Here is a 56,514-nt window from a genome sequence, read left to right on the forward strand (position 1 = left end):
AAGATCAACCCCCTGCAGTTTATGAAAGTGCCTGGTTCATGAGGCACGCTACCGTCTAGGAAACTGGGGTCTATTCACACAGCCGTTCCCTTACCGTCTGGTACCTTGAACGAATTGGAAAAACTCAATACGCAAACGTTATTGACCGAAGCACAAGCCCAATTGGCCAATGCACGGGCCTCACTTCAAAAAGCCAAGAGCCAGTACAGCGACACATCATCAGGGCAGATGGTTTTGTCGGGTACAAATTTGCCTCCCGGATTGCCTAATCCCTCAATCAGTATGCCCCAGCAAGCAAAGTCTGGCCCTCCCCGTATCCTTGAAATCAGTGGACAAGGACGGTCGTTATCGGCTCGCCTGATGCTTGATACGGGTTTATCTATCATTGTCCGCACGGGCAGTAAGATCCCCGGCCGCGATTTACTCGTGACGGATATTTCTGCCAGTACCGTCGAAGTAAAAGATACGCAGGGCCAGCGTCATACCCTGACTTTTGGTGAATAACATGACACTTACTAATTCCCCTCCAGTTTTTGAATTCAATGCACTGGCTAACGAATATATGTTCTGGGAAATGGGTTCCCCCCCAGTTTGCTATGTATCTGCCGACCATTGCAAAATGCCTGCGGTTCAAAGTGAACTGCAACGAGCGCTGGCCAAGATCCCCGGTCTGAACACTGAGATAGTTCGCTTTGATGAAATAGCCCAGCACCGCCAAAAAAACCGAGTCCATGTAGAAACTGCAGAAAACCTACAACCGGAAGTCATTGACCTATTTGCCCAAGCAGCAGCCGCGGGAGCGTCTGATATGCATTTTTTGGTCAATACAGACGGTACCACCATCTATCAGCGTATCTATGGCGATTTGTCAGTTGTGGCCAATAAAAAGACTGATGAGGGGATGACTCTGCTACGTTGCATGGTTAACTCCATGACGGATACAGGCGCCAGGGAGTTCATGGAGAACGAGATCCAGGATGCCCGCATTGAAAACAAGTATTTGCACAAAGCTAATTTATATGCGGCTCGCTATGCGCATATTCCTACTGAGAATGGTGTTTATGCTGTTGTCCGACTGATCAAAGATGAAAGAAACGATATTCCCTCGCTGGAAATTCTCGGCTTCAATCCCGAACAGATCACACTGATACGGCGTATGCTCCGCAGTCCATATGGCTTTATCATCCTTTCGGGCCCGACGGGTTCAGGGAAAAGTACCACACTGCGTACTCTTGCTGAGATGTATACCGTGTTTACTTATGGCCTTAAACGCTTACTGGCAATCGAAGACCCCCCGGAGGGCAAACTACCTGGCATCCAGATCCCTATTTTCGCCGACAAAAGTGATCCTATAGCAGTCAAACAAGCCTGGACCCGAACTATTGCGGCCAGCTTACGTCTTGACCCTGATGCATTGATAGTAGGGGAAATGCGTGACAAAGACTCTGTTAAAACTGCGATTTCTGGAGCCGAAACTGGGCACCTTCTGATGGCAACACTGCATGCCAATGACGCGCCGAGCATTATCAGCCGTATGGTTGATACATTGGACGTGCCGCTTGCGCTTATCACTGATCCCCAACTGATTGTCGGCCTGATTGCACAACGCCTGGTGCCTTTACTGTGCCCTAAATGCAAACAGACTTATGAACAAGTGAAAGATAGCCTTGATGCTGATGAATTACAGTTGATTGCGACCTATTGCGACAAAGAAAAAATCCGCTTTCGTAATCACAATGGTTGCAATAACTGTCACTTCGGTACGGTAGGACGCCGAGTTATTGTTGAGGTTATTCGGCCTGATGCTCAGTTCATGCACCACTATCGACATGAAGGCAAGCTTGTAGCTCGAAACTACTGGGTTAACAAGATGGGAGGCACCACGCGCGGCATGCATCTTCAACAATATCTTAATCGTGGAGAAGTTGACCCCCTCGAGGGAGACCGTATCAATCCGCTGGATGAGGACACCTTGTTAGCCCTGGACACCGCTCCCCTTTCTGCCTGACCAATTAGTTTCCTCATATTCCACAACGTAATACCTTTCTGAACTGTTAGGAGCCCACACATGATTTCATGGATAAAAGCTCGCCTAAAAAGCCTGCCGAGTACTAAAATTCGTCCTCCAGCTTGGTTTTCTCGGCTCGATACTTGGGTCGCTCGAAAAACTTTCTTTATGAGTGAACGGCGACATCTTTACGAACAACTGGCCTTCTTGCTCGACAACAAATCTTCACTTAAAGAAGCCATTACCAAACTTCAATACGCCGCCAGGCAAAAAGGAAAAGAGCGGAGTTCTCTGATGTACTGCCTCAGTGATATACATTCCGCATTGACCACAGGGCAAACACTGGACAAAGGCCTGTCAACTTGGGTTCCACATAATGAAAGCACCATCATTATGTCAGCCAGGTTAACAGGTGATTTGAGTAATGCGCTGAAACGTACTATTCAAAATATCGATACGATCGGAAAGCTAAAAAGTAAGGTCATCAGTAGCCAGATTTATCCGGTGTTTTTATGTATGGGTACTCTGGTTGCGATGCACTTTCTTAACGATAAATATATACCCACTGTTCTGGCAATCATCCCACGTGAGGCATTAACCGGGAAACTCGCACTATTCGTCGGTATTACCGAGTTCTTTGTCTCCAACATGTTCCTACTACTGTCTGCAATTGCACTAACAATCATATCCATTCTATGGACCATGCCGAATTTGACCGGAAAGGTTCGTAATCGTGTTCTTGACCGGCTATTTCCATGGAGTGTGTATAAAGAGACTGAGGGTGCGACATTCCTGCTTAATTACGCAGCCCTAATACATCCATCTATTCGTATGGAACAGGCACTTCATCTTCTGTGTGTGTACGCCTCGCCCTGGTTATTTGAGCGCCTTGATGCTACGCGGCGCAAACTCAGTAAAGGGGTGAATTTTGGTCAAGCCCTGCTGTTAACCGGTTTTAACTTCCCCTCACGTGATGCCGCAGTACATCTTTCGATTCTAAGCGGGGGGAATGATGCCCAGGACCTTATTAAGTCATTTGCCTCCTTCTGGCAGAAAGAAAGTCTCAGCAAAATCACCAAAACCTGCGCTGTAGTTAACTTCGTAATTCTGTTGTTCAACGCCAGTTATATCGTTCTGCAAATATTCGCGAGCGTAGAAATCAACGCGCTCGTCAAAACTCTCCACTAACCCTATAGAAAGGAAACTGTTATGAAAATTTTACGTCCATTTAGCACAATGAAAAAACCGCACAACACTATTAATAAAGGGACAACCCTGACAGAAATAATCATGTGGATGGTTATCGCGGGTGTCGTCATGTCTGCAGTTTATGCCGTATCTAAAGGTGCATTCTCAACCAGTGACACATCCAAAGAGCTTAACGCTTATAACGAAATGATGGCTAAAACACCTCGATTGTTAAAAAACGCGGGGCAGTATCCCTATAACGGCTCAGCCGATATGACCGGCACGTATATCGTCATGGCTAGCGGGGCCCCTACTGGTCTAACCCTCGTTGGCACCGCATCTTCTGGCTCAGCCGGTTTGACCAATACCTTTGGTGGTGATGTATCTCTTGCGCCAGTAGCCTCTTCTGGTGGCCAGAAATCTGGATTCTCGCTAACAACGGCCGCTATTCCACAAGATGCGTGTACCGTTATCGCCACCACGTTGAGTTCTGGATCAAACGTGGTGACAACAAAAGTAAACGGAACATCAACATCGGGTCCATTAACGTCTGCAAAAGCTGTGCAGCAATGTACGGCTGACTCGGGATCAACCGGTAACAATACCCTGATCTTCATCAGCCAAAGCTAAGGAGGTTTTATGCGACTTTTCCTTATCGCATTATTTGGCAGTGTGATGCTATGCCTTACCACACCGGTGCATGCCTGGTGTTTTGATGAAGCTGGCGCTCGATATCACATTAACGCACAACTCCTGCGGGCTATTGCGGTTAGGGAGAGCTCGCTGAATCCCAATGCTATCGGCATCAACCGCACTGCGGGCAAAATATCCAGCCGTGATTATGGCTTGATGCAGATTAACACCCAACAATTACCCAGACTTAAACGTCTGGGTATTATCAAAAGCGAACAAGATTTACTGACCAATCCCTGTCTCAACGTTCAAATTGGAGCCTGGATATTAGCCCAGCATCTGCAAATCTGTGGTAGCAACTGGTCATGCTTAGGTTCATACAATGCCGGTTTTTCTCCCGACAGAGAGCCGCGCAGAATGTGGTATTCGAAGAATATTTATAAGGAATACATGCGTCTTGGTGGGGGGGTTTCATGATCTCGACTCTTTTGGTATTGCTGTTATTTGCTGGCCTAGCACTAGCATTTACATTTCGTAACCATGGTCCAGTTTTACGACAGGGTAATCTGTTTCTCCTCGACTACGACCGACCTACTTATTCGCGTCAAATTATTCACCTTCTCCAATGGATTACCTGGAGTTGTACGCTATTGGTTCTGCTACTCAATAGCGTATTTACGCTTTCACCGGCACACTTGCTACAGTCATTTGCCCTGCTGATATTTAGCCTGAACCTTATTGGGCTAGACGCGCAAGAACGCTGGCTACCACTGTGTTTCACTAACAGTTTCTGGTTTGTTGGGCTTTTGCTCACCTTACTTCCTGGCGCCGCGTTATCGCCTTACACCGCTGCCTTCACCAGTCTGGCTGCATTTCTGCTTCTGAACCTGGTATACCGAATTTTGGCCCACAAACAACCTGGAGCTTTGGGATTGGGGGATGTTCATCTACTTGCCGGTCTATGTGCCTGGCTCCCCCTCCCTTGGTTGTCTGGAGCATTGGTACTCTACTTGTTAATAACCGTCAGCTTGTTTGGACGAAAATCTCCGCACCCACTGGCACCCTGGCTGCTCCCAGCCGTCATAGTGACTCATCTTATTCACCCCATTCTGGCAACAGAGGGAAATATCTATGTTGAGTAAAAAGAAATCTTTCTCACATCCCCCCGTTAACCGTGGATTAACCATTGCCGAAACAATCATGGTTATAACTCTGCTATCGGTGATAATGGCCTACAGTATCCCCCGGGTTATAGAGTACAACCAGGAGCGGGCATGGGACATCAGTGCCACCATGCTGTCTGCCGTCAGTGCGTCAGCTAATCGCTATATCAAGGACAATAAAGACACTCTGACGACACAGCTCAAAACCGCAAAAAATGTTGTTATCACAGGTAAACAGTTACAAGACGCAAAATACCTTCCGCCTGGATTCAGTCTAACTACCGATGATGGCCAGTCATATCTAGTAGCAATAACCCAAGACGGCAAAAGCAACTTGATGGCGTTCGTCCTAACCTCGGCGGGCAAGGAAATTCAACCTAATGGACTTAGGTATATTGCTCAAAACATCAGTGGCCTAGGTGGTTATATTTGGCCAGCTAATCAGGCGATCGGTGCAAATGGTAGTTGGACTGTTAATCTCTCCGACTATGGTCTCTCGGGTCAAATGGGTCGCCTTGCTGTCATGTTATCTTCCGACTCACTCGGCAGTGACAGTGAAGCCGGTGATCGTCTGTATCGCTTTAAAGTCAATGGTCGCCCGGATCTAAACAAAATGCATACCGACATAGATATGGGCAATAACTCATTAAACAACACGAGTGCTGTCAATGCCCAAACGGTAACAGTAGAAAATGATATCAAGAGCAACAGCGGCTGGATCATTACGCAAAACGACAAGGGATGGCTGAACGCCACACATGGCGGAGGCCTAACCATGACTGACGACGATTGGGTGCGCAGCGTCAATAACAAAGGGATTTACACCGGAGGACAACTGCGAGGCGGAACAATACACGCCGAAGGCCGTCTGGCCACAGATGAGTTTCTGCAACTCAATAAGATTATGGTGCCTGGTCAATCTTGTGAGGCCGGTATATTAACTCGGGATGCCGAAGGTGCGCCTCTTTACTGCCAAGCCGGTATTTTGACGGGGATAGGGGGTGGTGGTATGTCGCGTGTAGCCGTCAATAATCTTGATATTGTGTCAAATGGGTCATACAAAGTCTTGTTGGTGACTGTATCCAGTTTATTCAACGCCGGTGATGGTTCTCACACCGGTTCCGCATCCTTTAACGTGTATGTCGATGGCGGGTTGGTTGGTGTTGTTAAAACCAGCGTCCGGGTTGATAAAGGTGGTAGTAGCGGACATTACTGGGGGTACCAAAACTATGGTGTTACTCAAAAACAAATCGCAGTCAATGTAAAATCAAACAGTCGCGTCACGGTTATGCTGGCAGGCAGTTCATATCACAATACCAGTGATGTCCGCATCGACCTGACCTCTTAATTTATCCGCACCGCAACTATCTCCGATATACAGGAACTATTTATATGAAATTATCGTATCTGGCCACGCTTGGCCTTTTCCTGCTATCCGGTTGTCAGGCACCTCAAGCGAAACATCCGATATCTACTCCACAGCCTATAACTATTAATACAGGGCAAATCACTCCCTCGTTACAAGATCTCGCCTTAAACGGAGTACTAAATCAGAAAGTACATTTCGTACCCGGCAGTATTCGAGCAAACAGCCAACGACTTTCAGTGACATGGGATGGCGATGCTATTGAGCTCCTGGCCGAATTAGCACGACAACGCGGCTTATCATTCGCTTATACCGGTGTCAGATTACCACTTCCTGTCACTATTCATGTTCAAGACGTTACCTTTGAAACCCTGCTTCGAATTATCCGTACTCAAACCGACTGGCGAGCTCAGCTAGATCAGCAGTCCAGAGAGCTTCGCGTCTACTTTATGCTGCCCCTAAAACAAGGAGCTTTAGCATGATACGAAAAGCCTTGGCCCTCTGTCTGGCACTGGTCACCGTGCCAGTTATCGGGGCAACCATCGATACACCTCCACCACCGGATATCAATGCCTACCTATCGCCAAAGGCCACTGATAAACACGGTCTGAACGACACATTATGGCAACTTCTTAATGATGCGGGGCAAACCGTTGGTTTTCGGGGAGGAAAAGCACAGCGAGCCTGGGAACTGCAACAAGCGCTGAGTATTCAGAATGATGACTTAAATAGACTCTATACCTTTGCTCCGCTGATCAGTCGCCAGGGGTGGTTACCTCCCGTTATTGTCGCGGCTGAATCTCTCGCAAACATTACAGATAACCAGATACGAACCGCTAACAAAACCTACACCATTCTGGTGAAAGAGCGATTTGTCAGTAATCCGCCCTCTTGGCGGCAGTACTTATTGGCCGGACTGGCAGTGAATACCGATATCCCTACAGAAATTGCTCCGAAGAATGGCGCCGAAGAAAAAGTCTGGCGTGCCGCGATAGAAAAGGGTTGGCAAGAAGGACGTGAAAGTGCCGACCGAACGTTAGAAAGTAACTTCAATCGATTAACTCGGGATTATGCCGGCATGGTGCGTTATTCCACTCTGGTGCAGCAAGGCATGATCACCTTACCTGTGGTCAGTGAACAGCTGCAGTCCGTTACTGGCTCCCAAGACAAACTGATGTTGGGTGATAAAGTACGCGACCTGAAACAACGCGCCGGCTTTGAGTTGGATAAGAAACGTTGGAAACCCACTATCACGACACAACAGTAACCTCCTCCTATTTCATATGCTCGGAGTGAACCCATGAATAATAACCCTGGTCAAGTACAGTTACTTTCCTCATTAGGAAACAACTACATAAAAAGTGAGCCTAGTGACTTTTTGGCTCATGAAACGCTACTGGCTGCTGCTCGTGAATATTTAATGATGCGTTCAGTTAGTTCATCAAATACGGTGATATTTATGAGAAATATCCCACGAAAATATACGGACCTCTTCCAAGCGTTAAGCTTTGGCCATCTGGGGTTTCATTCCACTTACATCAATTATCCCTATTATTTAAGTTCTGTGCGTGGAGCCCTATATGACAAATCTTGATGAATTTGATTTTTCAGGCGGACTCGACGCAAACAAACTCCGAAGTTTTTTTGTTCACTGTTATCGCCATAAAGTCTCTGATATCCATCTGCAGAGTGGAAGCCCAATCATTGTTGATCACTACGGCCGCAAGGTTGTAACCAACAAGTTCAATATTGATAGTTCCCAATTGGTGCGCCTCGTCGATGAGATATACACCCCTGATATTAAATCACTGGTCCAAGGGGGCTGTGGTGCTGACCGGGCTTTACAGCTGGAAGGTGATAATACTGGCCGTTTCGGACTCGAACGTGGTGAACGGGTGCGTTATCGCACTAACTTCATTCAGGCCACTATTGGTTCGCTTAATACAGCAATGGCCATCACGTTACGTATTATTCCATCAGCTATCCCGCCCTTAGAGACAATGGGCCTGGAAGATGATCTCCGTCGCAGTTTATTACCTATGGATGGTCTGGGTTTAACGTGTGGTCCAACCGGCTCAGGGAAATCCACATTATTAGCCTCAACTTACCAGCATTACGGAGAAACACATCCCGACGGAAAGGTCACCACCTATGAAGATCCGGTCGAATATCTGCTAGGGGGTCCTCAATGGGTGCTCAAGCCTCAACAATCCGAAATTGGGAGAGATGTTCCGAGTTTTGCTGATGGCCTTCGTCTCTCGTTACGTCAGGCACCGACTTTAATTGGTGTTGGTGAGATACGTGATCTTGATACGTTAGAAGCCGCCATCGCCTGTGCTCACTCTGGCCATCTGGCCCTCAGTACATTGCATGCTTTCTCTCCGGGCCATGCTTTTTCTCGTTGTATCCGAATGGCGTCCAGTGACACCCGTGAACAAGTTGCCTTTGATCTACTTGATGCTTTGCGGTTTGTCATCGTGCAACGCCTCCTGCCAACGACTGATGGTAAACGTATCGCTGTTAGAGAATACGTCCTATTTGACGATGATTGGCGCAGCAAATTATCTCAACAACATTATTCTCGCTGGCCTGATCTGATTAACGCGTCACTTCGTGAGAGTTCGACGCGCATTGCAGATCAAACCTGGGAACTTTTTGTGAACGGGCGAGTTGCTGAACATGTAGCGGAACAAGTGATGGGATGGCGAGAATTTAACGAAAAACGGAAAACAACATAATGAACAACGATTATTGCAACTGGTTAGATGCGGGTCGCGCCGTCACGATCTTTGGCATTCCAGTGCTGGTTTATCTGGTGTTTATCGTGTGGGTATTTTGGCCAAGTATGCTGATGTTCCTCTTCTGTGTCGGATTGTTGGTGTTTTACAAACTACTGGCTTTCTTTGATTACACCCTCACGGTGGTATTCCAGCGTTTATTGCACCGGTTGCGCGGCAACATCATTACCGGTCGTCCCTGGTGGTATCGAAAATTCTTTGAATAGGAGTCCTATATGATAATCCTCAGCTCTGGCCATCCTTACCAACCTGTTGGGAGGCACAATGAAAGCAACTGAATCTACCTACCTCGTTATTCCATTCGAACAGTTGAAAGAAGCCAAACGGCAGGCAGGTAAGCTGGACAATGGTGAGAATGCGCTGGAGTTCGACCCTGATCGCAAAATGTGGTTTGCCAAAGAGGGCTCTGAACTCGACAAACTCACTCGCTGGCGCATCGATAATACGCTGGCCACCGAAACCAATAACGATTCCGCCCAAGAGTTTGGCGACTTTATCCGTTCACTCGGCGGAAATCTTCAAGGCGACCCAGAGATGGATGGTCTAACTCATCGGATATCGATGAATGATGACAAGCAAGGTAAAAAATCTGGCGTTTATGTTGGTCATTTGGATGGCTTTGCCAATGGTTGGTTTGCTGATCATCGTGATGGCCATAGAAATACCTGGTCATCGAACTCAGACAGGCCTGACCCCATAGTGTTAGCACACCGCAAGGCAATGGCTGCACAAGAGCAACTACGGCGCGATGCCAGAATACGCCAAGAGCAAGATAAGAAATCAGTCGAAGTCACCAAGTTATACGAGCGGTTGAGCCAAGCCAGCCAAGACCACCCCTACTTAAAGAAAAAGGGCGTGAAGGTAGCCAAAGGAATGCTCATTGATGATCGTAATCAATTGGTCATTCCATTATTGAATGTCGCCGGTGATATACGAACACTACAAACCATTGCACCCGACGGCAGTAAGCGTTTAAGCAAGGGGGGGCAAAAAGAAGGTAATTTCTTCATTGTTGGTGGCACCCTTAAGAATGGTCAGCCCATTGTCTTTGCCGAGGGTTATGCCACCGCCGCCAGTGGGGCTATGGCTCTAAAATACCCGGTGGTGATGACCGTTGATTCTGGCAACTTGGTCAAGGTGGCCAAAGCACTGCACGAGCGTTACCCCGACAGTCCAACCTTGTTCTTGGCTGATGATGATCTTCCTAAGCCAAAACGCCCTGGCAATCCGGGGAAAGAAAAAGCCACAGAAGCCGCTGAGCTTACTGGCGGCATTGTTATATTACCGGCATTTACTGCAGCTGAGCGCGAGAAGGGATTGACGGACTTCAATGACTTTCACCAGTCACGCGGTTTGTCGGCACTCGCAGAACAATTGGCCCCTGTTTTTGCTCCGTTACATCGTCCCTCACCTCTGGAACCCACAACAATGGAAAATACACAGACTGAGCCCACACCTGAAATTGATATACCCTCCGTACAAGACCTACCCGTTAATGAATATTCTGACTATGGTCATATTGCTGATAGCGTCTTCGACCAAGAGGTCCAAGATTTCACGCCATATGCTATCAATGACCCCATACCCCCTGTCACTGCAGAGCAGACCGTTATTCAGGAAGCACCTTTAGCTACGGAGCAAATCGTTATTCCAGAAACACCTGCGGCAGTTAAAAATGAGACTGAAGAAGCAAAACAGGAAAATATTGCACCAATTGCTAACCCAACGATACCCACCGTTACGGCGCCCAAAGAAAAACCCATTGAGTTAGTTTCTTTCGCTGGCCGGCTGGCACCTCAACCTGCAACATCGACCCCTAATGAGCAACAAGCCCAGTCAGAGACTAACCTTGCAGCACAAACGGAAGACGCTATCTGTATCGAGATGCCTGCGGGCCAAACTCGCCAAGTGGCTCCACTCGATCTAGATGCATTGATGCAACAAATTACCCATGAAATGGCCCTCGATGGACGGTCAGTAAAATATCTCTTTTCTGGTGAACCCGCCTTTGTCGACCACGGCGACCGCATCACAATGGCGAACGCGGCAGCAAGCCAAAGTGATGCCATGATATTGACGGCCTTACTTGTTTCACGCGAACAATATCGGGGGCGCATTGAGCTTACGGGGAGCGATCAGTTCAAGCATCGCGCCATTATGCTAATTGCTGAATACAACCTCGATGTCAAAATGAAAAACCCGCAGCAGCAACTGATGTTAGATGAGGCCCGTAAGCAGTTGGCAGACGAACCAACCCCAGGAGCGGAGGCAACACCCGTTGGCCCACAGACAGCATCTATTATGACTGAGGGTCAAACAACAGAACCTGCCACAGCAACAGCAACACCATTGGCGAACGAATTACCTCCAGAATTACGGCCTACAGTGCTTCCCCCAGAAATACCGCGAAATGCCAGTCGTAAGGAAAGTGAAGCAGGTCTGACAGGCGCTTTATTGGGGCATGGTCCCGCACCGTACAATTTTGATTCGTCTGAGAATCTTAGCTATTACGTACATTTACGTACCGCGCATGGAGAACGTTACGTTTGGGGGAAAGAGTTGGCACAGGTCATGCCAGACAGTGGCCTCAGTAAAAACGATGTGGTGACGCTGACCTGGCTCGGCAGTAAAGAGGTCACGGTCCAGGCTAAAGTACGTGACGCGAACAATAAGATCGTGGTCGATAAAAACGGAGTTGAACAGACGGAGGAAATCATTTCCCACCGTAATCAATGGGCAATAAAGCCGGCAGTCGACCCTCAATTGCTTGTCAGCCATGAACAGCAGACTACACCGCCAGCGTCACTGACAGCTTATGACATGACCCATTTTTTTGCGTTACAACAGCAGGTTGTTGAATTGGCGGCAAAAGCAGGGGTATCACTGCCTCCATTGCCTGCACAGGCCAATGATCTTGTGTGGTTTAAGCCTAACGGCCAAGGTACAGCAGCCCCTGCCACTCGACCGGCGACCACCCCACTGCCTGCACAGACCCAAGATGCAGGTACTGTACTCATGAAAACGATGACAGCCGAAAACCAACTTAAGTTATTACTGGTAAAAGGCTTAGGCGATTATGTGCAAGGCGTCGTGCAATACGAAGGTGAGTACCATCCGGTGCTCGGTAAACTTTGTATCAATGACAAAGGGACACGTTATGTAGCCTTAAATGCGGTTACGGCTGACGGCATCAAATCCATAGGCCACGGTAATGCCATCAATCACGCCGAAGGAGCCAATAACGCTTTCGTGTTCCGTCTCCAGGGGGAAAAAGACAAACTTTATGCGACGCTGGTTGAACCCGCAAAGTGCCCCCCGGTACTGCATAAGCAACTTGGGTTTACGCACGACTATATTCCACCGTCGCAAGCCCCGCAGAGCCGGGACAATCACACCGTGGAAAACCGGATCAATCCGGCACCTCAGGCACCGCGTCCAGGCTTATAAGGAAAGGCAATGCAACGAAGATACTATTTTATACTTGCCGCCCTGGTGGCCAGCACCTTATCTTTGCAGGTTCAAGCAGCGGATTGCCGTGCGGCTACTGCGGCACAAGCTGGGGCGCAGGCTGGCTACGAACGTGCTCGCAAAGCTGCAGAAGCATGGTCACAACGTGAAAATCAGGTATCAAGCGGATTGCAGCAATGCTTGGGAGATATCAGCACAGCCATTACGGTACCGACTTTCCCTGACCTCAGCGGCATCTTGAACGGGATAAAGGACAAAATCTGTCGCGCTGCAAGAGACAAGATCCAAGAATATGTACCGAGTAACATTGACCCATGGGGAGATTTGTCGTCTCGCACCAGCGGTGTAATTGGCACCTCATCGAATTCAGTCAGTGTACCTCAGTCCTATGCACCTACCACTTATAGTCAGATACCTGCAGCTACGTCCCCAGTGAGCTCCGCCTCCGGGGACGGTTACATCTTCACTCGCTAACCGACCGTACCTTTAGCGGTTTCCCCTGTTCTTCTTTGCAACCCCGTTCGGTCTCCCCTACGGGGCTTGCCAGTGGATATCACCATGAAAAAAAATCTACCCGCTCCCTCTGATGGGGGGAGTGCTGACCCGTATGCGTCTGCAAGAGCACAGCACATTGAAAGCCAGCTCAATGTCAGTTTCACCCGAAAATCTCTCATGGTGAACATATGGCAAAGTGCTTCTCTTTTTCTTTGTCTGTTGATTATCGCTGTTCTGGGATATACCGTTTTAAACCCGCCAGTAAAATATTTTGCAACACAAGATGGTCGTGTTATCCCGCTGACCCCAACAGATCAGCCAGCTTACAGTGATGCGGATGTTACCGATTTTGGCAACCTTGTTATTCGTGAGGCGTTCACTCTCGACTTCGTGAATTACCGCTCACAAATGAATAACTTACTTCCCCGATTCTCAGATGAAGGCTTTCGCAGCTATTACGCTGCGCTGACCACATCCAACGTACTTGCCTCCATTAAAGACAAAAAAATGAACATGTCGGTGATGACGTCTCCAGGCGTAGTCGTTAGCAAGGGAACGTTAGAAAACGGGGTTTATGCCTGGAAAATTCAATATCCCGTCAAATTCAAATTGACCGGTCAGACAACGTCACTGCCTGAACAAAGTTTTGTGTTGTCACTGCTTATTCAGCGTACCGATCCACGATTGAAGAATACCGGTCTGGAAGTATCTCAGCTCATTACCTATGAGGCTCAATAACCATGAAAATCCAGTATGCCAGTCTGCTCCTGTTAACGTTGGTTAACAGTGTTAGCGCTGCAATCACCACTGACGTCGCTGCGGCCCCCAATGCCTGGCAACCAGCACAAACGCTAAGTGCAGTACCGACAACCAGTACACCACAAAATGTTGCCGCTCAGGTGGCACCAACAGCAGGGCCTGCGCCTACAGCCCCACTTCCTCAAGGCGGAGCAACCCCTCTGCCCTCACCCGCGCTAACTTATGCTCAAGGTCAGATGGCTCCATTATCGCCTGATGATGTGACTGGCTTACGGGGGACATTTGACCAACTGCAACGTAGTGAGGGGCGAGCGCCCGTCACTGCGGTTCCCCGGATTAGTTCTCTGACGGTCAACCTGTCACCTGGTGCCTCACTACCCATGCTGCGGGCACTTCCAAACTTTCCTGCGACCGTATCTTTTACTGATGAAACAGGCGCACCCTGGAATATTGACGCGCCACCAATCAACGGTAACGAAGCCGGGTTTTCCATCAATTACATTCCAAACAGTCCGGTAATGTCAGTTCAGGCCAGACGGGCCTATGACTCTGGGAGCGTGACGGTATATCTGAAAGGTTTACCGGTGCCTGTAGTGATCGCCTTATCCAGTGGCGAACCAGATAACCCCGGACAAGCACAAATTACAGATAGCAGTCTGAACCTTCGTATTCCTATGCGGGGCCCAGCCGCTAAAGCCCAACCTATTGCGCGAGAGAAAATCAGTTTGGACAATCCAACATTGCAATCCTTTTTGGATGGTGTCCCTCCCAAAGAAGCTAAGCATCTCAAAACCAGTGGTAACGTCCCGATGACATCTGTTTGGCAATTAGGCGATGACTTATATATCCGCTCACGCAGCGATATACGGGATGCGTTTGTAGAAACCTCGGCAGCAGCAGATGGAACTCGAGTTTGGAAATTGCCCGTCACCCCCGAAGTGGTTTTTTCCGTTCAGAGCCGAAATACCACACTGAACATCAACCTGGAGTAAACCGATGGCTATTGAACAAGATGCTGCAAATGACGGGAAAAAATCACTGATACTGGGCATTGCTGTTGTCACTATTGTTGGCGCAGGAGCTTACCTCGGGTGGGGATGGTTACACAGAGCAGAGCCAACACCGTCAAATTATAAATTGAACAGCGTGGCCAACAATGCCGCGCATAACAGTATTGAAACAGCGCAGTACCGGAAGTTACAAAGTGAAGCTAATAACATCGGTGGAAAAACGGCAGACAGCGGGGGAAACAGCTTTGTGGCGTCCTTACGCATGAGTGATGTCAAACCTGTCGCCCCAACACCGGCTCTACAACCTGTAAGCCTAAATACTACAACCGTAACCTCCTCTCAAGGGGACACAACCAACTCAGGTATAGCTGAGAACGAAAAAGCCGCTCTCAATAGTTACATGAAACTACTCAACGAGCGCTGGAAGCCTGGTGGCATGCAATTGGCTAGTTCTTTTGGTCAGAGCCAACAAGGCAATGGGCAATCAGGCAGTACATCAGAGAATGCTTTTAGCACATGGAGTAATGGACTTCCAGGCAATGCGCCGGTGACTGTATCGAGTAACCAAACAGCAACCAACAATGCGGTTCAAGACCTCATGGTTGTGCCGCCGAATACACTCAGGCCGGGTGTAATTGACACTGCAATCGACTCTGACAACCTCAATTCAATCGTTAAGGCTCATATTCCTGCAGGCTTTTTAGCGGGAGCCAGCTTCACCGCTCGGGGTATACAACTGGCGGGTAACGGAGTGGTCATCCATCTCACTAGCATGACACTCAACGGTATTGAATATCAGGTCGATGCCTATGCGTTACAAGACGATACGTTGCAATCCTCCGTCGCCAGTGACGTCAACAATCGTTATATCTCCCGAATTATATTGCCCGCCGTTGCCACTGGTATTGGTGGATTGGGTGAATTGTATAAACAACAAAACACGCAAATCCTATCGACCAACGCTGGCACGATCAGCGGCGGGACCGGCTCGGTTAAAGGCTCAGCTGTAGCAGGTACCATCGTCGGTGGCATTGGCTCTCAAGCTGGCCAAGTGATGGCGAGTGATGCTGCCAAACTTCCCGTCCAACAGGTTCGTGTTTTCAAAAACCAAGTTGTGGCCATCCAATTTATGAAAGGTGTGTATGAGAGCGACCGTCTCAACAAAAACGCGGCCGCCATACCCCAAGCAGGAGCACGCTAATGACAACATCTCATTTTGACCTAGAGACGCCCCCAGTTGATTTGCCCGAAAATGAACCAGAGGTAACCCAAACACCTATCGCCAGTAAGCCAACCCATTCCAAACTTATCACTTTGCCTTTCGGCTTAAAGGTTGCCCCGTTACAAGCCGGGATGATGGGACTCGTCATCGTCGGAATTGTCGCTTTCGGTGTATTGCGTAATGCCCCCTCGAGTACCGGTGCGTCGCCACAGTTTGCGGCTCAAGAGCCCATAACCACACCGCCTATTGTGCCCGTTCCTTACTCACCACCGTCAACATCAGTGCAGAACACAACCATCGACGCACCGCCAACGAGGGAGCCTGTGGCCAGTACCCTGACAGAGCCTAGCCCGCAAATAGTTGAAGAGTTGCGGGTATACGGGGAAAACAACCGTGAAGGAATAAAAGCATTGGATCAACGTTTGCGCCTCCTGGAGCAGCAGGTTGCCTATTTGGCACAACGCCCAAGTCCTGCATCTGTATCCACCATGACCACAGCCTCTGCTGTTGCACCGAAAGCCTCCCACCGCACCGCGTCAAAAAACAGCGGATTACGGGGGGCCAGTATCAACAGTTTATATCCGGGATTAGCTTGGGTGACTTATCAGGGAAGTACCTGGGCACTGCAACCGGGTGACCGCATTGGTCATGCCACCGTGCAACGCATTGACACTCAAAATCGTGAGGTCATCACCACTGCCGGTGTTATCCGGTAAGGATACCTATGGACTTGGTCCAAATGCTGGCCAACGCCGTCAACAACGTTACGGCGGTTGGAATTCAGCTGATCATCGCGATGGGGGCAGTAGGTGGCTTAATCATGCTGGTCTTGCACTTTGGCAATATCGCCAGTCGTGCACGCAGAGGACAGGTACAAGACGGCCCTGGAAAAATCATGCTGATCATTCTGATATGCGGCTGCGTTATTGCACTGCATCAGGTGATGAATGCAACCTCACGACAAATGGCTTTGGGTGACGTCACTTTTGGTGCAATAGCCTATGTTTCCGAAGGCAAATACGGCCCTGCTGCGGTCGCCATTAATGCCGGTCTTACGCTTCTGCAGTGGATCGGTGTCATTTATGCGTATCAGGGTTTATTGCGCCTGAGACGCTCTACAAAAGACGGTCATACCGGTCTTAGCGCCGGTGATGACGTCGCTAGCGGCGCTAAACGAATAATTATTGGCACCCTGCTCGCAGTCAATCCACGGGTACTCGATGCCCTACAAAACACAATCAATTTTCATTGGTAAATACAGAGGTCATAATGAACGCTCGTCAAATCTTGAAAGACTTTCCACTTTTCATCTCAGTTAAAGCAGCCTTACTGGCAGAAACACTCCGCCGGCAATATGTTCGCATCGTTGCAGGTTTACTGGCAGGGTTCCTGACCCCTCTCGCCCATGCCGATGGAGATCTTGTCGATATGATTAAAGCCCCTTTGGACGGCATTTATTCCTTAAAAGAGCCTATCGTGAAAGCGTCAATGACCCTCGGCCTCATTTTAATAGCTGTTGCCATCGGCATGATGGCTTCCAAGAAAAATAACCCACAAATCAAGGGTTGGCACATCTTGATATTATTTGCAGCGGGAGGCTGTTTTATTGCGCTTGATCAGATTGCTAATCGTAGCCAGAAGCAGATGGGGCTGAACCCAGTATCTGTCGGTTAACGTAGATAGCCGGCCCTTGTGGCCGGCCTTACTTAACTCGAACGTCTCAATGAGGCTTCTTTCCGAAAGCCCCCATTCTTTGGAGTTCTAATGCTGGTCTTTTCCGTTTCCCGTCGTGTGACGGGCCTTTCCCGCACGCCTCAACAACAGAATACATTAGATGAAACAGCCCGTATGGCGGGACATAACTGTGAATTCTGTGGCTACGAGTCACCTAAAAATACCGTGATATTTCGTGACCAAAACCAACTAAATACACTCCGAGATAACCTTTGTGTCGCTGACCCACTGTGTCTAGCCTGGCAACAATTGGATACCGTGACGGCGGAAGCCGGGGTAATTGTCTATCTGCCAATTTTGCGACCGGAGGATATCAATCATCTACAACGGGCCATCGCTCAGGCACTTGAATCTGACAGTGAAGAATATCAGCAAGATGCCAAAGCTCTACTCAATTGGCTCACCTCTCACGACAAGCCAGTACGCAAATCATGGGGAACAACGCATCCTCAAGCATTCGGTGAAGCCTTGAAACGTCTCCCGGATGAAAAACGTGAATCCTTACTGTCCCGCTGCCGCCATCTGGCACTGGCGCTACATCCTGGTCGCCTCAAAGGACGACTGGCAACCACAGGGCTAGATGCCAATACAACCTGGTGGTCACTCCTATACCGTGATTATTGCTCCCGGAGCTGAACATGATTGTCGATAAAATCGAAGATGCTTTTGCTTATTTTTCTCGCTACACATTAGGGCGGGATTTTTCCCAGTATTGTGACCTACGCACAGTCATTGGGCTGACTCCCGACGACAAAATACGACACCCCTCATTGGCCGCGCCGTACATTCATGTGACACACAACAATGATTACGCCAGCTGCTTTGAGGTTTTGGGCGCTTTCAGAGAATTCAGTGAAGCCGAGCCTCGTACTGTGGGCGACATCCCCGATACTGATAGCTTTCTCAGGTTTGTTCTGAAACTCAGAGACTCCTTAACAGGCGATTTTAAAGCCTTGGGGCAAAAGTTATGTATTGTCTTTGAGCGCGATCCTACACGGGGAAAAGAAGAAATAACGCGGCTGGTTGAGCCTCAAAGACTGGCATACCGTAAGCTGGGGCTTGAACTGGACGATTTAGTGGATGAACAAATTGTCAAAATGTCGCCTTATGTTGCCCGAGAACGTGTTTGGTTGACAGTTTATACCGCAATCTCATCACTGCCTCTGGCTGAACGTAAGGAAGAAGTTCAACGACAAGACAAACAGTTTAAAAATATGCCAGAGGCACGTTTCGGCCAGAATCCAGTATTTACCGAGTTTGAAGGCTTGAAAATGCGACATGATGCGTTTATCGACAAACTGGCAACTGATCTTAAAGATGGCAATGAAGGTGTAATGGTGCGCTTGCTCGACGCCCATGAAGCAGGTCACGTTCTCAGGGATGAAATCGAACGACTCAGCACAGATGAAAGCTGGCAGCCACTGTTACCAGGTGATCGTGTTATCCCTCATGGCAAGCTACGCGGTGACGATATTAGTGCTGCATTGGCACCTCATCTCAACTTTCAATATTGTGACACCGAAGTGAAAGCACACGGCAGCATGATCGAAGTGGACGGTTTGTACCATGGTCAATTAGCCATGACGCTTGCCCCGCAACGCCCTGAACCCTTTAGCCAGTTGTTTAAGAAGGTTCCGAGGCAAATACCTTGGCGGTTAAGACTCGATCTGATGCCTGGTGGGGGGGATTTGCTCAATAGCAAACATAACCTGTTGTCCTTTGTCGCTTTTGTCCCTGGATTACGCGATATTTACCAGTCTGTCTCTTGGCTGCTGGAACAAAATAAGAAAGAGCCTGTGTGCATGATGAGCATTACAGCCAGTACTTGGGATGCGGATAAAAGCCGACTTAAACGCAACTTAACACTGCTGCAAAAGTCACTTCAATCGTGGGGCGTATCCAGTGTGACCAAAACCTTTGGTGACCCAATCCGTGCCTGGATCAACACACTACCGCTGGCATCAAGTTTTAGTGCTTCTACATTGATGTTCCCGCCGCTTTCGGAAGGTATCAAGTTAATGCCCCTGCAGCGTCCGGCCAGCCCATGGGGAAACGAAGGGAACTCTATTCATCAAACTGTGGACGGTAAACCGTATCCTATCCAGTTAGCCAGCTCGTTACAGGAAAAGCATACAGAGTTACTTGCGGGTTCTCCTGGCTCAGGAAAGTCGCTGTTAGCTAACAGCTTACATCTTGATGCCATTGCTAATGGAAACAGTGACCTTCCCTTTATGGCCTTTACCGATAAGGGGTTTACCGCACAAGGTTTCTATGACCTAATTTCCGACAGTCTTTCTCCTGATCAGAAAGACAAAATCATCAGTATTATCCTGCGTAACGATGCAGATCACTGCCGTAACCCGTTTGATATTCTTCTTGGCTTGAAATACCCCATCAGTACCGAGCGTGAATATATATTGGGAATGCTACTCAGTTTATGTATCGACCCAGAGAAAGGCATCGCCCCAGACTCTGCATCCTGTAGACAAATTCTGTCTCGCGCCGTGGACATGGTATATCGCAAAAATAGTGATGATGAACCAATTCGGTATGGTGCGACCCTTGTACCTGCTGTTGATACTGCATTGAAAAACAGTGGTTGCATTGCTGAACATGACGCTCAGTGGTGGGAAATGGCTACCTGGTATGAAGTGAGAGATTTACTCTTTGATCACGGGCATGTGTATGAGGCCTCGCTCGCTCAGGCACAGGCGGTACCCGAGTTAAATGACTTACAAGGGGCACTCAATAGCAAAGAATTATTAGTTGCTTTTGGCAAAGTCAATCGGCCTGGCTCTGATGAACTACTGCTCAGTTATGTTTCTCGTTGCCTGACACAAGCCCTCTTCGATTATCCACTGATTGCGGGGCGTACTCGTTTTACCGTCAGCCCCAATACACGAATTCGCATTGTCGATGTCAATAATGTGGCGGGCAAAAACACCCCGGAAGGGAAGATTCGTACCGGTATTATGTACCAGTTCGCTCGCCACCTTGCTGGCGCCAATGATTTCTACCTGCCGCAGTATCAGGATGAGTTGTACAGCAAATTGAATGAGCGTTACATTCCACTACATCGCAAGCGTATCGAGCAATTAGATCAAGAAGTAAAACTCATATTTATTGACGAGTTACACAACATTAAAGGCATCGATACACTGTGGGAGGCACTGCAAACAGAGGACCGCGAGCAACGTAAATTCGGTATTCGTACCGTGTTCGCCTCTCAGTATCTCGATGATTATCCAAAATCTATTCTGGAGTCAGCCAACTCACTCTATTTAATGCGCGTGAGAACCAAAGACTTCCCTGTTCTGCAGGAAACATTCAATGTGCCGCGCACAACACTCCTTAAACTTTTGAACACCACGCGGGGACCGGCGGCAGATGGCAGCGGTGTCACTTTCCTTGCCGTATTCCAAACGACCAACGGTAACGTCGCTCAGTTACTGAAAAACACGGCGGGTCCACTGCGATTATGGGCCTTGAACTCAACGCCGGCTAATCGAGCTTTGCGCAACTTTTTATATGACGCATTGGACGGCAAAACCGCACGTAGGCTGTTGGCGGATACGTTCCCCGGTGGATCTGCAGAGAAACATATTCAGATGATGAAAAAACGTGCCGGTAATGACGATGAAGACAGTGTCATTCGACAACTGGCCGACGAGTTAATTGCCAAGGCTGGCTATATTCAAGGCAACGCCGCATAGCACCAACACATTGCAACCAAGGATTCAAAACCATCGACATCGAGATGTGAACGGTGAAACGTATTATTAACGCTATCTTAAACTCGCAGTTTAGACACTTATTCCACCCCACAGATTTACTTCTCTTATTTCTATTCGTTTGCATCTTGTTTCTATCTGTCTTCATGACCCTTATGGTAAGGCGCTAATCATGCACACCCATCGTTATTTCTCTGGCCAATTCAGTCTATTGACCAGCTTGGTTCTATCCGCTTGCCTACCTGGATACGCCTTAGCCTATCCGGTAGAGGTTATGACGAGCATCCCGATACAAACACAAGTGGCTCCTGCCCTTGGGATCATCAACGGGACGTTGACTGAGATTGCCACTACTCAACATCAAGTTGGCGCGGCCATTAATCAAAATGGAGGAAAGGTGGCCACACAAATTGAACAAGCGGCACAGGCTCAACGTGATCAGGATATTTTCGCGAGACAGGCTGAAAAACTTGAGCAGGCGCGTAGAACCTATACCATTCCCGATAGCATCTGTTCTGAATCCGGTTCTGGTGTAGCGGCTCAAGTACAAAGTGGCGCACGGGCCCATCAAGGAGCATTGGCCAGTGGTGCCGGAATTAGTAATAACACCATTAGACAAGGTATAACCGCGCCAACACCACCACAAGAGCAAGCACAATTTCGCACTGCAGCTATACATGCTGATTACTGTGATGCTACGGATGTAGCGGCTTACGGTGGGACAGCGTTATGCAAAGCTATTTCAGAACGTCCGGGGGGTGATAAGCGATTAACCTCTTTATTGGATGGCGCGGGTAAAGATGGAAAAACCCCGGACCTCACTTTCAACCAGCAACAAACCGATGCTGCTATGGCATACGCTATTAATAGTGCGCCAGCTGCCGCAGGTAAGCAGTTAGGGAAAGGTGAAGTCAAAACAACTTCTGGTCAGCAATATATTGGGATTATGACCCAATACGAAGCGATTAACTCAGCTGCCCGTGAACCCATGCTGGCGATGATCGCCGCAAGTCAGCCTAACGAGGCTACAAAAGACGTGATTACAAAGGAAACATTACGTTCCCCGTCAGCTGCAGCCTATTTCAACCGTACTGCCTCAGAAGAAGCTAAAAGCACCGGCATTATGTCCGAACGAGAGTTTGAACAATTCGAAGCCGGTCGCCGCTATGCCAATACCGAATACCTAAATGACATTTCAAATATGGAAGGGGATCTCCTGTTGCGTGAAGCTATTCTTATTCAGTCCCAACAAAATTGGCTGTTATTAGGCATCAAGCGTGAAATGCAGAAAAATAACATCCTACAAGGTCAACAGCTGTCTCTCGCCGCCACGGAGAATTACCGTCCGCAATTGCAAGCCAAAATGCGTGAAGTTAACGCGGGAGTATCCAGAAATGACTAATAAAGCAGAAAAATCGCCTCAGTGGGGAAAACGTTTAAGCAAAGGTTTGTATTACTCGACTAACATAATTTTACCACTTTCAGAAGCACGCTACGCGGCGTCCAAAATAGGACCATCGCTGTTCAATAATTTCAAACGGCTAAAACATCTCTCGCCCTCTAACCAATTGGAATTAAGGCTAAAAGAACCCATCCTGAGCTTTGAGCAAGCAGTAGCCGCCAGTGGTCTGTCAGTCAATGGCTTACTACGCCGATTTAAGCGCCGAAAAATGGTATGCCTCATCCTAGCAGCAGTTCCGTCATTACTGGCTATAGGACTTCTTTTGGCAATTGCGGTTAGTAGCATCTACACACCTCTGGTACTGGTAAAAGGATTTGTACTAATACTGGTGTTGCTGTCACTGGCTGCAGTGCCATTTGTCCAGGCACTTATTTGTACCTGGCGATTATGGCAACTGAACCAGCAACGAACTTCGCCAGAAGAACGTGGTGGGTTTAACGACTTTTTGGTCGAGGTGTGCTGGTTCAAATCAACAATTTCATCATCACTGCAAGTAAAGAGTAAAAAACGATTGCTTGATATACGTAAATGCCCCTAAAACACCGATGATCGACCTTCAGCTTTAGCCCTCTACCATCCCATGAGATTTTCCATCCTCACCTGTTAACCCAGGCGGGCACCTCTTTATATCTGCGAGTCAATACTATGAATGCCATACGAAAAATAATGGCTGGCGCATTGTTATATCTATTTACCGCCAGTGCCTGGGCCGATACAACGGTAAGTTTTAGCTCCATTGAACAGGCAGCTAAACGCAGTTCCGACTTATCACGTCAAATCCTGGTTATGATTTTCGGTGACGTTGTCACTAATCCACTATCGACCGATTCCAGTATGATCGGTCAGATGTTCTTCGTTTTTAACGGTATTGTCATGGCCATCGCCGTTGTCTGGTTTTTGTTTGTTACGCTTAAGCATATGGTCAAAGCTGGCCAGAATGGACAGATATTTAACCAAGGCAGTTCAATGGTTGGGCCAGTAAGTACCGCTGCGGGTTTTCTGACTCTAGTCCCTACCGTTTCCGGTTGGTCAATTGCCCAGCTCACCTTCTTGTGGGCTGCTTCTATCATGGGGGTTGGTAGCGCAAACTTGGTAACAGACCGTATCGTTGACTTATTAGAGGATGGCTATTCTCTAGTGGTACAACCTGTGGCCCCCCAAACTGTTGGCGCAGCACGGGCTATCTATGAAATGAATCTCTGTCTGTATGGCATCAACAATGAACTCAGCACCATGTACCAACAATATGGTCAAGGTGGTACCCCATTAATGCGTATTAACTCTCTGCCCGATGGCTTTGAAGTCAGTAATGGGAACGCCTTATGCGGATCTGCCAGATTACCCGAAAGCCTCATTGATCAAACAACAAGTTGGTTATTTCCTGTACCAGTCGACACTAACAGCATAATTAATGCGCAACGTAGTGCAATGAATGAAATGCAGAATAATTTATCCCAATCGGCATCACTATTTGTTACCTCATTGGTCAACAAGCAAGTTAATGGTAGTGGTTCTTTACCCGATGCAGAAACGGATATACAGAAGGCTGCCCGTGCCTATGAAGATAGGATTAATCAGGCTTTAAAAGCCCAAGGGAACACTGATGAGTTAGCTTCTGTACTTAATGCACAATTGAAGAAAAATGGCTGGTTAGCACTGGGTTCATGGTATCAGACGTTTGCCACTGCCAATAATAAAGTCAATGAGGCTGTACAGTTAAAACCAGTTATTGCAGGTATGTCTGGATTAGGTGATCTGGGGGCGGGTGAAGTATATGCCAGTATCAAAACGGCGTATCAAGCTCAACTGCAGAACTCTAGCTACACCCCACCTCTTGGGACACAGGGTACTAAAGATACTCAACAAGCGACCGATGCTTCGGCACCTGATGCAGTATTTGTTGGCATTTTCAATTCCCCCATGCAACGTCTAACAAATTTTATTGCAACTGCCCAAATAGGGAATCCATCGGTTGGTAGTAATCAGATGAATCCGTTGCTCAAAATGAAAGCAGTGGGTGATTACACTCTTGATGCGACTGAAATATCATTAATGACATTTACAGCCGTTAAGGTTGCAGTCGATACTTATACGGAGGGTGTATCTGGAAAAGTCCTTTCCATATTATCTTTCAAAGGAAGTGATGCTCTCAAAAACTTAGTTTCTACTCTCTCACCATTTATATATTTTGTCCTGTTCGCTTTATTTAGCATAGGATTTAGCCTTTCTATATACTTACCTCTAATACCATTAATCTATTGGATAGCAGCGGCAGCTAACTGGTTAGTAAGCGTCCTTGTCGGTCCAACCGGAGCTACTCTTTGGGCAGCAACTCATATCGGAACCGAAGCTGAAAAAGGTCATCGCTCCGCTTATGGATATATATTCCTAATAGATGTAATGATTAGGCCTCTATTGATGGTGTTTGGTTTCGTCTTTGCTAGCATAGTCATAGTAGCCCTTGGCACATTATTGAATTTATTGTTTGGTTCCGCTATTGCTAACGTGCAAGCGAAATCTATAACAGGGCTGGTCTCTTTGATGGGCTTTTTAATGATTTATGCAAGGTTATGCACGACTACTGTTACGAGAGTTTTTTCGCTACAAGTTACTATGCCTGACTATATAATCTCATGGATTGGTGGGCGTGAAGCATCAAGTATTCTCGGTGGCGTGGTTGAGTCAGCAAAAAGTATATTTGCTGGATTTTCTCATGGAGTTCAGAGATCGCCTGGTGTAAAATTAAACAAAGCCAATTCGTCTAGCAACAGCGATGGTATTAAATAAAAGGAGTTTGCATGAAAAAGCTTATTAAGCTAACTAAAGGAGCCTACGTAGTAGGTGCATTCTTCCTTTCCTTAGTACTTTTAGCCATCACCTTACCTGTGGCTGGCACATACTTTTTTATTGATGGTAACTTTACCGCCATAGTACCTTGGGCTTTGATAATCATCACAGCAACAGTGGCATATTCTGCTTATTTCATCTACAAAGCTACAGAAGCTAAGATTAGAAGAGCAGTAGAAAGCTACACATGTGCAAACTTCCAACCAAATACTAATATTCAAGTTATTCAAGCATTGGAAGGTAAGTTCATCGGGATTGATGACAAGAATGGTACTGTTTTGATGGTTTCTATTTATGATAAGAATGAAGCTATCGGAATAGATTTTAGCGATATCATTGGCTACGAGTGTGTTGGTAATAAGCTGACACTTAGTATAAAAGACCTCTCTGATAGCACTTTTACTATCAGTGGAGCAAAAAGTTTCAGCTATAAGTTAGACATACTGTTTACTCCTTCATACCAGCCTAAAGTAAAAACAAAAAATATTTTTAGTGAGTTTGTTCAAAAAAAAGCACTCGCCTGATTATTGCTACCCTCTAATACCAACATTTTGAATTGAGCGCCTATCGGCGCTCTTTCTTTGCCCCCAATAAAACTCTCTCTGGTGTGAACCCACCTTGTTATCGCCCGTCGATGTGATCGTCTGGCTTTTCCCATGCCCGGAGCAACCATGTCCACAAGAGCTGTACACCCACAACAGGGCCAAGAATATGGCCTGATGTTTATCGCTATCGCATTGATGTTCATTTTCCTTATCTGGATATACCAACCCCCTATCATGTATGGATGCATCTGGCTTATTTACCAGCTTTGGTCTCTCTGCGATTTTCCACGCATACATATTTACGTAGCAGAACGCATCAATCTGTTGGCCTTGGCTGGCAACCAAGTAAACAATATGACCTGGGGGGAATTTATTGCTGTCATGAATCGCACTGCCGGTATCTTAATGGTGCCACTGTCTATCATTGTGGTTGGAAGTATGTTGGCAATTCGTAATCATCCTCGGAACCTAACCCGCAGGCATATTGATGTGTATACACTTCCCCACATCATGGCACAGTTCTCACCCAGTATTATTCCAGCACTCTGCTATGGCGATAAGAAGACGCAATTATTAAATTGCGATCCACCGGAACATCGTAGCGCCCAGTCTCCAGATGAATTTGCCATACAACATCAGTTAGTTATTGGTGAACGCCTTGACCGTACTCGAGCCCAAACAGTATTTGAGCAACAATTAGGCACACCACTTAAAGACTTCTCCAGCTTTAATGCTCACGAACGCGCACTAGTGGCAGTCTTTGGATTACAAGTATTTTTCAACGACCGCAAAGGTGCCCAAAAACTTTTGGATGGTCTGAATCGCTCTTGCCTCATCAAAAGCCGTCGTGATAAAGGCCAAAAAGGTTATCCCGTTCTACGCCTGGCAAATGATGCTTTCTACAAAGTGGCAAATTCCCCCGTTGCTGTACGCTGGCTGCGTCATTACAGCTCAACACGAACAGCACTCTCCGCACTCCATGACCGCGATTTACGTTTACCTGGTGCTAATTTTCGATGGCTAAAAGGCCTGGATAGAACACTCTGGTACGCATTGACGTCCTCCGGGCGCCCCAAGGTATTTATTGAAGGGGCAGGGGTTATTGCAGCAGCAAAATGGGAAACATTGATCGCTGAAATATCTGAAAAGTTCCGGGTAACCATTCAAGTACCTGCAACAAGAATGGATATAGCTATCGAGGGTTTACTTGCCGACTCACGCCGCATTGGCCTGGTATTGGAAGAACGAGAAGCACAATCAGAATCCCGCGCCAAAGAACATGACAGTGAGGATGAGGATGACAGCGATATAGTCATATTGCGGGCCTCACCAATTAAATCAGAAAGCCCAAATTCAACAACTTCTATACCTAAAGATGACGAGCCAGCAGTTCAACCGCCAAAATCCGCTCCTCGCGCACCGTTCCGACCTAAAAAACGCTAAATCCAAACACTAAGGCTACCTCATGACTCAGATCTATACTGCCACTTTGCAGGGTTCCACTCTGTCCGTTTATACCCATCAATCTGGTGCAAGTTGCCTTATAACACTGCTTCAACCTGGCTCGCGCTCCCGTTTTTACATAAAAGACAACGGGATATATCACGACAGCTTTGGTGTGAATTCCGCAATGATATATCAGGCGCCATCCACCAAAGAAGCTGAGCTATTTTTGCAAGCTATCAACAATGCTATCTACCATCGTTGTAAGGTCAGAAATATAGCGTGCTTAACGCTATTAGTTACGGCTATCGTCTTGTGCATCACATATGGCTGGTATGTGTTTACAACGCTCGGCGAACATATGGCCCGAAATAATCCGACACCAGTGACACAACTTAGCACAAGTAACCCAACAGCGATTCAGCCAGCTCCCGTTGTCGCCCCACAACCCATTTCACCAATACAAGTCCCGGTAATACCTAAAACCATGCCAGCGCAGACAAACACCTCTACGACTGCAGCAATAGGCTACCAAAAAACGGCGCAGGTATTACGTAATGCGGCTGAAAGTGGCTTTTACACCATCGCCTTGTCATCTGGCCATCAGCGTACACTCTATGCATTTTCAGACCCGCTGTGCCATAACTGCCAAATCATTGAGCCAGCACTGGAGGCATTAGCCCAAAAATATAATGTCGAGGTTTTCCCAGTCACACTGGTGGGTAAGCAACAGACCATTGATCTGGTGAGCCCTATCCTCTGCCAAACGCCTCTGTCACGTAAGACCTTATGGAAAAAGCTATTCCAGGCAGATTCAGGTATGAATCCAAATGAAAATACATTCCCTCTCGCATCGTGCGAAACAGGTACCGAAGCCATTAGCCGTAATGACAGCGCATTTGATGCGTATAACCTACCTGGAACACCGTCACTGATAGCGGATGATGGCCGTTACATCCCTTTGACCTCATTAAAAAGTGACGATGCATTGGAAGCGTTTCTGAATACACCGCGCCCTCAATAATTCTGTTCTGTAATCCCGCTGTATATCCTTTCAAATATTCATCCGTCGTTGAGGTTTGTAAATGGCTCAATCAGTTGAAATCGAAGCCCGCCGAGTTCGGCGGTCGCTTGGCTATACCTTTATAAATGACGCCCTACTCTCCCCGTTTGGCGTCCAGTTCTTCCTGCTTGCTGGCTTGGTTATGGGCTGGATATTCCCCGCCAGTCTTCTGATCAGTGTTCCCGGACTTTTACTCCATGTCATGCTGTTCAGCGACCGTCCTTTTCGAATGCCCCTGCGCATGCCAACAGATGTGGGCGGAATAGACCTGACAACGGAGCGCGAAATGCCCAAGTACCGTAATGGTTTATGGGGATTTTTCCGCTATGTGGTACGGACCCGCAAATTTTTTCCAGCTGCAGGTGTTATGTGTCTGGGCTTTGCCAGAGGTAAAGCCCTCGCTCGCGAGCTCTGGCTAACATTGGATGATGCATTGCGCCATATGTTGTTATTGGCCACGACGGGGTCAGGTAAAACAGAAGCGCTGCTGTCCGTTTTCTTGAATGCCATCTGCTGGGGCCGAGGCATCTGTTATTCAGATGGTAAAGGGCAAAACTCGCTGGCTTTTGCTATGTGGTCGCTAGCTCGCCGGTTTGGTCGGGAAGATGATTTTTACGTACTTAACTTTATGACGGGAGGAATGGACAAGCTTTTACTGCTGCTACTCAATGACAAAAAACGCCAACCGTCCAACACGATCAATCTGTTTGGTACCGCCAACACCACTTTCATCATCCAATTAATGGAATCCATGCTTCCCCCTGCGGGGAGCGGTGATGCTGGCTGGCAGGACAAAGCCAAATCCATGAATGCTGCGTTGGTCTATGCGGTTTACTACAAATGTAAAAAAGAAAAACGGACCATATCTCAGACAGTTATCCAATCGTATTTACCTTTACGAAAATTGGCTGAGCTCTACCTGGAAGCCAAACGCGATGGCTGGCATAAAGAAGCCTATAACCCATTAGAAAACTATTTCAATACACTAGCCGGCTTTCGCATTGAGCTCATTAGCCAGCCCTCAACTTGGGAGCAAGGTGTCTATGATCAACACGGCTACTTAATTCAGCAATTCAACCGCATGCTCACCATGTTCAACGACTTGTACGGCCACATTTTCTCTACCGATGCCGGCGACATAAACATTGAGGACATACTGCACAACGACCGCATTCTGTGTACCACTATTCCAGCCCTGGAACTGTCAAAAGGTGAAGCGTCCAATATAGGTAAACTGTATATATCCGCGATTCGCATGACCATGGCCAGAGACTTGGGTTGTGAGCTCGAGGGAATGCTCAACGATGTGTTAATCGTTAAAAAATACAGCGGGAAATTTCCGTTTGCTATCGCGATGGATGAGTTAGGTGCCTATTTTGGTCCTGGTATGGATAACCTGGCCAGCCAGATGCGTAGCTTGGGATATATGCTGATTGTTTCTGCTCAGGATATTCAGCGGTTTATCGCAGAACATCGTGGTGAATACATGACGGTAAACGCTAACTTGCTCACCAAATGGTTTATGGCCCTGCAGGATGAGAAAGATACTTTTGAGTTGGCCAAGATTACTGGCGGGAAAGGATATTACGCCGAATTGGGGGCAGTTGAACAAGCGGGCGGCATCATTACACCCAACTATGAAGATGCCAAAAACAACTACATTCGTGAAAAAGACCGGCTGGATCTCGGCGACCTGAAAGAGTTAAATCCTGGTGAAGGGATGATTTCTTTCAAAAGTGCCCTGGTACCGAGTAGTGCTATCTATATCCCGGATGATGACAAGATGACATCAGCGCTACCGATGCGAATAAACCGATTTATTGAAGTACAAACCCCAACAGAAGCCGAGCTACTTGCTCTAAATCCGACCTTATTGCGCAAACTCCCCCCATCCGCGCAAGAAATTGAAGACATATTACTACGCTTAGACGGCCCAGAAGACAGTACCCATCAAATCGGCATCATGGACCCAATTCTTAAACGTATTGTAGACCTTACCCTTGATCTGGATAACCGCGCTGATATCAGCTACAACCCAACCCAACGGGGCATATTGATGTTTGAAGCGGCCAGAGAAGCTTTACATCAAAACAAACGCAAATGGCGCCATCAACCAACACCACCGAAAACTATCCGGGTCTCAAAAGAAGTGGCTACCTCCTTAGCCGATGCTGACCTGCAAAATACCATATCAAACTGACCTGTTGGCCTTTCAATAATATCCCAATATTCCCTCAGCTCTACCACAGGGAACAAATACATATCTAAAAGTGAGCACAGCAATGGAAGATCAATCATTCGTGGCGGCAGGCACATTGCATCCCCGCACCGTATCTTATCGTTCCAGTTATCTCTATCCCCCCCATTTGGGAAAAAAAGAGTATCTGACCCACATAGCTACCGACGTAATAGGTTTTAAATCGCTTTGCTGCGTTGAGTTTCGTGCAACAGACATCGAATTAATACCTTCACCAGTTGACGGTAAAATTACCTGCCCACTGTGCCTAACTATGTGGCACAACTGCCAGGCTTTTGGGACCGGTGACTTTAATGTTATCGAGATAGCCAATGAAGTAACGCCAGGATGAATGGAGAAAATATAAAAATGAAACATCGCTTTTTTGCGCAAAGTTCACCGTTGATAATCCTGGCCACATTGACACTGTCTTGGCCTGCTTTCGCGATGCCGGCGTTCACTGTTGGCTTCTCCCCTTCGCATTCTGCCAGAGTTGCCGTACTGGATGTAATTAACCAGACCAAGAATACCCTGAACATGGAGGCTTACTCTTTTACCGATAAAGGAATAGCGCAAGCTTTGGTGGCGGCCAAACAACGAGGGGTTAGCGTCAGGGTGGTAGCAGACAAGAAAAGTAACAGCGATAGCTATACCGCGGTGACATTCCTTGCCAATCAGGGCATTCCTATTCGCCTAAATGGTAATTACTCTATAATGCACAATAAGATAATTCTGGCCGACAGTAATACGCTCCAGACAGGGAGCTATAACTACTCGGCCAGTGCAGACAAGCGTAATGCTGAAAACGTTCTAGTCGTGCGGAACCAGCCGCAGTTGGTCGCGGCCTACGAACAGGAATTTGAACGGTTATGGCAAGAAAGTCAGCCGCTTTTACCTAAATACTGAGGCACATCGATGAGCGATAACAACCTAGATTATCAGCGAGGTTACACCGAAATGGTACGACTATGTGCCATGATGCTGATAGTTCAGCTAGACACCCGGGAGGGGCACAGGTTGCAAGCATTGAGCACGTCTCGTGCCGAGAACCTGCGCGATGAGTGCGCTCGATTGCTCAACTTGTTTTCAATGCCAGTACAATTTGATAAAACGAAACACGATGAAGTATTTCAACGCTTGATAGCCATTTTTACCGAAGTTGCAGGTGACAACAGTAATGCCTGGTTATCATATCAGCCAGCGATGCAGCTGCTGCGCGGACACGTTAATTAATAACAAAAAAGCCTGCTCCAGTCTTTGGAGTCGGCTTTTTTGTTTCGTGCTTACGACAGTTTACTGAGGTCGATATCCACCCTGTGGTTTATGACCTTGCTCCAGTTCGTGCAACTTATCCGCACCTGATTTTGGCTGTAAAATCCCCGAATATGACGCCTGTCGGTCAACCTCATAACCCGCTAATATACGTTGCTGAGGATCACTAAGCGGTAGCGGTTTCTCGCCCCCCTCATTAAACCATCCGACCAATCCACATGCCTGATTGACAAAAGTACGGCTCCCCTCAAAGACCATCACTTCCCCTGATTTTTCTTCTGCAATCGTCATAGCACCCGCGATATGCTGGCCATCAGAGATAAATGGATTGGCTATTTCTATCCTCTCACCACGATCCTGTACTTGTACGATTCCATCATGCCGATACTGAATGACGCCGTCGCGATTAATTTGAGTATCATAGCCCTCCAAGTTGAATGGTCTGCAATCATCAGCTGCTGCACACCGGATACCATTCTCAGAAAGCGGTGGTGTTTTGTTAGCACGTTTAAGTCGATACGACCAGCCACGCAACTGTGCAATAGCCGCCTGGTCATGATTAAGGGCCTGTTGCTCTACCCAGGCGCGATAACTCAATCTACGATTTTCCGGGTTGGCATTGAAGACTTTTTTCTCTGCTTTAACCGCGATACGCAAGGCCGCTATAGCTTTCATTCGTTCAACTTCAATGATGTGATAAGTCAACTTGCGGAGCAATGGATCACCGATGGCGATTCGCGCTCTGGCTTTCTGCCAGGCAAAACGTTTAGCCACATGTTGGTAACGTTGCTTGAGTGTCCCCCCCTCCAACTTAGGCTTTATCCATGCAGACTTATAAGCCTGATAGCGTGCTTTCAAATCCTCTCGCGCATCGGCTCTGGCCAGACGTCGGTCGATACGGGCAGTGTTATCCCGAGCATGTAGACGAGGCTCATAAATGAATTCTCGTTTATAGTTGGAATGAATGATGTTGTCATTATCATCGGTTAACATCACAATTTCCGGTGACGGCTCAAACTTACCCAGCGTCTCTTCAAGGCAATACAAGGTCAGGTCTGGATGCAGACTACTTGCTTTAATAGGAGGCAGACTTTCATCTTCGCGCGAATAAATTGCTAAGCCCTCCCCTTTGGGTTTTAACTCCAGACCTGCACGAATAAGCTCAGTATGAATAGCATTCCATGAAGGGTTATCCCCTGCCACAATCTCACCAATACGTTGACGACACTCCCCTGTCGCATAGCTAAACAGACTCTCTGAGTCAGCGTAGTACTCCAATTGCCTAGCTTTACGGGGGATAGATTTAAAGTCATTTTCACTGCGCACGACTTGGTGTGATCCATTCACTTTCCATGCTCCATTATCCGGGGTGAAACCATGCTTCATCTCCAGATGGCGACAAGCTTTATGCAATGTATCAACATCATTATAGAGATTAGCGGCGCGGTATGATTTAGGGTTAACGCGGTTCGCGGCAATATGGCAATGCACATTATCGGTATCTCTATGCACCGCAACGACGTACTGATGATCGGCCATACCGAGTTGCTTCAAACAGTATCGAGCACTATCAAAAATTTGTTCGTCAGTCGGTGTATCTTCTTCACGCCAGGATAAGATGCAGTGATAAACAGCATCCACACAACGCGTGTTTTGCATCGCAACAGCGTTCATTTCAGCCGACGCGGTTTCCAGGCTGAAACAATTGGTTTCGCAAACAACGTTTCCACTTTTAATTTGCTGAGTGCCATCATCAAACATGGCCAACACGGTTTGGTCTTCTACAGAAGCTTTCCGGTCGAGATAATCAATCAGGCGATCAAAGATAGCGGCCTTAGAGAGAGAAGGTCGGATATAGGGATTATCAGGAGAGATAGGCATATCGGGTTTGACTTCATCGCGAAGAGTCAAATAACTCACCAGTTGAATGAAACTGGAACGGCCATCCCGCCGCTTTTCTGGAACAATTGGGATCATGCTTTATCTCGCTCTGCAGCTAAGCCATCAATACCCAGGTCTATACTGATAATCGCTTTTTTGATAGCCACAAGTACCTCAGAGTACTCTTTGCTAAATACCTCACTGACATTGCCCCGCCCCTCGTTAAACAGGTGTTTTTGCAACCCTCCAAGTCGGCGAAGTTCCATTATCATTTCGGTATCGCACTTTGATTCAATACGGCGTCCAAGGCCACTACGAAGCATATAGGCCCCCACACTTAAGCCTGATGCTTTTGCTTTTGTTGCAATGATTTCCTTTTCCTCTGGGTAACAGCGAATGCTGGGCAGCAGGGCTGTTCTGTTCCGGCTTTCGCTTTTACTCATGGTGATAATTTCCCTTACGGTCTCGTAGTCTCAGTCTAGCGGGTGTCGGGGCTCTGCCCTGACCAGGTCGTTTTGTAGGGCAGACTGCGTGCAGGCGGTGCTACAAAACATATCCTGTCCCGTATTTGAAACCGGATATTTGTATTTTGCCCTAAATGGCCTGAGAAGTCATTACACCATGGGAGAACTTTTTTCGGAGTTGTGCTGATTTGAAACGCCCGTATACTATTGTCGTACTTAAAATTTTTCGAATGGGAAAATATTACATATGGCGGCAAAAAATCATTACAGTACTGAGCAGTTAGAATTAGCGAAAGTACAATTATCTGAATTACCTGATTTGAGAAAAGAGCGTCTCACGGGTAAGGAAGTATTGGCAGGATTAAAAGAGCAAATTTTAATCTTGGCTACGCAAAAAGGGTATACAGCTAAAGATATAAAATCAGCATTGGAAAGTTGCGAAATTGTTGTCAGTGAAAGAGCTATTCAGGAAGCCATTAAATCTGTAGCTGTGACAAAAAAGAAAACAGCTTCATTATCGAAAGTAAGAAGCATTAAAAAAGCAGAAGTAGAAAATACCGGAAAAAATGTGGCAGCACAGAGTTGATAAATCTGTCGGTCATGGCTCAATGTCGTGAACGGCAGAAAGGGTAAATTTAATGCAATATAGATTCATGTCTCGAATCAATTAATATCCATCAGCGGCACTCAATGTGCTGCTGATGGATAAGAAGTTTTCACCAGTCGCAGATTGGCATTCCTTGAATTACACCACCGTCACAATCAAACTGAATCATTTTGATATCATGTTTTGTCATCATTTGATAAACAAATTTCCTTAGAGTTTTTGATAATCCCATACGTTTCAAACGTAACACAGCGACTCTTCCGCCCCATAAATCAATAATAAATCCATACTCATATTCTAAAACCCAATTGGCTTGTGGGGTTATCCTACAACCGTACATACCAAGAATGGTATTATCATCAAATGTCATGTGTGCTGTAGAGCAAACCAGACAGCGTTTAACTTCCAGTTCTTTACTCATAATTGCTCCTATAGGCGGTGTGATCAGCACCGCCATAAAGTGAATTAGGCTTTAATTTTTTTCATTTCTTCGGCCAATTTCCAAAGAGCATTATTGAGTTTTATATCTCCCGTAATCCCATTTACAGCACGGGTTTTACTGCGCTTACCTTGCGCATTAATGCCATGTAGTCCACCCTTTATCATATTTTCCTGCACCCGCTGATAAGTCGTCCATAAATCAGTATTTTTATCCTGCCAACGGCGAGCATTTAAAATCTGGTCAGCGGTTATAGGTTGATGATCGTTTGAATATTTGTACTCTAATGCGGCCTCTGCATAAGCCTGTTGTTCTTCATTATTCAACATAATGGATTTCATTTCGTTTCGTGATTCAGTCACTTTATCGAACAGACCTAAAACCTCATAGGCACCTTCAATAACTTGTCCTGCCACATCACCTTTGTGCGGCACACGCACATCTCCGAACGTATCACCGCATACTAATCCGTTATTGCAGACGAACCGAAAAAGACCGGGGATCATTTGATAGCTGCTACTACCATCATGACTGTTAAGCAAAATAATTTCGGGAACTTCATCATTTTTGCTAAACCCATTTCGACGTAGACGCAGCATATGGCGAGTATGTCCGCGCTTGTTTTCATCACGAACACGAGTTTGACAGGCATAAAAAGGTTGAAAGCCCTCTTCACGCAGTTTCTCCAAAAGGGTGATCGTAGGTATGTAAGTATAGCGTTCGCTGCGCGATTCATGTTTTTCTTCCGAGAAAACACTCGGTACATATCTTTCTAGCTCACCATTAGTCAGTGGGCGTTCTTGACGGATAACAGTCGCATTACCAAAACCGGTATATAGACGTTGCATATTAATTCTCCTTTGAATTTGTTTCTGGTGTCACTCTTTATCCGGCGTTGCCGGGCTCAGAGCGTCTTGTGCTGTGACAATAAGACCGGGATGGGGTATGAGCCGTAGGCGCAAGGGCGTTACCGCATGCCGCACGCGCAAGCGAACGACCGCAGGGAGGGAGTGCGAACGGGAGAGGATAACGGCGCAAGCGTACCCTTGTGACTCCGGCGCCCCAGCCTAGTGTCTGTCACGGCATAAGGCACTCTGTGCTCAGCCTGTGGACTGGAAGAGTGATGCAGATACTCTCAACCTGGCGCAGCCAGGTATCCTTGACGTTGCCACTATCAGTGGCAACAGTTGAAGCGGCGCGGGCTTTGCCCGCTGCAAGCGTGGAGTTTTCGGTTGATGCCGGTTCAATACCGGCATCAACCGATTAGCGGGGAAAAAATACCGCCTATAAAGACGGTATCTAACGGTTCATATTCACACTAGGCAAATGCATTCTGATACAGAGATTTAATAGTATCGATGAATACGGTTCTTTCATTTTCATCAATACTTAGCCAATTATTGAGAAGAACAGCCAGAACATCAGACGCGAGGGACGTATCAGGAATATCATGAAACTTAATTAATTCCTCCCCGAACGGCTCCACGACTTCATATAGCCAAACACCCGCTAAATCATAATTTTCGGAGACATATTCAGCGACAGCCTCGAGCCCTTTTGCTTGAGATATCAAGGCCGCAATCATGTCCATCTCACTGACTCCCGACCGCTCAAGCGCCTTAATAAAATCTTCGCGTCGATCCAATGCGCCCCGAACCAGATAAGTCGCACTCAAAACTGTTTGTTCATTCATCGCATCACTCCTGCTCGATGGAATACCGCCCCATCATTGGGGCGGTGCGTTTAATCAGGCATAAGCCCGTTTAAGTTCAAGCGTGCGGAGTAACTGGCCCAGTTCACTGATAAGCATTGCCGGTACTCTGACCGACTTTTTTTTACTCTGGCATTTGGCAATGTGGCGTGCCCGCGCTTTGCTCGACAGGCTGATCTCGTCTACAGCAATTGCAGGATGGTTTATGCGCTGCTGTTTTTTCGGGGTCTGCTTTACAAAACTGGCAGTTGGTGCAATGATACGAGCGTCAATTTTCATAGTTTTAACTCCAATAGATAATTGATAGCCGGTTAAACTTTCCTAGGGCTAAACCGGCAGAGAGAGCAGACGCAAGTCTGCTTTTTTCATTTCTGGTTTTGGCTTAACACCTCCTTTTCTATCCGTTCGATTATCTCTTCGTGGCTCAGGGTGACAACGTCACGAAACTCAAAATAACGATCTCCTACCTTGGCGTAGATACAAGCCACATTGCCGCAATACATTTCGGCCAGCTTGAACGATTCGTTAACCATGTTGCCGCGCCAGTCGAGCGGATACATCGTGCCAATCATATCCATGTAGCGTTCCAACGTAATTTCGGCAGGCTTGGTCATAGCCGCCTCTTCCCTTGACAACCAATAAGCGGCCTCAGTATTGCTATCCCAGCTAAAACGATCATTCGTGTTACACACTGTCTGATACATCGTATTTCTCCTTGGTTGATAAGAGCCAGCCAACGGCTGGCTCTAGGGGGTTTAATGCTTTTTGAAACTGCTGAAAAAACCGAATAACCAATAATGGACAGCATCCATAAAACCAAACGTCTCCCCATAATGGGCGTGGGCCTCTTCTGCCATTGCGACCTCCTGTATGACGTTATCGAACGCACGACTTAGGGCCGATTTTTTTGCTATGCCGTTCTGAGTGCTCATAGTGGTTTCTTTTTCCTCATATCTTTCTGTAGATTCAGGAAGCGGCGGTCTTGACGTTTGTGTGTTCATCCTGGTTGCTCTCCTTCGGTGGTTGTCCATCTCTCTGTGAGTTCTATCGCGGCAAAGGGCAAAGGAGCAACGACGACGGGAGGAACGCAAGGGCGCCGCTTGCGGCGTGCTATTTACCCTTGCGGGCATCCTGGCGGTGGTGCTACAAGCAGCCCTCCGCGAGAGGGCTTACCGAGTGATGGCGTTCCGAACTGCACAGACAGGATGAACACACCGCGACACGACGGTACGGCGGGGCGTCCTTAGTGGGAAGCGGCGCGGCCATAGGCCGCTGCAAGCGAGGGCAATTGACGTTCAGGCATCGCGTACTATCCGACAGGACAGAGACACGCATCGCGGGGCTCTGCGGAAGCTGGACTGCGCCCGACGGCGCGGGAGAGCTGGAGTGTAAGCGACGACCTGGGCGCTTGCGCACAGGGAGCCGAAGGGGCCCCCATCCCTGTTTGATGATGTGTACAGGAAGAACGAACAGGTAGAATGGCCACCATAGGAATGAGAATAATAGTAGAGAGAAGCACTATATAATTAGAAGATGCTGACTTATTTCAACGCTGAATCATATCGATAGACGGCATATTAAGGGATAAGGCCGTAGTGGCGAAGCCACAACAGCCTTTTGACTTAACAGCTTTTTCAGCTTCTGCTCGAGTTAACCATTCGTTGTATGGTAAGGCTCATGTCGATTAAGTCATCGCCGTAGATGAAAAATGGCTCTGTCTCTTCGTAATTGCAACTGGTACACATACGTATCACATAGCACGGGTATTTTTCCGGCCCCTCTTCCAGCCAACGTTTTGAGATCACTTGCTTGTCGTTGCGATAATCATAAAAATAGTTCTTACGCAGCCAGCGCTTGTATGAGTTGATATTCTTTATGTAGCTCAGTTGCTCCTTTAGCCTATTCGCCATCTGTATTCCCCTCAGATTTCACTTTCACTCCTGCACAGTTCTCCAGTTTATTCGAGAGCATAAGTGAATCAAGCCACTGTTCTACAACCGTTCTATTCCCCAATTCTTCGCGCATTTCTCTGACAATAGACCACATCGGATTCCCCATGAAGAAGGGTTCGCACCGTAAATTGACAAACTGGCGGCCCCAAGCCTGTGCCATCTCGACCAAATCATCGTCATCTATTCCCTGCCGTTCCTGACGCTTGTACCACGCAGCCAGTTCACTCGGGGTAATAAAAGCCAGTTCAATTTCTGCCTGCGCGACCAGGCACTGATAGCGTCGCCTCTTTTGCTGTTTTTGTTTCGCCTGATTACGCTCTTTGCGCTCAAACTGCATAAGCCATTTACGATCACGGCGCTCTCGACATAATACGGCGTAAGCGGGGAACAACTTCTTAGGGGTGTCATCCGGTAGAGGTAACGGACAATATTGGCCACCACTTTCAATCAATCTATCCAGAGCTTGCATATAACGGTGCATTGGTTCACCCCCGCGTATTTGCGGGCAGTAATTACTGGCGACTAACCGGATATCGCGAGCCAGAATTTTCGTCCGGCCCTCATTCAGCATACGGAAAAATGCTTTGGCATACGGATATTCAGCCAGTCGTTGGCCCTGTATTCTTTTCCGTTCGACAATGGCCATTGCATGGATTGCCGCCTGCTGATATTCGTTCATGGATATTAATGCGCGATTATTCGGGATCATACGGCAATCCCCCCCATGTGAAGCGCTTTAGCCAGTACCGTTGCCTGTTGGAATCCGGCTTTATAATACTCAGCCACATGGGCCAGAACCTTATTCATAATATTGGGATCAAAGTACTCGGTAATACACACCCATGCCCTTGATTCACCGCCATCAAAAGGCAGTGATATCGTCCAAAACTCGTTTTCCTCCCCAGCACTGCACACGTTGAGCACGATATCGCTCATGCCAGTGGGACTGACACGCAGTGAAACAGGATGTACGCCGCCGAATTCACGCCCATATTCCACATCAACCAGCCATCCTGACGGCAAATTCAGATATTGTAAGACTGCACTGGATAGGCGCTGGCGATAATCCGTCCCGCGTTCCCAATATTGCTCCAGTTCAACAGGGCTTAAACCTTGCAAGGCCACCAGAGAGAAACTTTCTTGTTTTGTCATTGTTTGTCATTGCCGCCCTTGAGGGCGGCATCTCCCTGTTAGGCTGCAATATCAATGTTATTTGAGGTTTCGGTAAGCGGTTGTGTTTGTTCGACCGCATCACGCTGGATACACGCTGGCATCCAACGAGTTCTACTGATCACCTCTTCTGCCAGTTCGGCTGCATCACCTTTTTTCATTTTCAGGGAATCAGAAGCGGCTCCCGTCAATCCAGCATCAGTCAACGCATCTGAAATACCGTCTCTGTTGATACGACCAAAGAAATTGGCTTTTGTCGGTTGCCACCAATCCCGCAGGTCAAAATTCAGTGAGGCTTCAACTGATTCCAACGTCTCACCGGCTTTATTATTTCGGCTCATTTGTTCCGTTACACCGTCCAATGTTCCGGCAACACAATATGCTAGCAAAGCAATTTGGCTGGCCTTATCCCATCCCATCAGCCATTCGTAGTCGTTTTCCCAGCCATCAGGAAAATTCGCAACCCAGGCGATATGCATATCCTCAAGAACCTGCATAGCCCTACTATTGGCAACAGTAGGTGCATTATTTTCTAACGCTGATTTGTTGTGATGCAGACTAAAGGCTAATGTCTTTAACTTGAAGCTGTCGCTCCGAAATACCGACTTCATACAATCATGAATGAAGATAGCCAGTGCAACATCAGGTTGCTGTGCCAAAGCGGCCTGAACAGCCATCGTTCTCTCTGAGGAAAGACTTTTAACCAGCACAGCTGATAGCTGCTTTGATTGCGCTTTTTGTGGTTGTTGAGTGGTCAACTCTTCGTTAGTTTCTTCGCTAGGTGCTACATCACACAGCAACATGACACCGCGCTGAATGACTAACTCACCCTCATTCAAATGCGCCACAATGCCAGACTGTGCGCGTACATCATTCGACCATCCGCGAATGTCTGCCGTTACGGTAATGGCGTCTAACTCTGCCTTACATGCATCGCTTTCAGCATTTTTTTCAAGATCATCCTCTTCACTCGCCATATGCTCGATGTCATAAGCATCGAGAAGCTGTTCCAGAATTGCCATCCGCGCTGACTCTTCATCAGTAAAAATTGGCGTGGGCTGGCGTAATAAACTGTATAACTCGGCATCTTCACCCGTACTGTAGACTCGATGCATACGACCCTCAGCCCACTTCCACCCCTCTTCTCTGGAAATAATGGTAGCGATTTCAGCCAGTTTTTCTCGGGTTAAGCGCTCAAGCAAAACAGGATCTGAAATAAAACCCTCTTCGGTAAACAGGTCATAGTTGAATGAGCCTCCAGCCTGTTCGTAGGCATCGCGACCGACAAATGCCAATTGCCCATTATTTTCAGCAGAAATCTCCCCCCTCAAAACCTCACTTCGCAAATATTCTGGTTGTTTGGTATAGCCATAAGCGTTACTCCAAACCGTAGACTGACGCTCATGATCCTCACTGGCAGATAACGCTTGTAGCTGGTCAAGATTGATTTCATCTTTAGCCAGCGCCTCCAATAACATGGGAGCCATTGATGCTAAACGCAGACATTTTTGAACATGCTTAGTGCTGTAGCCCAGCAAGCTACCAATTTGTACTGGAGTTCTGCCCTCAGAAGCCATGTCCCGAAACGCGGTCACTTGGTCTGCCGGGTGCATATCTTCACGCTTACCGTTTTCTGTATAAGAGATCAGACGCGCCATATTTTTATCAAAGACTTTTACATCAATAGGATAGTCAGCGGTAACAAGTCCAGCCGGAGTAGAACGGCTCTCACTCAATAGCAGTTCAAATGCCAAATGTCGGCGTTCCCCTCCTGCTACACCATAGTTGCCCTCGTCGGTCAGAAAAACGATAAGATTTTGTAACAACCCAACGCTTTCAATACTTGCGGCCAGCCCTGCAATTGAAGCGGGAGTCGACTTTTTCTTACGGGCATTCAGTTCAGTAGATACCAACCGATGAAGTGGGACGGTAATTGTTGGGGTATTCGCTAGCGCTTCATTCACCTTAGCTGCAACCTTGCTGTTTTTCGGGGTTGCTTTCACTTTGGCTGTTGCTTTAGTATCAATATTAGACATGTGATAACTCCTGTAAGTTATTGCTTGTTAAGGTCGTATATGAAGCTAGAACTCCATACACAACCGGATAAGCAGGGGTAACCCTGCTTTTTTTACGTGTAGCTTATGCACCAATGGATCATGCAAAGTTCATCACTGGCGGCGACTGGCCAACTGTCGACCAACCAAACCGAGTAATAATCAGGGCCGCAATTGACGGTCAGACATACCGCATCAGCAGGTAGCGCTGGCGCTTCGATTGTTCCCGTACTGTGCCCCCCCACCAAAGAGATAACATGCTGATAAACATCCCAAAACATTGCCTCAGTAAAACCATATCTTTCGGTAGGCTCTTGAAGCGGCGGTTTTGACGTTGATGTTATTTGTGTGTGCATTCTGCTTCTCCCCTTTCGGTGTTTTTCATATCTCTCGGTGAGTATCTTTCGCGGCAATGGGCGTAGGAGCGACAGACCTGGGCAGAAAACAAGGGGCCGCTTGCGGCGTTTACCCTACCTTGTTTTTTGAACGGGGATGGTGCTACACACAGCCCACCGCCAAAGATGCTGGCCGTGAGATAACACACCGAACAAGCAAATAGAATGCACACACCGCGACACGACGAAACGGCGTGGCGTCCTTGCAGCCCCGGAGGGGTTATCGCCGGGGCGGTGATGGCGCTGGCAATAGCCAGCTGCGGGGTGGAATTTGACGTTATCCATCAGACACTAGCCGAATGGCCCGAAACCTGTAGGGGTTCGGCGGAGACTGCAGGGGCGTAGCCACTGCTTGGCGGAGTGTGGCTCGACTGTTGAACGGCGCCAGCCGGTCAGCAGCCGGAGGTGGCAAGCAAGGTTTTCGGGTCTACTTTCACCAGGCGAATAATGAAATTAATCATTATAAATTCAATAAATAACAGTCAGATATAAAATTTTAGCTATTTGTTTCCATTGATATTCTGCGGTTCACTGAGTCGCTATAAGCAATCAATAGTATGCTAAGAATCAGTACGCGTAGCGCCGTTAGGCGCATTACGGCAGGCGAAGCCTGCCAGGGTTTTGCGCGGCATTTGGCAGGTCCCCCTGCCTCGTTCTTTATGCATCCGGGAGTTTTCCATTCCCCCCTTGAATGATAAATTGGTTACAAATGTAAACTGATGCCTGCCACGTTAAATATTCACACATTGAATCGACAATCTGCGCGGTAGTGACGGGGGCCAGTTCATTGGCCTTTCTACGCTCATTGATCAGGTTTTTATACTGTCTGAGGATGTCACGGCTTTCTGGTTTGAGTTGCATGTAATGTCCTTAGCGGCAAGGTTCTTCTTGCCGCTTTACAGTGTCAGGATGTGAAAACAAAACCACTATAAAAAGTCAGGCCGCTGGTAAACAGATCCCGCGCGTATGCTTCAAAGTCGATATAATTCTGAAGACAGTCTGGAACTTCACTGAGTAGACCAGATTCCTCCACGTATTCGCGGGCGTAGTCTTCCTCACTTCCCGCCTCCCCGATATATGCATCCTGAAATTTATCGAAATCACACTCTCCTGAGTATTCAGCCCAAGCCACAAATGCCTCGCTCCGCCCTTCTTCCCCAGCTTGTCTGAACGCTTCAATAAATGTCCAGTCAACATGGGATTCAGAAGCGTGCTTTGACGGTATTCCTTCCCAATCCTGAAACATCAACTCTGGGTCAGATTCGTCGCAGTGGATCTTGCTGCAAGCGGCGTAAAAATCCTCTTCACTGTCAAAATCAGTCAGATCCAACCACTGGCCAGCAATGCTGCCACAGTTGTATTTATGGTACGTGCCGACATAGACAGAAGGTGAAATCGTGCTCATGTAAATTCCTCCGCAGGTTGTGGGATAACAACACCGGCTTACGCCGTGCCGACACGACAGACGGGCGCAAAGTGGAGGATGCAGGGGCGCTACCGGAAGCCGCAGCGCAAGCGAAGGAGCGAAGTGGACTGGACGGCCAGCGAGTGAATATTGAACGAGCGGGCAACGGGAAGAACACTGAGTGGATGAGTGCGAACGGGTGAGGATAGCGGCGAAGCGAACCCTTGCAGCCGTAGCGGCCCGTCTAAAGTGAAGGCACGGCGTTAGCCGTCACAACGACAATATTGCAGAAGAAATAGATTTAATAACCGCCACTGCCTGCAGTGGCCAAGCTACCGTCCCTTTGCACATAGCAAAGGGAACGATAGCGGACGCTCTCGATGGCGTCCGTTTTCGCAGTTAACCGGGCAGGACGAGGCTTAAATCGAGAAAAGAGCGCCCCATAGGGACGCTCATCAGTTTTAGCCACCAAAATGGGGGAGGTTATCTATAATATATTCCGGTCCAATTTCGCGGGAATACTCATATCCATCATCCCCCATAAACTCTTCAAACTCGATATTATCATTCGCTCCATCAACCAAATCTCCCTTGTTATATTCGCCATACCCACAGAACCCACACCCTGATTCACTGAAATAGTGCATAACATCACAGTCAAATTGACGACTCAACGCACTTAACACATCATTTGACGGGGGTCCCCAAGGAGTATCAAAATCTAACGTTAATTCACATGTTTCCCCGAAGACATCAAGGCTACAAGCTGTTGGCCATTTAACCTCGTACAGACTGAGATATAGGCTACAACTGCTACTGATATTCGCCAGAAGTCGGCCATTAAAGCCATTGACCTCATTCGCGAGCCGTGTAGGCAACAACGACCGCATATCAAACGGCTGTCCATTATCGATAGATAAAGGGAGATCCCAATATTCTGAATAAGATGGCGATGTCCCTGATACTGTACAATTAAACCAGTCGTATCCCTTTTCTTTAAACAATGACTCAATAGTCTCCTGAGCCGCATCGGGTAAGGTTTCCCATCTCTTATCCCCTATCCCGCTTTGTCCATATAGCCGGTCAATATATGTGCAAGCTGTGTCATCCAGTTCTACGTTATTCAATAGCAACGTGACCCACTCGGTAAACGCCAAATTTTCTGGCGAGATCACTCCTCGCCCCGTAGAGGTAAGATCCCGATATGGCGTATATTCCGAGCCATCCACCGTCTGCAGCAGACCAGCGCATCCGGCGACAAATAGACGAATACTCTGCTTGATGGCCATTTCATACTTGTGCGGCATCTCACCCAGCGCAAAAGCTTCAACGGCATCGAGCTGTTCTTTACTGCCGGTCACAATTAACCGGTTCGCGCACCAATTTGGCATGTTACATACTCCCATCTAAAGGTTATCGGATAACGGCTTGCGCCGTAGCCACAACACAGACGGGCGAAAAGTGGAGCAGGCAGGGGCCGGACCGGAGGCCGCACGCGCAAGCGAATGACCGCAGGGAAGGAGTGCGAACGGGTGAGGATACGGGCATAGCGACCCCTTGCTGGCGCAGCGGCCCGGCTACGTTCGGGCTACGGCGTAAGCCCCAAACGACACAAAATCTATTTAAAACCCCCGCCCATAGGGCGGTTTGCCTGACTACAAACGAGGATAGTGTCGATATTGTCACCTCGGACATGACCGGTTCGAGGCCGGTCATGTCCGTAGCCTGAAAAATCAGTACTCACATCCCTGGATAAAGGAAACAGGCCCGCTCCAGGCAGGCCTGCCAATAGCTTAACGACACGCCAGCTGCTGCTCGCAGTCCAGGGCATATCCATCTTCATTAAACCGCGCAGGCCAATCATGCATGTTATGTAACTGACACAGACTCAGTTCCCCTGGGCGATATAAAAGATGTCGGCACCAGGCACAGCAATCATCGTCAGATATCGAGCGGGAAAACGGGGTACTTTCCAATGACAAAACGTAAACGGGGGCTTGCTGGACGTGAAGAGGGATAAAATTGCTCATGACATTCGCTCCGAGTTATCAGATTAAGGTAGCGGCCTACGCCGTGCCCCTAAACCAAGACGGGCAAATAACGGATTTTACAAGGGCAGAACTGGAAGCCGCACGCGCAAGCGAATGACCGCAGGGAGGGAGTGCGAACGGGTGAAGGGCTGGCGTAGCATCCCCTTGTGGGAACCGTGGCCCGGATTAGTGTCAGGGCACGGCGTAAGGGGGATTTCGTTGATCGGGCAGAATATCGTCCATGGGGGACCCGACAAGGTCGGGTATCCTTTCTGTGGCCGGTGTTTGGCCACCATAAAACGACGGGCTATGCCCCGTCGGTTTGTAACAGCAACAGGAGTTGTGGCAGGAGATCATCAGGTTGGCCATTCGCCAGTTGGGGAAGCATAACCAACAATGTCAGTGCCTGAATAGCCAATATAACCCGCCGTGGAAGCTTGTAGGATCCTTGTTCATAGCTCTTATAGGTCCGAATAGTGACCCCTAACTTTTCCGCAACCTGTACCTGAGTCCACTTTAGAGCTGAGCGCCACTGTTTTAACCCTAACGATGGCATCACTACCTGATAAGTCGGCATGATCCCGAGCTCTTGTTTAGTGCACCCCGTCAGAGTTCGCAAACGATTTATTGCCTGATCGAAAGGCAATCTGGCCAACTCTGATAACATGGTTTGAAGTGATAAAATTTGCACACCTAGCTCAACCACTAATGGTGGCGTATATTGTTCATAAGTGCGATAGGTTCGCAGGGTTACGCCAAGTTGCTCCGCAGCATCCTCCTGACGCCACCGACTTCCGATGCGAATTGATCTAACCTCATCTCGCGTCCAAAATTGTCCAGATCGCCATAATCGCAAGTCGTAGCCAGTCATTTAATACGGCTCCTGTGTTCCATAAATTTAATGAATTTTAAGCAATTTTTGCACCTTTTTAGTAATGGAAAGGGAAATTTTTGCTTATTTTTCTACAATTCAAATGAGCTTATCCATCTTTTTACGAATATTTTCCAGTCCATCTGAGTTGGGTTCATCTTCCTTATGGACTGCCGCCTCATTAGGGGCAATGTCGACCGCCCCTAATGAGGCGATCACGTCGCGAATATCCGCCTGGCTGGGTTTCCATCCGGTAGTTTGAGTCAGCAAGTTGACCAGTTGATCAGCCGTCAACTGGCCATTAAACAGGGTGGCCAATAGCACCGGCAACCGAGGGTCGAGCTGATGCAGTGCTGCTGTCGTAATAACGGCATTACGCAAGAAATCCCCCCTTACCCGCTGTGATATGGACTCAACGACGTCCAACGCATGGCGATCAGCTTCACTATCCAGTTGCAGATAGCAGGTAAATTTCCGGCGGTTATCACTGCTTTTCTCGCTCACGTTCTGTTACCCCTTTAGCTTAAACAACGCCATTTCATTGACCAAGGCACATTGCGGATTGGGAACTAGCGTTATCCGTTCTGCAGGTAATTTCCAGGCATTTCGTATCGCTGATTCTATCAGTGGGGCGCCCCCACCGACCAGCCATACCCGGTTGACATGACGGAATCGGGCTAATTCATTCACAACACGGTCACCCAGGCGACTGATCGCTGTCTCAATCGTATCAATCACATTATCAACCCGCGAGCCGTCATTGATAACCTGAGATAAAAACTCCCGGTCGTGACGACGCTGGATAACCGTATCGGCTACGAATGCACTGGTATCACTCTCCGCGATACGTAATGCCGTTAAGGTAGCCTGCGTCACCAGTGAAACACCGATCATCGGGTTGCCATGGATTGCCGTTACGTCATCGAACTGGCCAACAATCACCCCTGCATCGAGCGTCGTACCGCCTAAATCAATGACAAGTGAGGTTTCAAGCGGCCCGACATTCTCACGGGCCAATGCAGAGAAAACAGCGGGTAATGATTCCGGCATCACTTCAACTGCCGAAATATCAAAGCATTGACCTTTATTCAGCACTACCGACCGTAAAAGATTCTCAATTTTACGTTGAATATTCACCGTGTTTTTCTGGCAGTCCTCGGTATAAAACTCACTGATAGGCAATGTTACTGTCAATTTAACCGCCTGGGGTTCCAAGCCGCTGTTGAGCAAAGCATGATGCACCGCCAACAAGTTGGTATCACTGTACTGATATTCAATATTAGTTGTGCTGATTGCCTGGTGACTAACGTCATCAAAGGTGTATTTCACGCCATCAACTTGATAGTTGAACGTGCGTCGGCTTCCCATGCCTTCGATTTTCCAACCGGGGCGAAAAGAGTTGGGGGAGAGGAAAGTGTTGAGGTTGTCATTATCAAACCAGGCCAGCTTTACATTAGTGGAGCCGTCGTCACAGCAAATATGTTTCATTTCAGTGCCCTTTTAAGTTACTCAATTTGAGTCTAATTATAGATGAGTGATGTTGGAAATCAATGCTTATTACTCGATATGCGTCAATTAATATACTCAAATAGAGTTTATTTGTATTATTGGTAGCGTAAAATTGCTTTCAATGCTACTCAGAATGAGTAACATTAATTATGCGTGCCCAGTATCCCCCTTGCCCTGATACCGTCTTGAACAAGGGGGAAAGGGCTAAATGCATGCCCTTATTCTGGCCATACGACTATTTATGGCATTCACTGACAACCGCCAGAAGTGCATTCGCCGTTGGCAACCCCTCAACATTTTTAATAATGAGTGATAACTCTGCGGCTAATTGACTGGCCATTATCGCGACGTGTTGTGTTGATTTTTTATTGTTGATGTAAAGCAGCAGTGAGCAAGCGGCATCAGGATGCGCACCCTTAACATAAATCTCAATGCCCGTTTCTGCCTGGAAATGATTCATCGCGCGAACAAGAACACGTTCTTCCCACAGACCAAAATCGGTGTACAGCCCCTGCCGATGCAACAATGCTCCCAGATGAAACAAATCAGCGATAAGATCACTGAATACCGACTCAACATCGATTTCATCGCATTGACTGTTATCCATAAAATTCAATAAAGCCCGGGCCGCTAACGTACTGCGGGCCAGGTTATCTTCTTCATCCGTTCTGTACGGGGTGCTCCCCGCTTCGGGCCCAATCAGGGCGACCAATGCATCTCTCAGTGTTGTAGTCATAAAACCCTCTCGTTTCGACTTTCTTCTGGTGTATACCCCTTTTGGCTTTTGCCGGCGCGGGGTGTCTGGCGCTGTGACATTAAGACCGAGACGGGGTATAAGCAGGCAGTGCAAGGGCGGCGTAGCCGGCGCCAGCGAACCCTTGCGCTGACTGCGCCCCGGCATAGCGTCTGTCACGGCGAAAGACTCACAGCGCTATTGCCAAAGTAAAGGGGATCACCAGAAAGGCCGGGCTTTAGCCTGGCTTTCCCAGACGCTGGCACATCAGTGCCAGCAGTGAGAGCGGCACGAGCGAAGCTCGTCGCAAGCGGGGGGTATATTGGTCAGTGCCGGCTCAACGCCGGTTCTGGCCAATAAAGGAAAATGGGCAGATTTGGGATGAAAAAAACCGCTCATCTGAGCGGTTTCTATTTGGCAGGATCAGGCGTGTGAGATACGCCGTCCCAACATTTCCATGATAGGACGCATTGGGGGTCGCTTATGTTTTTGAAGCGCTTCTCGTGCTTCCCAACGGTCATGAGCGGCTTGGAGGTTCAACCAAAATTCGGGCGTCGTCTCAAACAACTCAGAAAACAGCGTCGCTTCCTCTACAGTCAGACGACGACGGCCTTTGCACAAACGGTTAACCGTTGCGCGAGTCACCCCCATAATGTCGGCCAGTTCTTCCTGCCCAATGGCTAATGGGGTTAAAAACTCTTCCTGCAAAATTTCGCCTACCGTAGTAGGTTCGCGAGTCGTGGTATCAAGCATAAATCCCCCTGCTAGGTGTCTTGATGAGGATCGAGGTAGATGCTTTCAGCATATCCGTCTTTCCATTGAAACATTAACCGCCATTGAATATTGACTCTCATACTTGACCAGCCATCAAACTGCCCTGAGAGACGTTTGTAGTAATTACTGGTTGGAATAAACAAATCTCGCTCATTATGTGCGGCGGCCAACATATCGAGCTTCTTCGCTAACTGGCGCTCTATTGTTGCCGGTATCGCGCGATCTCGTTTACTTTCCATGTAGAACAGTTCTAGGTTTTTATCCCGAAAAGACTTAATCATTGTCTGTTCCGTCATTCCATTCCGTACATGCATTGTATCATTAAAAGTTACACAATGTAAAATATAAAGTTACTATTATCAATTACTCTAAATCAAAGTGATATATGACTTCTATATATCACTTTTGTATTTAAAGTATTAAGCGGCTTGTAGGCGGGAGAATATCGTCATTATCCGCTCAACGGCTTCAGCGTGTTTTAACTTCTCTTCCCACCCTCCCAGATACCAAAAAGGGGTGTAAAAAGTTCTATTCACTGTCAATGTGAGTGTATTACCAGTAATAACCTGAGCAGGGATACCCAGCAACGACAACTGGATGTAACACATATCAGCAACCATGCCATCAAGGTCTGTACAAACCATAAAAACTTGCTCTTGAGGGTTATACCCGTTTTCACGCATATACATCGCGGCGGCAATAGCCATCCCGCCAGCACCACAGGCCGGTTCATTGTACGTAATAAAGGGGCGTTTGGTTAAGTTCTGTACTGCGTCAGACATCGTTAACGCTGCCATCATTTTCGATAATGGATAAGGGGTAAAGAATTGCCCTAAGCTGGATGCACTAAACTCTAATTCCATATAGAGACTCCCCAGAAAATCACTCGGTTCTGCGTCTAGAGCACCAATTACGCACATTAGCAATTGAGATAACTGACTCATATTCTCTTTGCCTAAGCGTTTTTCAATGACAAAGTATTCTTGCTCTAACTCATCAGACTTTAAAAAAGCATTCTGAATAGCGATAGCCCCTGCATGAACAAAATCACGAAACACCTCAAAGCGATGATGATGGGGGGCCAGGTGTTTAAAAATAGAGACAAACTCCTTGCGATACTGAGCTGCTGACACACCAGGGCGCCGGTTCGACGGATCAAACAGGTTTTGAAGTGGTGAACGTGAGAACAGGTGGCCTAAATTTAATGAGTTGCCCGGTATTTCGGCGTTATGAATCTTCATCTGGTGTATTCCCCTTTGCTGTTAATCGCGAGTTTTCTGTTTCTCGCGCCGTAAAGCGTCAGGGCCTCTGCCAGATAAGCGTGATTGCAAGTGCGTCTGCAAAGCCGCAGCGCAACGACCGCAGGGAGTGAGAACGGATGTAGTAGACGGCGATAGCGCACACTTGTTGTCATGCCTGGCGGTGGAACTGTTTAGCGGGGCGGGAGAATAAGAAAATGCGTAAACGGAGAATTGCAGGAATAGCCGGAAGTTAATTTGTTCTGAAATTATTATGTTAGGTCTAAGACCTGATGTGACGTAGTTCTCTTGCTTGCTATTGAGATAGTTCTGGTTATTATTACTGTATGCATAAACAGTAATAATGAGCCACACAATGAAAATTCAATTCCTATCCTCAGCGGGCATCGATTTACCAACTTCAACTATTCCATTATTTGCCGATCACTGTGTGGCCGGATTTCCCTCTCCAGCCCAGGACCATATTGAGCAATCCTTAGATCTAAACGATTACTGCGTGCCTCATCCTGTGTCTACGTTCTATTTGATTGCACAGGGGGAATCGATGGTTCAAGCGGGCATCCTTTCTGGCGATCTTCTTGTGGTCGACAAATCTCTTCAAGCAGAACATGGCGATATTGTTATCGCTGCTTTAGATGGAGAATTTACCGTTAAACAACTTTGCACCCGCCCTACTCTGTGTTTAATGCCAATGAATCCAGCCTACAGCCCGATTTATGTCGAACCAGATCAACTGGAGATTTTTGGCGTTGTAACTTATGCCATCCACCGGACAAAGTAATGTACCTATTGTGTGATGCTAATGCGTTTTATTGCGCATGTGAGCAACTTTTCAGGCCCGACCTGAAAGGCAAGCCGGTAATTGTCCTTACAAATAATGATGGTGCCTGCGCGGCCTTGAATAAAGAAGCAAAGTTCCTGGGAATTAAGCGAGGCCAGCCCTACTTTGAAATAAAAAATATAATTAAAAAACATAATGTTACTGTTTTCAGTTCCAATTATGCCTTGTATGGGAATATATCTAACCGAGTCATGACGTTACTAGAAAGTATGGCGCCGAAACTGACAATTTATTCAATCGATGAAGCGGTGATGAATATTCAAGGGATGGAATCTGTCATGCCACTAGAAGTATTTGGTCGCCTGGTACAACAGCGTGTTTTAAAGGAGATAGGGTTAAATACCGGCATTGGCGTTGCTCAAACGCTAACTTTAATGAAGCTGGCCAACTATGCTGCTAAGAAATGGCCAGCAACACAAGGTGTGGTTGTGTTAACTGACCGAGAACGCCAAAGAAAGTTAATGGCTCTTGTACCCGTAGGTGATGTATGGGGCGTAGGGAGAAAAATATCCGCTCGTCTTAATAGTATGGGAATTAAGACCGCCCTGCAGCTGGCCGACAGCAATTTGCAATTGATACGCAAAACATTTGGCGTTGTCTTGGAACGAACCTGCAGAGAACTGAATGGGATTGACTGTATTTCAATAGAAAACCTGTCAGCAAAAGAGCAGATCATCGTTAGCCGTTCGTTTGGTGAGCGAGTTACACAATTGCAAGATATGCGTCAGGCTGTCTTTCAGTATGCTGAGCGTGCAGCTGAGAAGTTGCGTCAGGAACACCAATATTGTAGGCAAATTAGTGTTTTTATACGTTGCAGCCCCTACTCTCCTGAACCGTATTACGGAAATAATGCTAATCAAACTCTGCTGTTGGCTACACAAGACACTCGCGATATCGTTGCCGCCGCCATGCGCGGTTTAGATACGATATGGAAAGAGGGGTATCGATATCAAAAGGCGGGAATTATATTAAACGATTTTTGTAGCCGTCCTGGGCAAATAGACATGTTTGACGATTCGCATCCCAAAGCCAACAGTGAGCAGTTGATGAAAGCTATCGACCGTATTAACCAAACGGGTCTGGGAAGGATTTGGTTTGCGGGGCAAGGGATAGAAAAAGTATGGAAAATGAGGCGAGAAATGCTCTCCCCTGCTTATACTACTCGCTGGAGAGATTTGCCAAAAGCCCGACTATAAGTTTGATTGAGGCTATCTCATCATTAAATCATGATTTAATGATTTAATGATTATTTATATATCACATATGAAACTCATCAAGCATAACCAAATTTCTGCGTCGTTTACGTCCGAACATACGCCGCATTGGACCACTTAAATCTTGTTCTGACCAACCATACGGATACTTCCAATCGCCTTTTGGGATATTAAGTGTGCAAATACGTTCTACTTCCGTATTCAGCTTACTACCGCGAAAACCGTATTGAGATAAATACCTGCGTACTTTGGTACGTGGAAATTTAGGGTCACTTACAGGGCCTCTTACAAAGGTTCTCATATCCTGATAAATCGTCGTTGTTGTATTACAACTAGATGTCCTTGATAAACACAACATGTTTACTAGAGTTTCGTTCTGCATCTGCCACCCTCAAAAACATGAAAAAATGAATTAATGAAAGCATGATTTCATTAATTCATTTTTTGTCTATACATATCATAACCAGCCAAAAGCATATCCGTCATAGATATACCTTGCTCCGCAGCATAAGCTTTCATTTCTTTATGCTTACTAACGGGCACCTTTATTTGAATTGGTTTTACATGAGTATCTGGCAATGCCCCTTTACCTGTCACATCCAATGTAGGTTCGTTTAAAGAAGGTGGGGCTAGCTTGATGCTGGTTTTTGGCGTTTTCATTGCAGTACCTATATTTGTCATGAAACAATTAAATCATTAATACATGATATCATGAATTAATGATATCATGTATTTCTTCCACCATGCCTTTTGCTGTGGCATTTAATGATTTAAATGGTGTTTCAAATAATGCTCTTCCTGCATCGAGCGCACTACCATAGCCCGCTTTGAAAGGTATTACGGTATTTAATACCCTGAATCCCCAAGCTCGGATAGTCTCTTGAGCTTTAACCCCCTCAGCATCCGAAGGTGATTTAGCAACAGAAAATACTATTTTCTCAAGCGCTATTCCCTTTTTCACCAATTCTCGAGCAAGTTCCAAGGACGGTTCAAGATCATCAATAGTCGTCCCCGTTGAGACAATAACAAGATCGGACTCCATAGCTACATCAAGAGATGTGGACTCTGCTGCGGGACGTCCATCGATGATGACAAGATGGAATTGATCTTGAAATTTAACCGCAGTATCTACTCTGCGATAAAGAGCGCAGTCTATTGTACTCAATCCGGCATCTTCACGACGCTTGCACCACTTGAATGATGTTTGCTGTTTTTCATCGATATCAGCCAGGTGCGTTTTCCAACCAGCATCAGTAAATCCCACCGCCAACGTTCTTGCCGTTGCGCTTTTAGAACCACCACCTTTTTGGCCCACACAAGAAATCATCATGATATCATCCTTTCATTATTTCATGTTTTACTGCGAGTTATAATGACATGGCACTAGAACAAATGAAAGCACCAAAGCATGCTATCATGATTTAATGTTATCATTACTTGCATGTCATTGTTTTTTAAAATAGATATAAGCTAAGAAATAAATCATGAAATCATCATTTCATGAAATCATTTTTCTTTATCAATTCTAAAATAGCTCGAATGCGGAGCGCTGGCTATGAAAATATGAAGACTATGTAAAATAGTAATGTGGAGAGAATTGGATTATTTTGCGGGAAATGCTACATCACCACTAAATAATGATATCATTCTTTCATGATATCATTCGGGTGCGAATTCAAACGAAATGAAGTAGGCGAGGGCGGTTTACGCTTGATGTAGCAGTAAAACCTGTTCTGCAAACTCATCATCTAAGATATAGAAGTAGCATTCCGGTACATTTAGCACCCGAGCTATTGCACATGCGGTTAAAAATGTAGGTGTATAGGTTCCGTTTTCATATTGTGAAATACGTGACCGAGCGGTGGATTCATCGATACCAGCCAATACCCCTAGTTGTTCCTGGGTAAGTTTGGCATGTAACCGAGCAGATTTCAGTCTAATAGGAACCATAGCAAGTCGTCATAGAAACATTGACGACATGTTTAGCATCACTTAACATCCAAGTTGTTTAGTATCCCTAAACATAATGTGTTAACTAGCAAAAAAGCAACTCCAGGGAAAAGCCGGTCATTGACCGGCTGCCTGCTTATAACTTCTAAGTTTGCAGATATTCAAAGGTGCTTTAATACACCGAAGAAATGCTTTTCAAAAACCTTTTCTCCCTCATTAGGCCACCTTGGAGGATCGGTATAAAGATGTCCTAAACGTCGCATCCCTGCATGTTGTCCAGCTTTTCTTTCGGCATACTCATCATCCGAATAACCCATGGTTTCAATAATGAGGTTACGCGCTTCTCCCGCATCAGGCGAGGTAGCTGTCACGATGAAATCAGGTAGGACAAATCCCTGTCCACTTTCAAGATTCACTTCCAAATCGAATAAAGGTTTCTTTAGGCTTAATTCATGTGGCGCAAAATTCTTTAGTTTGTATATCCATTCGCACGCGGTCTGAATAGAACGTATAGTTTGCCGCTCGAGTTCGCTGTCAACAGGGAGAGGGCATCCCCAACTGAACATTGCATGAGCATAACCCTCACTGCAAATCACGGCCCCGTCCATACCTCGTTTGAACATCAGGACAACCCAATATGGGCCTCTATTACTCTCCTGACTTTCCCCATTGATACTCACTTGTTTCGCCGGTGTAAACGTTATTTCAGTATACGGTCCAGTGTACTTCACTGATTCACGGCAGACATCGTCGGACATGAATATTTGATAAAAGACTCTTTCTTTATCCTTTGGCCAAGGTTGTTCACTGCG

The 56,514-nt window shown here is 47.2% G+C and carries 64 protein-coding genes (1 of these 64 only partly in view); 38 read left to right on the forward strand and 26 right to left on the reverse strand.

The window, feature by feature from the left end:
• Positions 1–114: 114 nt before the first annotated feature.
• From pilP to DBA33_RS15530, 32 genes are all read left to right on the forward strand, one after another.
• Positions 115–504: a type IV pilus biogenesis protein PilP gene (gene pilP / locus DBA33_RS15385; RefSeq protein ID WP_162975218.1), complete on the forward strand. Its 390-nt coding sequence runs from the start codon at positions 115–117 to the stop codon at positions 502–504.
• Position 505: 1 nt separating this feature from the next.
• On the forward strand, positions 506–2,008 hold the full coding sequence (locus DBA33_RS15390) for an ATPase, T2SS/T4P/T4SS family (RefSeq protein ID WP_205582781.1): 1,503 nt from the start codon (positions 506–508) through the stop codon (positions 2,006–2,008).
• A 60-nt stretch (positions 2,009–2,068) separates the two neighbouring features.
• The gene (locus DBA33_RS15395; RefSeq protein WP_120806738.1) at positions 2,069–3,196 is read left to right on the forward strand and encodes a type II secretion system F family protein; all 1,128 of its coding nucleotides are present in this window, start codon (positions 2,069–2,071) and stop codon (positions 3,194–3,196) included.
• Positions 3,197–3,217: 21 nt separating this feature from the next.
• The gene (locus tag DBA33_RS15400) at positions 3,218–3,826 is read left to right on the forward strand and encodes a type 4 pilus major pilin (protein WP_120806739.1); all 609 of its coding nucleotides are present in this window, start codon (positions 3,218–3,220) and stop codon (positions 3,824–3,826) included.
• 9 nt (positions 3,827–3,835) lie between these two features.
• A complete protein-coding gene (locus DBA33_RS15405; protein ID WP_120806740.1) occupies positions 3,836–4,306 on the forward strand; it encodes a lytic transglycosylase domain-containing protein in 471 nt (156 codons plus the stop codon).
• Entirely contained in the window at positions 4,303–4,971 is a 669-nt protein-coding gene (locus tag DBA33_RS15410) for a prepilin peptidase (protein ID WP_120806741.1), read from the forward strand. Before DBA33_RS15405 ends, DBA33_RS15410 begins: the two co-directional genes overlap by 4 nt.
• A complete protein-coding gene (gene pilV, locus DBA33_RS15415; RefSeq protein ID WP_205582782.1) occupies positions 4,961–6,340 on the forward strand; it encodes a shufflon system plasmid conjugative transfer pilus tip adhesin PilV in 1,380 nt (459 codons plus the stop codon). Before DBA33_RS15410 ends, pilV begins: the two co-directional genes overlap by 11 nt.
• A 44-nt stretch (positions 6,341–6,384) precedes the next feature.
• On the forward strand, positions 6,385–6,840 hold the full coding sequence (locus DBA33_RS15420) for a DotD/TraH family lipoprotein (protein WP_120806742.1): 456 nt from the start codon (positions 6,385–6,387) through the stop codon (positions 6,838–6,840).
• The gene (locus DBA33_RS15425; protein WP_120806743.1) at positions 6,837–7,625 is read left to right on the forward strand and encodes a type IV secretory system conjugative DNA transfer family protein; all 789 of its coding nucleotides are present in this window, start codon (positions 6,837–6,839) and stop codon (positions 7,623–7,625) included. The genes DBA33_RS15420 and DBA33_RS15425 overlap by 4 nt, the downstream gene beginning before the upstream one ends.
• 33 nt (positions 7,626–7,658) lie before the next feature.
• Positions 7,659–7,952, forward strand: a complete 294-nt coding sequence (locus DBA33_RS20670) for a hypothetical protein (RefSeq protein ID WP_162975219.1) — start codon at positions 7,659–7,661, stop codon at positions 7,950–7,952.
• Positions 7,939–9,096, forward strand: coding sequence for a plasmid transfer ATPase TraJ (gene traJ / locus DBA33_RS15430; protein WP_120806744.1), 1,158 nt, complete (start codon positions 7,939–7,941; stop codon positions 9,094–9,096). The genes DBA33_RS20670 and traJ overlap by 14 nt, the downstream gene beginning before the upstream one ends.
• A complete protein-coding gene (icmT, locus tag DBA33_RS15435) occupies positions 9,096–9,362 on the forward strand; it encodes an IcmT/TraK family protein (RefSeq protein ID WP_050074346.1) in 267 nt (88 codons plus the stop codon). Before traJ ends, icmT begins: the two co-directional genes overlap by 1 nt.
• A gap of 58 nt (positions 9,363–9,420) precedes the next feature.
• Positions 9,421–12,603, forward strand: coding sequence for an LPD7 domain-containing protein (locus tag DBA33_RS15440; protein ID WP_120806745.1), 3,183 nt, complete (start codon positions 9,421–9,423; stop codon positions 12,601–12,603).
• A gap of 9 nt (positions 12,604–12,612) precedes the next feature.
• On the forward strand, positions 12,613–13,098 hold the full coding sequence (locus DBA33_RS15445) for a hypothetical protein (protein ID WP_108088342.1): 486 nt from the start codon (positions 12,613–12,615) through the stop codon (positions 13,096–13,098).
• 84 nt (positions 13,099–13,182) lie between these two features.
• Positions 13,183–13,857: a DotI/IcmL/TraM family protein gene (locus DBA33_RS15450; RefSeq protein ID WP_120806746.1), complete on the forward strand. Its 675-nt coding sequence runs from the start codon at positions 13,183–13,185 to the stop codon at positions 13,855–13,857.
• A 2-nt stretch (positions 13,858–13,859) separates the two neighbouring features.
• Positions 13,860–14,870, forward strand: a complete 1,011-nt coding sequence (locus tag DBA33_RS15455; protein WP_120806747.1) for a DotH/IcmK family type IV secretion protein — start codon at positions 13,860–13,862, stop codon at positions 14,868–14,870.
• A 4-nt stretch (positions 14,871–14,874) separates the two neighbouring features.
• On the forward strand, positions 14,875–16,089 hold the full coding sequence (gene traO, locus DBA33_RS15460; RefSeq protein ID WP_120806748.1) for a conjugal transfer protein TraO: 1,215 nt from the start codon (positions 14,875–14,877) through the stop codon (positions 16,087–16,089).
• Positions 16,089–16,826 (forward strand): hypothetical protein, encoded by a 738-nt coding sequence (locus DBA33_RS15465; protein WP_050074338.1) that lies wholly within the window; start codon positions 16,089–16,091, stop codon positions 16,824–16,826. The genes traO and DBA33_RS15465 overlap by 1 nt, the downstream gene beginning before the upstream one ends.
• 8 nt (positions 16,827–16,834) lie before the next feature.
• Positions 16,835–17,365: a conjugal transfer protein TraQ gene (gene traQ, locus DBA33_RS15470; protein WP_050074337.1), complete on the forward strand. Its 531-nt coding sequence runs from the start codon at positions 16,835–16,837 to the stop codon at positions 17,363–17,365.
• 14 nt (positions 17,366–17,379) lie between these two features.
• Entirely contained in the window at positions 17,380–17,784 is a 405-nt protein-coding gene (locus DBA33_RS15475; RefSeq protein WP_120806749.1) for a DUF6750 family protein, read from the forward strand.
• Positions 17,785–17,874: 90 nt separating this feature from the next.
• Positions 17,875–18,480, forward strand: coding sequence for a hypothetical protein (locus DBA33_RS15480; protein ID WP_050074479.1), 606 nt, complete (start codon positions 17,875–17,877; stop codon positions 18,478–18,480).
• A 2-nt stretch (positions 18,481–18,482) separates the two neighbouring features.
• Complete coding sequence (locus DBA33_RS15485; protein WP_120806750.1) at positions 18,483–21,557, forward strand: type IV secretory system conjugative DNA transfer family protein; 3,075 nt, start codon at positions 18,483–18,485, stop codon at positions 21,555–21,557.
• 190 nt (positions 21,558–21,747) lie between these two features.
• Positions 21,748–22,977 (forward strand): conjugal transfer protein TraW, encoded by a 1,230-nt coding sequence (traW, locus tag DBA33_RS15490; protein ID WP_120806751.1) that lies wholly within the window; start codon positions 21,748–21,750, stop codon positions 22,975–22,977.
• Complete coding sequence (gene traX, locus DBA33_RS15495; protein WP_050289008.1) at positions 22,970–23,575, forward strand: conjugal transfer protein TraX; 606 nt, start codon at positions 22,970–22,972, stop codon at positions 23,573–23,575. The genes traW and traX overlap by 8 nt, the downstream gene beginning before the upstream one ends.
• A 128-nt stretch (positions 23,576–23,703) precedes the next feature.
• Positions 23,704–25,824, forward strand: coding sequence for a DotA/TraY family protein (locus DBA33_RS15500; protein WP_234049654.1), 2,121 nt, complete (start codon positions 23,704–23,706; stop codon positions 25,822–25,824).
• Positions 25,825–25,835: 11 nt separating this feature from the next.
• On the forward strand, positions 25,836–26,408 hold the full coding sequence (locus DBA33_RS15505; RefSeq protein WP_088130798.1) for a hypothetical protein: 573 nt from the start codon (positions 25,836–25,838) through the stop codon (positions 26,406–26,408).
• A gap of 147 nt (positions 26,409–26,555) precedes the next feature.
• Positions 26,556–27,872 carry a conjugal transfer protein TrbA gene (locus tag DBA33_RS15510; RefSeq protein WP_205582783.1) on the forward strand — a complete coding sequence of 439 codons (1,317 nt, stop codon included), beginning with the start codon at positions 26,556–26,558 and terminating at the stop codon, positions 27,870–27,872.
• Positions 27,873–27,894: 22 nt separating this feature from the next.
• Entirely contained in the window at positions 27,895–28,896 is a 1,002-nt protein-coding gene (locus DBA33_RS20675; protein ID WP_162975220.1) for a hypothetical protein, read from the forward strand.
• Positions 28,897–28,957: 61 nt separating this feature from the next.
• Entirely contained in the window at positions 28,958–31,135 is a 2,178-nt protein-coding gene (trbC, locus tag DBA33_RS15520; RefSeq protein WP_240442712.1) for an F-type conjugative transfer protein TrbC, read from the forward strand.
• Positions 31,136–31,217: 82 nt separating this feature from the next.
• Entirely contained in the window at positions 31,218–31,523 is a 306-nt protein-coding gene (locus tag DBA33_RS20680; RefSeq protein ID WP_162975221.1) for a hypothetical protein, read from the forward strand.
• A gap of 95 nt (positions 31,524–31,618) precedes the next feature.
• Positions 31,619–32,077, forward strand: coding sequence for a phospholipase D family protein (locus tag DBA33_RS15525; RefSeq protein WP_346341325.1), 459 nt, complete (start codon positions 31,619–31,621; stop codon positions 32,075–32,077).
• A 9-nt stretch (positions 32,078–32,086) separates the two neighbouring features.
• Positions 32,087–32,404 carry a hypothetical protein gene (locus tag DBA33_RS15530; protein ID WP_050289016.1) on the forward strand — a complete coding sequence of 106 codons (318 nt, stop codon included), beginning with the start codon at positions 32,087–32,089 and terminating at the stop codon, positions 32,402–32,404.
• Positions 32,405–32,464: 60 nt separating this feature from the next.
• Here the strand turns inward: DBA33_RS15530 and traI are convergent, their stop codons facing one another.
• Both traI and mobA read right to left on the reverse strand, forming a co-directional pair.
• Positions 32,465–34,420, reverse strand: a complete 1,956-nt coding sequence (traI, locus tag DBA33_RS15535; protein WP_120806754.1) for a TraI/MobA(P) family conjugative relaxase — start codon at positions 34,418–34,420, stop codon at positions 32,465–32,467.
• Entirely contained in the window at positions 34,417–34,767 is a 351-nt protein-coding gene (gene mobA, locus DBA33_RS15540) for a plasmid mobilization protein MobA (RefSeq protein ID WP_050074462.1), read from the reverse strand. Before mobA ends, traI begins: the two co-directional genes overlap by 4 nt.
• Positions 34,768–35,035: 268 nt before the next feature.
• Between mobA and DBA33_RS15545 the strand changes: the two genes are divergently transcribed.
• Positions 35,036–35,374 carry a mobilization protein MobC gene (locus DBA33_RS15545; protein ID WP_120806755.1) on the forward strand — a complete coding sequence of 113 codons (339 nt, stop codon included), beginning with the start codon at positions 35,036–35,038 and terminating at the stop codon, positions 35,372–35,374.
• A gap of 130 nt (positions 35,375–35,504) precedes the next feature.
• On the opposite strand, the gene DBA33_RS15550 is transcribed toward DBA33_RS15545, so the two are convergent.
• Together DBA33_RS15550 and DBA33_RS15555 are read right to left on the reverse strand one after the other, a co-directional pair.
• Entirely contained in the window at positions 35,505–35,816 is a 312-nt protein-coding gene (locus DBA33_RS15550) for a DUF5983 family protein (protein WP_120806756.1), read from the reverse strand.
• Positions 35,817–35,860: 44 nt separating this feature from the next.
• Positions 35,861–36,682 carry a DUF932 domain-containing protein gene (locus DBA33_RS15555; protein WP_120806757.1) on the reverse strand — a complete coding sequence of 274 codons (822 nt, stop codon included), beginning with the start codon at positions 36,680–36,682 and terminating at the stop codon, positions 35,861–35,863.
• 275 nt (positions 36,683–36,957) lie between these two features.
• Between DBA33_RS15555 and DBA33_RS20685 the strand changes: the two genes are divergently transcribed.
• Positions 36,958–37,101 carry a hypothetical protein gene (locus DBA33_RS20685; RefSeq protein WP_162975222.1) on the forward strand — a complete coding sequence of 48 codons (144 nt, stop codon included), beginning with the start codon at positions 36,958–36,960 and terminating at the stop codon, positions 37,099–37,101.
• 51 nt (positions 37,102–37,152) lie between these two features.
• Here DBA33_RS20685 and DBA33_RS15560 read toward each other — a convergent pair whose 3' ends face one another.
• From DBA33_RS15560 to DBA33_RS20690, 8 genes are all read right to left on the reverse strand, one after another.
• Positions 37,153–37,527, reverse strand: coding sequence for a hypothetical protein (locus DBA33_RS15560; RefSeq protein WP_120806758.1), 375 nt, complete (start codon positions 37,525–37,527; stop codon positions 37,153–37,155).
• 54 nt (positions 37,528–37,581) lie between these two features.
• A complete protein-coding gene (locus DBA33_RS15565; RefSeq protein ID WP_120806759.1) occupies positions 37,582–37,824 on the reverse strand; it encodes a hypothetical protein in 243 nt (80 codons plus the stop codon).
• 86 nt (positions 37,825–37,910) lie between these two features.
• Positions 37,911–38,249, reverse strand: a complete 339-nt coding sequence (locus tag DBA33_RS15570) for a hypothetical protein (protein WP_050074456.1) — start codon at positions 38,247–38,249, stop codon at positions 37,911–37,913.
• Between the two features lie 51 nt (positions 38,250–38,300).
• Positions 38,301–38,546, reverse strand: coding sequence for a hypothetical protein (locus tag DBA33_RS15575; RefSeq protein ID WP_120806760.1), 246 nt, complete (start codon positions 38,544–38,546; stop codon positions 38,301–38,303).
• Positions 38,547–39,444: 898 nt separating this feature from the next.
• Positions 39,445–40,206 (reverse strand): plasmid SOS inhibition protein A, encoded by a 762-nt coding sequence (locus DBA33_RS15585; protein ID WP_120806762.1) that lies wholly within the window; start codon positions 40,204–40,206, stop codon positions 39,445–39,447.
• Positions 40,203–40,649 carry a conjugation system SOS inhibitor PsiB gene (gene psiB / locus DBA33_RS15590; protein ID WP_120806763.1) on the reverse strand — a complete coding sequence of 149 codons (447 nt, stop codon included), beginning with the start codon at positions 40,647–40,649 and terminating at the stop codon, positions 40,203–40,205. The genes DBA33_RS15585 and psiB overlap by 4 nt, the downstream gene beginning before the upstream one ends.
• A gap of 38 nt (positions 40,650–40,687) precedes the next feature.
• Positions 40,688–42,703 carry a ParB/RepB/Spo0J family partition protein gene (locus DBA33_RS15595; RefSeq protein ID WP_120806764.1) on the reverse strand — a complete coding sequence of 672 codons (2,016 nt, stop codon included), beginning with the start codon at positions 42,701–42,703 and terminating at the stop codon, positions 40,688–40,690.
• A 92-nt stretch (positions 42,704–42,795) separates the two neighbouring features.
• Positions 42,796–43,077 carry a ribulokinase gene (locus tag DBA33_RS20690; protein WP_088130816.1) on the reverse strand — a complete coding sequence of 94 codons (282 nt, stop codon included), beginning with the start codon at positions 43,075–43,077 and terminating at the stop codon, positions 42,796–42,798.
• Between the two features lie 204 nt (positions 43,078–43,281).
• On the opposite strand from DBA33_RS20690, the gene DBA33_RS20695 reads away from it, so the two are divergent.
• A complete protein-coding gene (locus tag DBA33_RS20695) occupies positions 43,282–43,461 on the forward strand; it encodes a hypothetical protein (protein WP_145560257.1) in 180 nt (59 codons plus the stop codon).
• 312 nt (positions 43,462–43,773) lie between these two features.
• Here DBA33_RS20695 and DBA33_RS15600 read toward each other — a convergent pair whose 3' ends face one another.
• Together DBA33_RS15600 and DBA33_RS15605 are read right to left on the reverse strand one after the other, a co-directional pair.
• The gene (locus tag DBA33_RS15600) at positions 43,774–43,977 is read right to left on the reverse strand and encodes a hypothetical protein (protein WP_088130818.1); all 204 of its coding nucleotides are present in this window, start codon (positions 43,975–43,977) and stop codon (positions 43,774–43,776) included.
• A gap of 43 nt (positions 43,978–44,020) precedes the next feature.
• A complete protein-coding gene (locus DBA33_RS15605; RefSeq protein WP_120806765.1) occupies positions 44,021–44,527 on the reverse strand; it encodes an antirestriction protein ArdA in 507 nt (168 codons plus the stop codon).
• A 65-nt stretch (positions 44,528–44,592) separates the two neighbouring features.
• Here DBA33_RS15605 and DBA33_RS21175 point away from each other — a divergent pair, with 65 nt between their 5' ends.
• Positions 44,593–44,724, forward strand: a complete 132-nt coding sequence (locus DBA33_RS21175; RefSeq protein WP_276148128.1) for a hypothetical protein — start codon at positions 44,593–44,595, stop codon at positions 44,722–44,724.
• Positions 44,725–44,982: 258 nt separating this feature from the next.
• On the opposite strand, the gene DBA33_RS15615 is transcribed toward DBA33_RS21175, so the two are convergent.
• From DBA33_RS15615 to DBA33_RS15655, 8 genes are all read right to left on the reverse strand, one after another.
• Positions 44,983–45,912, reverse strand: a complete 930-nt coding sequence (locus DBA33_RS15615) for a DUF1281 domain-containing protein (protein ID WP_162975224.1) — start codon at positions 45,910–45,912, stop codon at positions 44,983–44,985.
• Positions 45,913–46,858: 946 nt separating this feature from the next.
• A complete protein-coding gene (locus DBA33_RS15625; RefSeq protein ID WP_120806767.1) occupies positions 46,859–47,422 on the reverse strand; it encodes a helix-turn-helix transcriptional regulator in 564 nt (187 codons plus the stop codon).
• 99 nt (positions 47,423–47,521) lie between these two features.
• Positions 47,522–47,926, reverse strand: a complete 405-nt coding sequence (locus DBA33_RS15630; RefSeq protein ID WP_120806768.1) for a plasmid partitioning/stability family protein — start codon at positions 47,924–47,926, stop codon at positions 47,522–47,524.
• Positions 47,927–47,932: 6 nt separating this feature from the next.
• Positions 47,933–48,910 carry a plasmid segregation protein ParM domain-containing protein gene (gene parM / locus DBA33_RS15635; RefSeq protein ID WP_120806769.1) on the reverse strand — a complete coding sequence of 326 codons (978 nt, stop codon included), beginning with the start codon at positions 48,908–48,910 and terminating at the stop codon, positions 47,933–47,935.
• A 256-nt stretch (positions 48,911–49,166) separates the two neighbouring features.
• Positions 49,167–49,667 (reverse strand): hypothetical protein, encoded by a 501-nt coding sequence (locus DBA33_RS15640; protein WP_120806770.1) that lies wholly within the window; start codon positions 49,665–49,667, stop codon positions 49,167–49,169.
• A gap of 420 nt (positions 49,668–50,087) precedes the next feature.
• Positions 50,088–50,417, reverse strand: a complete 330-nt coding sequence (locus DBA33_RS15645) for a HigA family addiction module antitoxin (protein ID WP_049615233.1) — start codon at positions 50,415–50,417, stop codon at positions 50,088–50,090.
• An 11-nt stretch (positions 50,418–50,428) separates the two neighbouring features.
• Complete coding sequence (locus DBA33_RS15650; protein WP_049615238.1) at positions 50,429–50,719, reverse strand: type II toxin-antitoxin system RelE/ParE family toxin; 291 nt, start codon at positions 50,717–50,719, stop codon at positions 50,429–50,431.
• Positions 50,720–50,857: 138 nt separating this feature from the next.
• Entirely contained in the window at positions 50,858–51,679 is an 822-nt protein-coding gene (locus tag DBA33_RS15655; RefSeq protein ID WP_120806771.1) for an N-6 DNA methylase, read from the reverse strand.
• A gap of 373 nt (positions 51,680–52,052) precedes the next feature.
• Between DBA33_RS15655 and umuD the strand changes: the two genes are divergently transcribed.
• A complete protein-coding gene (gene umuD / locus DBA33_RS15660) occupies positions 52,053–52,478 on the forward strand; it encodes a translesion error-prone DNA polymerase V autoproteolytic subunit (protein ID WP_120806772.1) in 426 nt (141 codons plus the stop codon).
• Positions 52,478–53,734: a translesion error-prone DNA polymerase V subunit UmuC gene (gene umuC / locus DBA33_RS15665; protein ID WP_120806773.1), complete on the forward strand. Its 1,257-nt coding sequence runs from the start codon at positions 52,478–52,480 to the stop codon at positions 53,732–53,734. The genes umuD and umuC overlap by 1 nt, the downstream gene beginning before the upstream one ends.
• Before the next feature lie 450 nt (positions 53,735–54,184).
• Here the strand turns inward: umuC and DBA33_RS15670 are convergent, their stop codons facing one another.
• The 4 genes from DBA33_RS15670 to DBA33_RS15685 all read right to left on the reverse strand — a co-directional run.
• Complete coding sequence (locus DBA33_RS15670) at positions 54,185–54,412, reverse strand: hypothetical protein (protein WP_120806774.1); 228 nt, start codon at positions 54,410–54,412, stop codon at positions 54,185–54,187.
• Positions 54,413–54,461: 49 nt separating this feature from the next.
• Positions 54,462–55,082 (reverse strand): ParA family protein, encoded by a 621-nt coding sequence (locus DBA33_RS15675; RefSeq protein ID WP_240442713.1) that lies wholly within the window; start codon positions 55,080–55,082, stop codon positions 54,462–54,464.
• A 374-nt stretch (positions 55,083–55,456) separates the two neighbouring features.
• Positions 55,457–55,702, reverse strand: a complete 246-nt coding sequence (locus DBA33_RS15680) for a helix-turn-helix transcriptional regulator (protein ID WP_120806775.1) — start codon at positions 55,700–55,702, stop codon at positions 55,457–55,459.
• Between the two features lie 161 nt (positions 55,703–55,863).
• Positions 55,864–56,514, reverse strand: the final stretch of a protein-coding gene (locus DBA33_RS15685; protein ID WP_120806776.1) for a hypothetical protein. Its footprint extends 690 nt past the window's final position; 651 of the gene's 1,341 nt are visible here — the last part of the coding sequence; its start codon lies off the right edge, out of view; its stop codon occupies positions 55,864–55,866.

The sequence above is a fragment of the Yersinia sp. IP36721 genome (assembly GCF_003634395.1).
Taxonomy (GTDB): domain Bacteria; phylum Pseudomonadota; class Gammaproteobacteria; order Enterobacterales; family Enterobacteriaceae; genus Yersinia; species Yersinia entomophaga.

Excerpts from the sequence above, each read along its gene's own strand:
- DBA33_RS15585 (WP_120806762.1), bottom strand. The coding sequence starts at position 40,206 with ATGATCCCGAATAATCGCGCATTAATATCCATGAACGAATATCAGCAG.
- DBA33_RS15645 (WP_049615233.1), bottom strand. The coding sequence starts at position 50,417 with ATGCTTGATACCACGACTCGCGAACCTACTACGGTAGGCGAAATTTTG.
- traJ (WP_120806744.1), top strand. The coding sequence starts at position 7,939 with ATGACAAATCTTGATGAATTTGATTTTTCAGGCGGACTCGACGCAAAC.
- DBA33_RS15560 (WP_120806758.1), bottom strand. The coding sequence starts at position 37,527 with ATGAATGAACAAACAGTTTTGAGTGCGACTTATCTGGTTCGGGGCGCA.
- icmT (WP_050074346.1), top strand. The coding sequence starts at position 9,096 with ATGAACAACGATTATTGCAACTGGTTAGATGCGGGTCGCGCCGTCACG.
- DBA33_RS15640 (WP_120806770.1), bottom strand. The coding sequence starts at position 49,667 with ATGACTACAACACTGAGAGATGCATTGGTCGCCCTGATTGGGCCCGAA.
- pilV (WP_205582782.1), top strand. The coding sequence starts at position 4,961 with ATGTTGAGTAAAAAGAAATCTTTCTCACATCCCCCCGTTAACCGTGGA.
- DBA33_RS15575 (WP_120806760.1), bottom strand. The coding sequence starts at position 38,546 with ATGAACACACAAACGTCAAGACCGCCGCTTCCTGAATCTACAGAAAGA.
- DBA33_RS15525 (WP_346341325.1), top strand. The coding sequence starts at position 31,619 with ATGCCGGCGTTCACTGTTGGCTTCTCCCCTTCGCATTCTGCCAGAGTT.
- DBA33_RS15650 (WP_049615238.1), bottom strand. The coding sequence starts at position 50,719 with ATGATTAAGTCTTTTCGGGATAAAAACCTAGAACTGTTCTACATGGAA.
- DBA33_RS20675 (WP_162975220.1), top strand. The coding sequence starts at position 27,895 with ATGACTCAGATCTATACTGCCACTTTGCAGGGTTCCACTCTGTCCGTT.
- DBA33_RS15480 (WP_050074479.1), top strand. The coding sequence starts at position 17,875 with ATGCTGGTCTTTTCCGTTTCCCGTCGTGTGACGGGCCTTTCCCGCACG.
- DBA33_RS20690 (WP_088130816.1), bottom strand. The coding sequence starts at position 43,077 with ATGCACACACAAATAACATCAACGTCAAAACCGCCGCTTCAAGAGCCT.
- traQ (WP_050074337.1), top strand. The coding sequence starts at position 16,835 with ATGGACTTGGTCCAAATGCTGGCCAACGCCGTCAACAACGTTACGGCG.
- DBA33_RS20695 (WP_145560257.1), top strand. The coding sequence starts at position 43,282 with ATGCACACACCGCGACACGACGAAACGGCGTGGCGTCCTTGCAGCCCC.
- umuC (WP_120806773.1), top strand. The coding sequence starts at position 52,478 with ATGTACCTATTGTGTGATGCTAATGCGTTTTATTGCGCATGTGAGCAA.
- DBA33_RS15445 (WP_108088342.1), top strand. The coding sequence starts at position 12,613 with ATGCAACGAAGATACTATTTTATACTTGCCGCCCTGGTGGCCAGCACC.
- DBA33_RS15570 (WP_050074456.1), bottom strand. The coding sequence starts at position 38,249 with ATGTATCAGACAGTGTGTAACACGAATGATCGTTTTAGCTGGGATAGC.
- DBA33_RS20670 (WP_162975219.1), top strand. The coding sequence starts at position 7,659 with ATGAATAATAACCCTGGTCAAGTACAGTTACTTTCCTCATTAGGAAAC.
- DBA33_RS15465 (WP_050074338.1), top strand. The coding sequence starts at position 16,089 with ATGACAACATCTCATTTTGACCTAGAGACGCCCCCAGTTGATTTGCCC.
- DBA33_RS15425 (WP_120806743.1), top strand. The coding sequence starts at position 6,837 with ATGATACGAAAAGCCTTGGCCCTCTGTCTGGCACTGGTCACCGTGCCA.
- DBA33_RS15420 (WP_120806742.1), top strand. The coding sequence starts at position 6,385 with ATGAAATTATCGTATCTGGCCACGCTTGGCCTTTTCCTGCTATCCGGT.
- DBA33_RS15555 (WP_120806757.1), bottom strand. The coding sequence starts at position 36,682 with ATGCAACGTCTATATACCGGTTTTGGTAATGCGACTGTTATCCGTCAA.
- DBA33_RS15510 (WP_205582783.1), top strand. The coding sequence starts at position 26,556 with ATGTCCACAAGAGCTGTACACCCACAACAGGGCCAAGAATATGGCCTG.
- DBA33_RS15680 (WP_120806775.1), bottom strand. The coding sequence starts at position 55,702 with ATGGTTCCTATTAGACTGAAATCTGCTCGGTTACATGCCAAACTTACC.
- DBA33_RS15475 (WP_120806749.1), top strand. The coding sequence starts at position 17,380 with ATGAACGCTCGTCAAATCTTGAAAGACTTTCCACTTTTCATCTCAGTT.
- DBA33_RS15615 (WP_162975224.1), bottom strand. The coding sequence starts at position 45,912 with ATGCCAAATTGGTGCGCGAACCGGTTAATTGTGACCGGCAGTAAAGAA.
- DBA33_RS15550 (WP_120806756.1), bottom strand. The coding sequence starts at position 35,816 with ATGAGTAAAGAACTGGAAGTTAAACGCTGTCTGGTTTGCTCTACAGCA.
- trbC (WP_240442712.1), top strand. The coding sequence starts at position 28,958 with ATGGCTCAATCAGTTGAAATCGAAGCCCGCCGAGTTCGGCGGTCGCTT.
- DBA33_RS15500 (WP_234049654.1), top strand. The coding sequence starts at position 23,704 with ATGGCTGGCGCATTGTTATATCTATTTACCGCCAGTGCCTGGGCCGAT.
- traW (WP_120806751.1), top strand. The coding sequence starts at position 21,748 with ATGCACACCCATCGTTATTTCTCTGGCCAATTCAGTCTATTGACCAGC.
- DBA33_RS15595 (WP_120806764.1), bottom strand. The coding sequence starts at position 42,703 with ATGTCTAATATTGATACTAAAGCAACAGCCAAAGTGAAAGCAACCCCG.
- DBA33_RS20685 (WP_162975222.1), top strand. The coding sequence starts at position 36,958 with ATGCAGATACTCTCAACCTGGCGCAGCCAGGTATCCTTGACGTTGCCA.
- umuD (WP_120806772.1), top strand. The coding sequence starts at position 52,053 with ATGAAAATTCAATTCCTATCCTCAGCGGGCATCGATTTACCAACTTCA.
- DBA33_RS15530 (WP_050289016.1), top strand. The coding sequence starts at position 32,087 with ATGAGCGATAACAACCTAGATTATCAGCGAGGTTACACCGAAATGGTA.
- DBA33_RS15670 (WP_120806774.1), bottom strand. The coding sequence starts at position 54,412 with ATGAAAACGCCAAAAACCAGCATCAAGCTAGCCCCACCTTCTTTAAAC.
- DBA33_RS15565 (WP_120806759.1), bottom strand. The coding sequence starts at position 37,824 with ATGAAAATTGACGCTCGTATCATTGCACCAACTGCCAGTTTTGTAAAG.
- DBA33_RS15675 (WP_240442713.1), bottom strand. The coding sequence starts at position 55,082 with ATGATGATTTCTTGTGTGGGCCAAAAAGGTGGTGGTTCTAAAAGCGCA.
- DBA33_RS15485 (WP_120806750.1), top strand. The coding sequence starts at position 18,483 with ATGATTGTCGATAAAATCGAAGATGCTTTTGCTTATTTTTCTCGCTAC.
- DBA33_RS15655 (WP_120806771.1), bottom strand. The coding sequence starts at position 51,679 with ATGAAGATTCATAACGCCGAAATACCGGGCAACTCATTAAATTTAGGC.
- DBA33_RS15455 (WP_120806747.1), top strand. The coding sequence starts at position 13,860 with ATGAAAATCCAGTATGCCAGTCTGCTCCTGTTAACGTTGGTTAACAGT.
- traX (WP_050289008.1), top strand. The coding sequence starts at position 22,970 with ATGACTAATAAAGCAGAAAAATCGCCTCAGTGGGGAAAACGTTTAAGC.
- DBA33_RS15395 (WP_120806738.1), top strand. The coding sequence starts at position 2,069 with ATGATTTCATGGATAAAAGCTCGCCTAAAAAGCCTGCCGAGTACTAAA.
- DBA33_RS15440 (WP_120806745.1), top strand. The coding sequence starts at position 9,421 with ATGAAAGCAACTGAATCTACCTACCTCGTTATTCCATTCGAACAGTTG.
- DBA33_RS15600 (WP_088130818.1), bottom strand. The coding sequence starts at position 43,977 with ATGCAACTCAAACCAGAAAGCCGTGACATCCTCAGACAGTATAAAAAC.
- DBA33_RS15400 (WP_120806739.1), top strand. The coding sequence starts at position 3,218 with ATGAAAATTTTACGTCCATTTAGCACAATGAAAAAACCGCACAACACT.
- psiB (WP_120806763.1), bottom strand. The coding sequence starts at position 40,649 with ATGACAAAACAAGAAAGTTTCTCTCTGGTGGCCTTGCAAGGTTTAAGC.
- DBA33_RS15390 (WP_205582781.1), top strand. The coding sequence starts at position 506 with ATGACACTTACTAATTCCCCTCCAGTTTTTGAATTCAATGCACTGGCT.
- DBA33_RS15625 (WP_120806767.1), bottom strand. The coding sequence starts at position 47,422 with ATGACTGGCTACGACTTGCGATTATGGCGATCTGGACAATTTTGGACG.
- DBA33_RS15405 (WP_120806740.1), top strand. The coding sequence starts at position 3,836 with ATGCGACTTTTCCTTATCGCATTATTTGGCAGTGTGATGCTATGCCTT.
- traO (WP_120806748.1), top strand. The coding sequence starts at position 14,875 with ATGGCTATTGAACAAGATGCTGCAAATGACGGGAAAAAATCACTGATA.
- DBA33_RS20680 (WP_162975221.1), top strand. The coding sequence starts at position 31,218 with ATGGAAGATCAATCATTCGTGGCGGCAGGCACATTGCATCCCCGCACC.
- traI (WP_120806754.1), bottom strand. The coding sequence starts at position 34,420 with ATGATCCCAATTGTTCCAGAAAAGCGGCGGGATGGCCGTTCCAGTTTC.
- DBA33_RS15450 (WP_120806746.1), top strand. The coding sequence starts at position 13,183 with ATGAAAAAAAATCTACCCGCTCCCTCTGATGGGGGGAGTGCTGACCCG.
- DBA33_RS15410 (WP_120806741.1), top strand. The coding sequence starts at position 4,303 with ATGATCTCGACTCTTTTGGTATTGCTGTTATTTGCTGGCCTAGCACTA.
- parM (WP_120806769.1), bottom strand. The coding sequence starts at position 48,910 with ATGAAACATATTTGCTGTGACGACGGCTCCACTAATGTAAAGCTGGCC.
- mobA (WP_050074462.1), bottom strand. The coding sequence starts at position 34,767 with ATGAGTAAAAGCGAAAGCCGGAACAGAACAGCCCTGCTGCCCAGCATT.
- DBA33_RS15545 (WP_120806755.1), top strand. The coding sequence starts at position 35,036 with ATGGCGGCAAAAAATCATTACAGTACTGAGCAGTTAGAATTAGCGAAA.
- DBA33_RS15505 (WP_088130798.1), top strand. The coding sequence starts at position 25,836 with ATGAAAAAGCTTATTAAGCTAACTAAAGGAGCCTACGTAGTAGGTGCA.